The sequence below is a fragment of the Methylobacterium segetis genome (assembly GCF_004348265.1).
GTDB lineage: Bacteria > Pseudomonadota > Alphaproteobacteria > Rhizobiales > Beijerinckiaceae > Methylobacterium > Methylobacterium segetis.
Genome location: NZ_SMNT01000049.1, coordinates 1 through 40,739, shown reverse-complemented (window position 1 = coordinate 40,739; position 40,739 = coordinate 1). Strand labels below are relative to the sequence as shown.

Sequence of the window (40,739 nt, the reverse complement as noted above, 5' to 3'; positions counted from 1 at the left end):
GGGCGAGCGCGCCCTCCATCTCGCGGCGCCGGGTCACGTCGACGATCTGGCCGAGGCGGAGGGGGCTGCCCGCGACCGGCGCCTGGGTCAGGCTCGCCCAGAAGGTGCTGCCGTCGCCGGCCATCGCCAGGAACTCGGCGCCGCCGCCCTCGCCCGCGGCCGCGCCGGGCCACAGGCTCGCGATGCCGCGCCCGCGCACCTCCGCCGCGCTGCGGCGGGCGAGAGCCAGGAAGGCTGGGTTCGCGTAGACGATCGGCGCGCCGTCGCGGCGCGGGTCGGTCAGGATGGCGGGTACGGCGGCGGCGTCGAGGAGCGCGACCCAGCCCGGCTCGATCTCGGCCGCGCCGCTCACGTCCTCAGGTCCGGGCTCTCGCATCGCGCTGTCGGCCTCGACGGGCCCTGAGCCCACGGTGCACTCACCGATAGCGGGAACCGCAGGGCGGGTCGAGAGAGGCAGGGGCCGCGGGACCGGCGCGGGGCGGGCGCTACTGCCGCACCCACATCACCCGGGCCATCCAGGCGATGTCGCCGACCCCGACCACGCGATCCTCATGGTCGGGATTGAGGGAGGCGAGCTCGATCGTGCGGGCCGTGCGGCGGCGCATCTCCTTCGCCAGCACCTCTCCGGAGCCGAGGCGAACCACCACCCGGTCGCCCTTGCGCAGGCTCGCGGTCGGGGAGACGATGAGCACGTCGCCGTCCCGGTAGAGCGGGGCCATCGAGTCGCCCTGCACCTCCAGCGCGAAGGCCCGCTCCTCCCCGATGTCGGGGAACTCGATCTCCTCCCAGCCCGGGCCGCCGGTCGGCATGCCCTCCTCGTTGAAGAGCCGGCCGGCGCCGGCCTGCGTCATGCCGATGAGCGGGATCATCGAGCGCGGCGGCCCCTCCCGCGGCTCGATCAGGCGCAGGAGCTCGTCGAGGCTCGCGCCGGTGGCGGCGAGCACCTTCGAGATCGACTCGGTGGAGGGCCAGCGCTTGCGTCCGTCCGGGCCGATCCGCTTCGACCGGTTGAAACTCGTGGCGTCGAGCCCCGCCCTGCGGGCGAGGCCCGAGGCCGAGAAGCCGTGGCGCTCGGCCAAGCGATCGATCGCAGTCCAGATCTGCTCGTGGGACAGCATCTCGGGCTCGGGGCTGGGTCGGCCGCTAAGACGCACGGCCTAGTTGTAGGAAAGTAGAACTACCTGATCTAAAAGGCAATTGAGCTTGCGAATGTTTCACGCACGCGGCCGGTCCGGCACCGGGAAATGTCGGGGACCGCACCGGCTGGCGCGCCCGGTGCGGTTGCGCCGGGTGGCGGCCCGGCATTATCGACGGGCCGTTCAACGCGCAGGCCGGATGCCAGGATGCCGCTCATCTACAAGATCTGTCCCGAGAGCCTCTGGCGGGAGGCCGAGGCCGCCGGGCGCTTCACGGGCGCCCCGGTCGACCACGCGGACGGGTTCATCCACTTCTCGACCGCGGCGCAGGTGGCCGAGACGGCGGCCCGCCACTTCGCCGGCGCGGGCGACCTCCTCCTCGTCGCGGTCGAGGCCGAGGCGCTCGGGCCGGCCCTGCGCTACGAGCCCTCCCGGGGAGGCGACCTCTTCCCGCATCTCTACGCCGAGCTGCCGGTCTCGGCGGTGCGCGCGGTCGAGCCGCTGCCTCTCGGCCCGGACGGGCGCCACGTCTTCCCGAAGGGGCTCGGAGCGGACGAGGTGCGCGCGTGATCGGCGCCCTGTTCCCCCTCGTCCGGCCTGTCCTGCACGGGCTCGATGCCGAGAGCGCGCACAATCTGACGCTGCGCGGCCTGAAGCTGCTGCCGCCGCGGCGCCCGGCCCCGGACGATCCGCGCCTCACGCTCGACTGCCTCGGTCGCCGCTTCCCCAACCCGGTCGGCCTCGCGGCGGGCTTCGACAAGGGAGCCGAGGTGCCGGACGCGATGCTCGGCCTCGGCTTCGGCTTCGTCGAGGTCGGCGGCGTGGTGCCGAAGGCGCAGCCCGGCAACCCGGCGCCGCGGGTGTTCCGCCTCACCCGGGACCGTGCCGTCATCAACCGGTTCGGGCTCAACAGCGAGGGCCTCGCGGTCGTCGCGCGGCGCCTGGAGGCCCGCCGCAGCCGCCAGGGCATCGTCGGCGTCAACATCGGCGCGAACAAGGACTCGGCCGACCGGCTCGCGGATTACGTCGCCTGCACGGGGGCGCTCGCGCCGCTCGTCGCCTTCATCACGGTCAACGTCTCCTCGCCGAACACGCCGGGCCTGCGCGATCTTCAGGGCGAGGCCTTCCTCGACGAACTCCTCGCCCGCGTGGTCGAGGCCCGCGACGCGTCGCATCCCGGCACCGCGATCCTGCTCAAGATCGCCCCCGACATCGATCTCGCGAGCCTCGACGCGATCTGCGCGACGGCGCTGCGCCGGGGCGTGCAGGGGCTCGTCGTCTCGAACACGACGGTGGCGCGGCCCGCGAGCCTCACGGAATCCGCCCTGGCGCGGGAGACGGGCGGCCTGTCCGGACGCCCGCTCTTCGGCCCGGCGACGCGGCTCCTGGCCGAGACCTACCTGCGGGTCGAGCGCCGGCTGCCCCTCGTCGGCGTCGGCGGCATCGATTCGGCCGAGGCCGCCTGGGCGAAGATCCGGGCCGGCGCGAGCCTGCTCCAGCTCTATTCCGCCCTCGTCTATGCGGGGCCGGGCCTCGTCTCCGAGATCAAGGCCGGCCTCGTGCAGCGGATGAAGGCGGAGGGGCTGACCGGGCTCTCCGCCGTCGTCGGACGGGACGCAGCAGAGCTCGCGACATCCGCCTGAGGCGCGGGCGGCGTCTCCTCCGATCTCCGGAGGGGACGGCCCGGCCGGTGCCCCGGCCGGTGCCCCGTCAGTGCCCCTTGGCGGCGATCGCCTCGGACCAGACGACGGCGCGCTTGGCCATGCCGATATGCTGGCGCTCGTACATGCGGCCCTCGACCTTGATGGCGCCGCGCTTGGCGTTCTCGGGCAGGTCGAACGCGTCGATCACGAGGCGGGCGCGGCGCACCTCCTCCTCGGTCGGGGCGAAGGAGGTGTTGGCGGGCTCCAGCTGGTTCGGGTGGATCAGCGTCTTGCCGTCGAAGCCGAGGTCGCGGGCCTGCCGGCACTCGACGCGGCAGCCCTCCACGTCGCCGATGTCGTTCCAGACGCCGTCGAGGATGGTCAGCCCCTCCGCGCGGGCGGCCGCCAGCGTGAACATGATCCAGGGCAGCATCGGCACGCGGCCGGGGACGAGCTGCGCCCAGGTGTCCTTGGCGAGATCGTTCGTGCCGAGCACGAAGCAGGTGAGCCGGGTGCGCGGGTCGCGCTTGGCGGCGGCGATCTTCTGGATGTTGAGGATCGCGGCCGGCGTCTCGATCATCGCCCAGATCTTGATCTCGGGCGGGGCGTCGAGGGCCTCCAGATGGTCGGCAATGCTCTCCAGCACGGCCGGCGAGGACACTTTCGGCATCAGGATCGCGTCGGGGCGGGCGGCGATGGCGGCCCGCAGGTCCGCGTCGCCCCAGGGCGTCTGCGGCGCGTTCACCCGGATGATGATCTCGCGGTCGCCGTAGGCGCCGCTGCGCGCGGCCGCGCAGACCTGCTCGCGGGCGAGCTCCTTCTCCTCCGGCCCGACCGCGTCCTCGAGGTCGAGGATCAGCGAATCGGCCGGCAGCGTCTTGGCCTTGTCCAGCGCGCGCGGGTTGGAGCCCGGCATGTAGAGCACGCTGCGGCGCAGGCGAAGATCGGACATGGGCTGCTTCCTCGTGGTGTGCGGCAACCGTTTAGAGCAAGGCAGCGGCCATGCCACGAGGCGCCCCAGAAAATTGCGCGATAATCCGCGGGGTTTGATACCGCCGGGCCGCGGCGTTGCAGCACAACCCGGCGGCGACTGCTAGAGAGCCCGGCACGCCACCATCGACGAGAGACATCATGCCCCTTCTCCGCTTCGACCTGATCGAGGGCCGCACCGAGGCCGAGCTGACAACGCTGCTCGACGCCGCCCACGAGGCGATGCTGGAGGCATTCCGCGTGCCGCCGGGCGACCGCTACCAGATCGTGACCGAGCACAAGCCGTCGCGGATGGTGATCGAGGATACCGGGCTCGGCATCCCGCGCACCCGGAACGTCGTCGTGGTGCAGATGATCACCCGGCCCCGCTCGCAGGAGATGAAGCAGGCCTTCTACCGGCTCCTCACCGAGAAGCTCGAGGCGCGCTGCGGCATCGCCCCGTCCGACGTGATGGTCTCCTGCGTGGTCAACACCGACGCGGATTGGAGCTTCGGCCACGGGCGCGCGCAGTTCCTCACCGGGGAACTCTGAACACTCCCTCCCGCCTCAGACGGGACCGGGCCGGCGCCCCCGTTTGGTCATGTTCGGCTGCGAAAGCGGCGCCGGATCAATGGGGGTGACACGCCATGAAGGCAGTCTGTTTCGGCCTGATGCTCGCCGCGGCCGCCGCCGCGCCGCAGGCGGCGCTCGCGGGCAGCAGCACGACGATCGGCGTCGGCTCCGGCGCGGTGGCCGGCGCCATCGTCGGGGGCCCGATCGGGGCGGTGGCGGGCGCCGTGATCGGCGGGGTCGTCGGCTCGTCGAGCGAGCGGGCGGGCGGGCGCCGTCATCGCCGGGTCCGGGCCTATCGCCGCTCCCGCGCCGAGGCCGCGCCCGTGCGCCGCTACGTGCAGCGCGGTGCCGAGCCGGTCGCGCAATCGGCCGCGCCGCCGAGCCTCACGCCCCGCGCGCCGACGCAGACCGGGTCGGTCGCCGGCTCGGGCTGGAAGGACCCGCGCTGAGGCCCGCCGGGCCTCAGCCCCGCGCGGTGCCCGGGCTCGGAGCGGCCGCGCCGCGGCCCAGCCCGAAGGTCGTCCGCAGCAGCCTCGGATAGGCCAGCGCCTGACCGCCCCCGCGGGCGGCCAGGAAGCTCAGGAAGGCGATCCAGAGGCCGGTATTGCCGAGCCCGGCCCAGACCATCAGCATCAGGATCAGCGCGTAGGTGAGGAAGGCCGCGATCATCAGGTCGCGCATCGCCCGCGTCCAGGTCGCGCCGATATAGATCCCGTCATAGGCGAAGGGCGTCGCCGCGACGAAGGGGCCGAGCGCGGCGAGCGGCAGGTAATGCCGGGCCGCCTCGCGCACCTCCGCGTTCGTCGTCACTGAGGCGATGAAGAGGTCGCCTCCGAGATAGGCGATCAGGCTCACGGCCAGCCCGAATCCGAGGCACCAGAGCAGGGAGAGCCGCGCGGCCCGCGCGAAGGCCTCGGCCGAGCGCGAGCCGACCGCCTGCCCGCACAGGGTCTCGGCCGCGGTGGCGAAGCCGTCGAGGAAGAAGCCGCCGATCAGGAAGAGATTCCACAGGACGGCGTTGGCGGCGAGCGTCACGTCGCCCATCCGCGCCCCCAGCGCCGAGAACAGGGCGATGCCCGCCACCAGCGCGAGCGTCCGGATCAGGACGTCGAGGTTGACGCTGAGCATCCGCCGCAGCGCGACCGGATCGCGCACCGCGGCCAGCGGCACCCGGAACGGATGGGTGCCGAGCCGGGCCAGGACGGCGAGGCCGAGGGCGAGCCCCCCCGCCTCGGCGAGGAGGGTCGCGCTCGCGGCGCCCGCGAGATTCCAGCCGAAGCCGAGGACGAAGAGCAGGGTCAGGGCGATGTTGGCGCAGTTGATCGCGACCTGCAGCAGCAGGCCGAGATCGGTGCGCCCGCGCCCGAGCACGGAGCCGAGCACCGCGTAGTTCGCGAGCGTGAAGGGCGCGGCGAAGATCCGGACGTGGAAATAGAGGGCGAGCCCTTCCGCCACCGCCGGGCTGGCGCCGCTCACCGCGATGGCGCCGGCGCCCAGGGGCCCCTGCAGGACGACGAGGGCGAGGCCCGCGAGTGCGCCCGCCGCCAGGGCGCGGGCGAGCGTCCGGTCGATCTCGGCGCCGTCCCGGGCACCGACCGCCTGCGCCGTGAGCCCCGCCGTCGCCATCCGGAGCGAGCCGAAGGACCAGAAGATCGCGTCGAAGATCACGGCGCCGAGCGCCATGGCGCCGAGGAGCGCCGCGTCCCCGAGCCGCCCGATCACGGCCGCGCCGACGAAGCCGAGCATCGGCGTGGTGACGTTCGCCAGCGTCATCGGCAGGGCGAGCGCGAGGACGCGCCGCCCGGTCACGGGCGCGGGAGCGTGCATGGGGTCGGGTCCGATTGCGGGAGTGTGACCGCGCCTCCCCTCACCGGAAGGCGGTCGGCGCTATTTCGAGACCGCGAACAGGCGGGAGATGAGCCAGAGCGGCACCACCACCACCGCGCCCGCGATGATCCATCCGCCGAAATCGTGGAAGGCCTCGAGGCCGAGATCGACCAGCGCGCGCACCGTGTCGTAGGCGTGCCAGAACAGGCGGGCCGGCGTCAGCCCGAGCATCGCCATGAAGGCGCCGACGAGGATCGACAGGAAGAGCAGCCGCAGGAAGACCGCGGCCGGAGAGCCGCCGAGGACCCGGCGGAGCGACGAGGGCCGATTCTCGCTGTAGCCGTGCGGCGGCGCCTGGTACTGCGACCCCTGGTAGCGCGAACCTGGGCGGCGCGGGTCCTGCTCGACGATCATGCGTGTTCCTCGGCGAAGTCGCCCCCTGAAGACCGCCCGAACCCGGCGGAAGCGTGACGGATGCGTCACACCCACCGCGAAACCCGCCAGCGCCTGACGCGTTAGGCGGTTTCGCGTTCCACCCCGAGATGGCAATGCGGCCCCGGCCCGCCAAGGTCACCGGCCCCCACGCCGCCGGTCCTTGCGCAGTCAACCGCCTGTGCGGAAGCGGGATGCCCCGTCCGCGCTTGCGCGCAATCGTGTTACGCTCGAACTCCACCGACGAGACGAAGGCCCTATGATCGACCACGCCCTCTTCGACCCGGCGACGATCGATCCCGAAACGAAGCGGCTCAACGCCGAGATCGTCGCCGCGCATGCCGCGCAGGAAGATCCCTGGGAGCTTCCGATCGAGGAGGTGCGCGCGCGCCGCCGCCGCGGCACCCAGGCCTCGCCCGCGATGCCGCGCAGCGCCAGGGCCGAGACGATGACGATCGAGGGGCCGGGCGGCCCCCTCGCCCTGCGCGTGATTCGCCCCCGCCTGCGGCCCGGCCAGTCGCCGCGCGGCGCCTATCTGCACATCCATCGGGGCGGATGGGTCTGGGGCTCGGCCGACGAGCAGGATCCCTGGCTGGAGCGGATTGCCGACAATTGCGGCTTCATCTGCCTCTCGGTCGAGTACCGGCTCGCGCCGGAGCACCCGTATCCCGCCGCCCTGGAGGATTGCGAGGCCGCGGCCCTGTGGCTCGCCGGACCCGGCCGGGCGGAGCTCGGCGTGCACGCGTTGACGATCGGCGGCGAGTCGGTCGGCGCGCATCTCGCCGTGATGGTGCTCCTGCGCCTGCGCGACCGGCACAGGCTGCCCCGCGCCTTCCGGGGCGCGAACCTCACTGCGGGCTTCTACGATCTCGGGCTGACGCCGAGCGTGCGCAACTGGGGCGACGAGCGCCTCGTCGTGAACACCCGCGACCTCACCCGCTTCGCCGACGATTACGTGCGCGCGGGCGTCGACCGGCGCCGGCCCGACGTCTCGCCGATCTACGCCGACCTGAAGGGGCTGCCGCCGGCCCTGTTCACGATCGGCACCGCCGACCCGCTCATCGACGACACGCTCTACATGTCGGCCCGTTGGGCGGTGGCCGGCAATGGCGGCCACACGGCGGTCTATCCCGGCGGCTGCCACGTCTTCGTGCGCTATCCCGGCGAGATGACCGAGCGGGCGCTCGAACTGATCGACCGCTTCCTCACGGCCCTCGCTTGACCCCCCTTGCCTGAGGGGCCGCCCGACGACCCGACGCTGCCGCCGCTTTTTGCGGATTGGTTCGCGCGGCGCGGCTGGCGGCCGCGCGCCCACCAGCTCGACCTCCTGCGGATCGCCGGCGGCGGCCGCTCGGCCCTCCTCGTCGCCCCGACCGGCGCCGGCAAGACGCTCGCGGGCTTCCTGCCGAGCCTCGTCGCGCTCGCCGGGCGGCCTGGAGGCACGAAGGCCGCCGGCCTGCACACGCTCTACGTCTCGCCGCTGAAGGCGCTCGCCGTCGACATCGCCCGCAATCTCGACGCGCCGATCGCCGAGATGGCCCTGCCCGTCCGCGTCGAGACCCGCACCGGCGACACGCCCGCCCACAAGCGGACCCGGCAGATCGAGCGGCCGCCGGACATCCTGCTGACGACCCCCGAGCAACTCTCGCTCCTGATCGCCCACCGGGAGGCGGCCGAGCTGTTCGGGTCGCTCCGCTGCGTCGTCCTCGACGAGCTCCACGCCCTCGTCACCTCGAAGCGCGGGGACCTGCTCTCGCTGGCGCTCGCCCGCCTGCACCGCCTCAGCCCCGGCCTGACCGCGATCGGTCTCTCGGCGACGGTGCGGGAGCCGGACGAGCTGCGCCGATACCTCGTGCCGCAGAAGGCGCTGCCGGGCCGCGACGCAGCCCCCTCTCCCGTTCGGGAGAGGGATGGGGTGAGGGATGCGACCTCTCCGGAACGGGCGCCACCGAGCCCCCCGCGCGAACCGGAGGACGATTCCTCGGCACCCGAGGCGGAGGGCGCCCCGCCGCCCATGGCCGACCTCGTCGTCGTCGCGGGCGGTGCCAAGCCCGACCTGCGCATGCTGGAGATCGACCTGCGGCTGCCGCTCGCCGGGCACACCGCCTACCAGTCGATGCCCGCGATCTACGACCTGATCCGGGCCCACCGCACGGTGCTCGTCTTCGTCAACACCCGGCTCCAGGCCGAGTACACCTTTCAGGAGCTGTGGCGGCTCAATGACGACGTGCTGCCGATCGCCCTCCATCACGGCTCCCTCGACGCGCAGCAGCGCCGCCGCGTCGAGGCCGCGATGGCGGCGGGTCAGCTGCGGGCGATCGTCTGCACCGCCACGCTCGACCTCGGCATCGACTGGGGCGACGTCGATCTCGTCGTGAATATCGGCGCGCCGAAGGGTGCGAGCCGGATCATGCAGCGGATCGGCCGGGCGAACCATCGGATGGACGAGCCCTCGAAAGCCTATCTCGTGCCGGCCAACCGCTTCGAGATCCTCGAATGCCAAGCGGCCCTCGACGCCGTCGAGGAGGCGGCGCAGGACACGCCGGACGCCCGGCTCGGCGCGCCGGACGTGCTCGCCCAGCACGTCCTCGGCATGGCCTGCGCCGACGCCTTCGACCCGGTCGCGCTCTACGACGAGGTGACGGCGGCCGCCCCCTATGCCGGACTGACCTGGGAGGAGTTCGAGCAGGTCGTCGATTACGTGGCCACCGGCGGCTACGCGCTGCGCGCCTACGAGCGCTTCGCCAAGATCCTGCGCGGGCCGGACGGGCTCTGGCGGGTGCGCGACGCGCGGGTCGCGCAGCAATACCGGATGAACGTCGGCACCATCATCGAGGCGAGCAAGGTGAAGGTGCGGCTCGCCCGCTCGCTGCGGGGCAAGCCCGGCACGGTGCTGCCGAAGACCGGCCGGGTGCTCGGCGAGATCGAGGAGGATTTCGCCGAGACGCTCACCGTCGGCGACACCTTCCTCTTCGCCGGCGAGGTGCTGCGCTTCGAGGGGCTCGCCGAGGACGAGGCGCTGGTGACGAAGGCCGGCCCCGGCACCGATCCGGCGATCCCCTCCTACGCGGGCGCCAAGTTCCCCCTCTCGACCTTCCTCGCCGCCCGGGTGCGGGCGCTGATCGCCGACCCGTTCGAGTGGGACCGCCTGCCGCGACAGGTCTCGGACTACCTGCTGCAGCAGCGCCGCCGCTCGCTCCTGCCGGGCCCGCGCGACCTCCTCGTCGAGACCTTCCCCCGCGGCGGCCGCCATTACCTCACCGCCTTCCCCTTCGAGGGGCGCCTCGCCCACCAGACGCTCGGCATGCTGCTGACGCGGCGCCTGGAGCGGGCGCGGCTGAGGCCGCTCGGCTTCGCGGCGAACGATTACGGCATCGCCATCTGGACGACCCGCGACGTCGGCGAGCGCATCGGCTTCGAGCCGGGCTTCCTGGAGGCCCTCTTCGCCGAGGACATGCTCGGCGACGACCTTGAGGCGTGGCTCGACGAATCCGCGATGATGAAGCGCACCTTCCGGCAATGCGCCGTGATCGCCGGGCTGATCGAGCGGCGCTTTCCCGGCCAGAAGAAGACCGGGCGCCAGGTCACGATCTCGACCGACCTCGTCTACGACGTCTTGCGCAAGCACCAGCCCGACCACCTCCTCCTGCGTGCAGCCCGGCAGGATGCGGCAACCGGACTCCTCGACGTGAGGCGCCTCGGCATGATGCTAAGGCGCATCCAGGGGCGAATCATCCACAAGGCGCTCGACCGCGTCTCGCCCCTCTCCGTCTCCGTGATGCTCGAGATCGGGCGCGAGCGGGTCTACGGAGAGGGGGCCGACGAGATTCTGGCCGAGGCCGAGGCGCAGCTTCTCGAAGAGGCGCTGGCGTGAGCGATGCCGACCCGTTCACGCGAGAGGACCGGATCTTGGCGCTCGGCCAGAGACTTGAGAAGGCTACCAAGGCCCCTGGCCTGATCCTGGCGGGCGAGAGCCTGACCCTCGACCTGTGCGGCGGCCTCTGGCTCGAAGCGCACCGGACGCTGATCGTCTCGGACCTCCACCTCGAGAAGGGCTCGTCCTTCGCCGCGCGCTCGGGCCAGTTCCTGCCCCCCTACGACACCCGCGAGACGCTCGCCTGCCTGCACGAGGCGGTCGCCCGCTTCGACCCGCGCTGCGTGGTGGCGCTCGGCGATTCCTTCCACGACGCCCGCGGCCCCGAGCGGATGGAGCCCGGCGACCGCGCCCTGCTCGCCGCGCTGCAGGAGGGCCGTGACTGGGTCTGGATCGCGGGAAACCACGACGCGGCGGTCAACGAGGGCGTCGGCGGGCGCTACACGGAGACGCTGAGCCTCGGCGGCCTGACCCTGCGCCACGAGCCGAGGCCGGGGGCTGCAGCGGGCGAGGTCGCCGGGCATCTCCATCCCTGCGGCAAGGTCGCGATGCGCGGGCGGGCCGTGCGCCGCCGCTGCTTCGTCTCGGACGGCCACCGGCTGATCATGCCGGCCTTCGGCGCCTTTACGGGCGGCCTCAACGTGCGCGATGCCGCCTTCGAGCCGCTCTTCCCGAACGGCTTCACGGCCCACCTCCTCGGCGACGGGCGCGTCTTCGCGATCGGCCGCACCATGCTGGCCCGGGACTGATCAGCCGAGGCCGAGCCCGCGGATCAGCCCGAGGCTGACCCCGAGCAGGAGCAGGAGGGACAGGGTCACGGCGGCCGTGACCCGGCCCCCGACGCGCCCGATCACCCGGACGTCGACGCCGAGGCCGAGACCCGCCATCGAGACCACGGTGAGGAGCCCGGCCGCCTTCGTTATCGGCCCGACGGCCGCGTCGGGCACGAGGCCGAGGGAGCGCAGGGCCGCCAGCGCCAGGAAGCCCAGGATGAACCAGGGCACGAGCCGGAGCGGGTCGAAGCGGCGGCGGCCGGCTTGCGCCGGCGCCGCGTCCCGGAAGCGGGAGGCCATCAGCGACAGGGCCACCACGACCGGCCCGAGCATCAGGACCCGCACGAGCTTCACCAACGTGCCGATCTGTGTCGCGACGAGGCCCGCCGGCACGGTTGCGGCGAGCACCTGCGGCACCGCGTAGACGGTGAGGCCTGCCAGGATCCCGTACTCCCCGGCCCCGAGGCCGAGGAACGGGATCAGCAGCGGCAGGCCGAGGACCATCAGGACGCCGAGGATCGCCGTGAATGAGATCGCGGAGGCGACGTCGTCGCCCTCGGCCCCGATCACGGGCGCCACCGCCGCGATCGCGGAATTGCCGCAGATCGCGTTGCCGCAGGCGATCAGGATCGCGATTTTCGGCGGAAGGCCGAGCAGGCGGCCGATTCCGTAGCTCGCCCAGAGGGTTACGACCACGACGGCGATGATCGCGATCAACAGAACGGGGCCCGACGCGATGATCGCGCCGAGGCTCACCGAGGCCCCGAGCAGCATCACCGCGACCTCGAGGAGCTGCTTGGCGCCGAACGCGATGCCGGGCCGCCAGCCGGGGCCCGGCTCCCAGAGCGTGCGCAGCGCCATCCCGCCGAGGATGGCGACGACCAGGGCCTCCACGTAGGGATGCCCGAAGGCCTGCTCCTCCCCCGCCTGCAGGGCGATGGAGAGAAGGGCCACCCCGAGGCAGAGGCCGATGCCCGGAAGGAGATCCGCGGCGTCCGCCCGCCACGCCGCAGGCCCCGTCGGCTCCCGTCCCGGCCCGCGCGGCACGGCGTGCGCCGCCGTCAGGCCGCGATCAGCAGCGCGACCCCGGCGACGCCCGACAGGACGAGGCGCAGCCGGCCGAGCCAGCTCGGCACGAGGCCCCGGCGCGGCAGGTCCTGGTCGATCAGGCCCCAGGCGAGGACGAGGGCGCCGAGAATGCGAAGGTCCCACGGGGCCGGCGCCGCGAGCGCCGCCCAGGCGAGGAGGGACGGCACGATGGCGACGAGGTAATCCGCGTTGCCCGCATTGCGAGCGGCGGCCGCTCCCCAGCGGATGCCGCCGAGGACGGACGCGATCACGGCGCCGTAGGCCGAGAGAATCGTGCGCGGCGACAGGCCGATCGTCCCGAGCCCCCCGTCGCTCCCGCTCACGGCAAGGGCCGCGAAGCCGAGAAAGGGGATCAACCCGGCGACGCCGAGGATGACGGCTCCGAGCGGAACCGGTGTCACGCGCGCCATCAGCACTCCCGGTCATGGATTGCCGGCCGGTCCCGGCCGGCGCGTCCGAACGGGTATACGGTCGGCGCTCCGGGCAGTTCCCCCTCTGCGGCAATATGGCCAAGCTTTGCCGGGTTCGGCCGTTCCGCCGGGTTCAGGTGCGGTTCTTCGGGGGGGTGAAGCTCGCCGGCACGCCGCTCGGGGGCGGTGCGCCGAGGAGCGTCATCGAAGCCGGAGCCTCGTTCGACGGCGGCGGCTCGTTGATGGCGGGGTCGATCCGGCGGGGCTTGAACGCGGTCGCGATGCTGCGCGCGTTCGCGAGGTCGCTCGGGCTCAACTTGGCGGCGACGTCGTCCCGCTTCTTGCCCGCGTCGTCGTCCCCCTGCGCGGCGGCGGCGGCGAACCACGCGTAGGATTGCACGAGGTCCTGCGTGACGCCGAGGCCCCGCGCGTAGAGAACGGCGAGATTGTACTGGCTGTCGCGGACGCCGAACTCGGCCGCACGGCGGAACCAGGAGGACGCCGTCGCGTAGTCGGGCCGCCCGGACGGGCCGGGATTCTCGGCGTAGAGGACCGCGAGGTTGTGCATCGAGCGGGCATGCCCCTGCTCGGCGGCGCGCCCGTACCAGAGCTTCGCCTGGCCGAGATCCCGGATGACGCCGGAGCCCTTCTCGTGATGGCCCGCGAGCTTGTACTGCGCCGGCGCGTAGCCGCCGGCCGCGAGCTTCTCGTAGAGCTTGGCTGCCACCGCGAGGTCGCGCGGCATGCCGCGCCCGTCCGCCTCGCGGGACGCCAGCTCGTAGATCGCAGCGCCGTCGCCCTCGAGCGCGGCCTGGCGCAGCTTGGCGAGCCCCGTCGGCACGCCGGCGAGGTCGCCCGCCAGCGTCCCCATGCCCGCAACCTGCGGGACAACGGAGCGGGCGGAGCCTGGCGCCGGGGTGGCCGCGTCCGCACCGCGGGCCGGAATCGCCTGCGTCGTCTGCGGATCGGCGGGGGCCGTGCGCGGTTCGGCCGGGGCCTGGACCGGTGCCTGCGCGGCGGCCTGCGCCGGCCGCGCCTGGGTGGTAGAATCGGTGGCCGGGGCCTCCCGCGGCGCGGATTCGACGATCTGAGGGGCGGCGGGTGCCGGGGCGGAATCCTCCCGCAGGCCGATGGCCTGGAGGGCGCCGAGGAGGAGCACGATCGCCGCGAGGCCCAGAAGCAAGGGCCGGCGACGCCGATCGATCTCCGCCCTCAGGCGGGCGGTCCGGCCCGTGCTGCGCGAGGGCGCCGCGAGGCTGGCGCGGATGCCCGCACGATCCTCTCGGAGCTCCGCCGCGAGACTCGCCTCCGACGCGACCTCGGCCTGGGCGGCCTGGGCGGCCCGGCGGGCGGCGGCGATGAAGCTCGTCTTGATGTCCGCCGAGGCGTCGCCCGGCTCTCCCGTCTCGGGCACGGTCTCGCGGCTCGGGCGGCCGGCACCGGGTTCGAGCAGCTCGTCCGCGACGCGGGCGGTGTCGACGGCCGGCACCGACGCGCCGACCGAGATGCGGGGCAGCTCGGGCCGGCGTCCTCCCCGCGCGCGGGGCGCGGGCATGCTGGTCGAGGCGAGCAGGCGCTCCTCGATCGGCTCCTCGCGAGCCTGCGGCGGCTTCGGCGCGGCGCGCAGGACCGAGGCGTCGCCCTCGACGGTGCCGAGACGCGCGACCAGGCGGTCGAGGGCGCTCTGGACGCCCGCGAGCGTCGATTGCAGGCGCTGATCCGACGCCTCGTGCCGGTGGAGGAGATCGCTGAAGGCCGAGCGCAGGCCACCGATCTCGGCCGGATCGGCATTCTGCGACCGGCCGACCATCGCCGCGACGGCGTTGCGCGCCGCGAGTTCCGCCGCCGCTTCGATCGGGGCCTCCTCGCGCAGCGACGAGACCTGCCGGAGCAGCTCGCTCATCGTGCGCTCAAGGCCGGCCAGCGTCGGATCGGCGCCGCGGGCGTCGATACGGTTCGTGAGCGCGAGGACCTGGCGCTCGAGGGCGTCGAGGCCCTCGCTGCCGCCCCGGGCGCCGACGCCGTCGACCTTCTCGGCGAGGATCCGCAGCTGCGCCTGGATCGTGGCGAGCTCCGCGCTCTCCCGCGGCGGCTGGCGCAGGGTCTCGCCGAACTCTTCGAGGCGGTCGATCAGGTCGCCGACGGGGCTCGCGCTCACGCGCTCCATCCGGTCGGCGAGGGCGTCGATGCGGCCGAGGATCGCCTGCGATTCGGCCGGGGCCGACCGCGCGGCGCGCTCGTGAAGCGCGTCGAGCTTCCTCGCCATGGCCTGGATCTGCTCGGCGAGGTCGCCGGCATTCGGCACCTTGAGGCCGCTGCGGATCTCCTCGAGGAGCGGGCGCAGCTCCGCCATCTCGGCATGGTCGGCGCCGACGCCGCGCTGCAACTGCGCGACCTGGGCACTGATCGCCTGGACACCCTGCGCGAGGCTCTGGATGCGCTCAGGGCCGGCCAGCGAGGCGATCAGCCGGCGGATCTCGTCGAGTTCGCCGAAGAGGTTCGACAGGGCGTCGCGGTCCGCGAAGCCCGTGGCGCCTCCCGAGAGCGCGCTGTCGACGCGGGCGGCGAGCCGCTCCACGTCCCGCGCCACGCGGGCATGCACGTTGTCGGCGACGTCGCCGGCCAGCCGCTCGACCTGGACCCGGATCAGCTCGATCGGCGCGGCGATGGCGGCGAGGTTCGCCGGCTCCTGCGTGCGCTCCACGCCGTTGGCAAGCGAGAGCATCGCCTGTTCGAGGGCGCCGACGTCCTGACCGGTGGCGAGCCCGCCGATCGACTCGCGCAGACGGCTCGTCTCGCGCTGCAATTCGGAGATCGCCGGGGAGAGCGTGCGGGAGGCTTCGATCCGCTCCTCGAGATTCCGCTGAAGGGCGCCGACGCCGTCGGACCCGGCCTCGCCGCCGTCGAGCTCGCGCTGCCGCTGGCGGATCTCGCTGACCGCGTCGCGCTTCTCCGCGATGGCGGGGCGGCCACGGCGCCCCAGCGGGCGGGGCGCGGCGAGCTGCTCGCCGAGTTCCGACATGCGGCGCTCGATGTCGCCGAGGCGATCCGCCACCTTCTGCACGGGCGCGGCACCCTCGCCCACCGCTTTGGCGATGCGGGCCTCGATCTCCTCGATCCCGCGGCCGGCGGCGTCCTTCGACGCGACGCGATCCTCGGCGATGGTGCGGTCGATCGCGTCGAGGCGGCTCATCAACGCGTCGAGCGTCGCCGTGAAACGGTCCGCGGTATCCGGCTCGGCTGTCTTCGGCGGCGCGCTCGCGGGCTCGGGCGCGGAGGTCTCCTCCGGCGCGCGCCGCCTGCGGGCGGGCTTCTTCTCGGCCGGCAGCACGGACGCCATCCAGGTCTCGAGCGGGACGCCGGCACGAAGGGCGACCTCCCGAGCAGCCTCGATCACGTCCGGGTCGAAGCCCTCGAAGCTCGGGGTGGGATTGCGTCTCATCGTCGGACCTGGGATCGACAGCTTCCGGTGCCGGTCCTCGCGCCCCCCGCCCGTATCGCAGGTTGCGCGGACTGACCCGCCTGTCCGAACAATTAACTTTCTTGGTAAACACCCCGTTAAGCACGGTCGCCTTTCGGACGGTGCAATCTAGGGGGGCGGCGCAGCCTCCCCCAAGCACCCTCTTGCCCTCGCCCATCGAGATAGTTTACATATGAACTATCGAGGGACTCGCGGCGCGCCGCGCGGCCTCGGATGAGAAGGGCGCGCAGCCGCCCATGACGGAGGAATTCAGATGCCGAGCTATCGCGCCCCGGTCGAGGACGTGCTCTTCCTCCTGAACGACGTGCTCGGCTTCCACCGCCACGACAATCTCGCCGGCTTCGCGGACGCCTCGCCGGACGTGGTCGAGGCCGTGCTCTCGGAGGGGGGCAAGCTCGCCGAGGAACTGCTCGCGCCGCTCAACCTGTCCGGCGACCATGAGGGTTGCACCCGCCACGCGGACGGCTCGGTGACGACGCCGAAAGGCTTCAAGGCCGCCTACGACGCTTACTCGGCGGGCGGCTGGATGGGTCTCTCGGTGCCGGAGGAGTTCGGCGGCCAGGGCCTGCCCCAGACCCTCAACACGGCGATCCAGGAATTCGCCTCGTCCGCGAACCTCGCCCTCGCCATGTATCCGGGCCTGACCCAGGGCGCCGTCGCGGCGCTCCTCGTGCACGGCTCGGACGAGCAGAAGAAGACCTACCTGCCGAAGATGGTCGAGGGTGCCTGGACCGGCACCATGAACCTCACCGAGCCCCATTGCGGCACGGATCTCGGCCTCCTGAAGACCAAGGCCGTGCCGAACGGCGACGGCTCCTACGCGCTGACCGGCACGAAAATCTTCATCTCGGCCGGCGAGCACGACCTGTCCGAGAACATCGTGCATCTCGTCATCGCCCGCATCGAGGGCGCGCCGGCCGGCACCAAGGGCATCTCGCTCTTCGTGGTGCCGAAGTTCCTGGTGAACGCGGACGGCTCGGTGGGCGAGCGCAACGGCGTGTCCTGCGGCTCGATCGAGCACAAGATGGGCATCCACGGCAACTCGACCTGCGTCATGAACTACGACGGCGCCAAGGGCTGGCTCGTCGGCGAGGCCAACCGCGGGCTCAACGCCATGTTCGTGATGATGAACGAGGCGCGGCTCGCCGTCGGCGTGCAGGGGCTCGGCCAGTCCGAGGTCGCCTACCAGAACGCGGTGGCCTACGCGAAGGACCGCCTCCAGGGCCGCGCCCTCACCGGCGCCAAGGCGCCCGACAAGGCCGCCGACCCCATCATCGTGCATGCGGACGTGCGCCGCACCCTGATGCAGATCCGCGCCTTCAACGAGGCGGCCCGCGCCCTGGTGCTCTGGACGGCGCTGCAGGCCGACATCGTGCACCGCTCGCAGGATGCCAAGGAGCGGCAGGCGGCCGACGACCACATGGGCCTGATGACCCCGGTGGTGAAGGGCGTGCTCACCGACAAGGGCTTCGACAACGCGGTCGCCGCCCAGCAGATGTTCGGCGGCCACGGCTACATCGAGGAATGGGGCATGTCGCAGTTCGTGCGCGATGCCCGCATCGCCATGATCTACGAGGGCGCCAACGGCATCCAGGCGATGGACCTGATCGGCCGCAAGCTGCCCAAGGACGGCGGGCGCGCCATGATGACCTTCCTCGGCGAGGTCCAGACCTTCATCAAGGACCACGACGAGGACGAGACGCTGAAGGCCTTCACGGGCCCGCTCCAGGCGGCGCTCAACGACCTGCAGGGCGCGACCATGTGGTTCATGCAGAACGCGATGGCCAAGCCCGACAATGCGGGCGCCGGGGCCACCGACTACATGCACCTCCTCGGTCTTGTCGCGCTCGGCTACATGTGGGCCCGCATCGCCAAGGCCGCGGCCGCGAAGAAGCAGGCTGAGAACGGCGCGGCCGAGCGGATGGAGGCCAAGCTCGTCACCGGCCGCTTCTTCATGGAGCGTATGCTGCCGGAGACGGCTGTGCGCCTCACCCGGATCAAGGCGGGCGCCGAGACCACGATGGCGCTGCCGGTCGAGGCATTCTGAGAATGCCGGCTTGACGCAGGATCGAGCGCGGGTCCCCTCTCCCGTCCGGGAGAGGGACGGGGTGACGGACGCGACCTCTCCGGGTGCGGCCATCCCCTGACGACCCGGCCGGAGGACAACGAGGAAGACACCATGCCCGAGGCCTACATCTACGATCACGTCCGCACGCCCCGCGGGCGCGGCAAGCCGGACGGCTCGCTGCACGAGGTGACGGCGCTGCGGCTGGCCGAGGCGGCACTGCGCGCGATCCAGGAGCGCAACGCCCTCGACACCCGCCGCGTCGACGACGTGGTGCTCGGCTGCGTCGACCCGGTCGGCGAGGCGGGCGGCGACATCGCCCGAGCGGCGGCGCTCGTGGCCGATTACGGCACCCATGTCCCCGGCGTGCAGATCAACCGCTTCTGCGCCTCGGGCCTCGACGCGATCAATTTCGCCGCGGCCCAGGTCATGGCCGGACAGCACGACATGACGGTGGGCGGCGGCGTCGAATCGATGAGCCGCGTCGGGCTCGGCGCCTCGGGCGGGGCCTGGCCCGTCGATCCCCACATCGCCATCAAGTCCTACTTCATGCCGCAGGGCGTCTCGGCCGACCTGATCGCGACCAAGTACGGCTTCACCCGCGACGATTGCGACGCCTATGCGGTCCAGTCGCAGAAGCGCTCCGCCAAATCCTGGGACGAGGGCCTGTTCCGCAATTCGGTCGTGCCGGTGAAGGACGTCAACGGCATCACGCTTCTCGACCGCGACGAGCACATGCGGCGGGGCACCGACATGCAGTCCCTCGGCCAGCTCAAGCCCTCCTTCGTGCAGATGGGGCAGATGGGCGGCTTCGACGCGGTCGCGACGGACGCGCATCCCGACGTCGAGGCGGTCGACCACGTCCACCACGCCGGCAATTCGTCGGGCATCGTCGACGGTGCCGCGGCCGTGCTGATCGGCTCCCGGGAAGCCGGCGACGGGGCCGGTCTCAAGCCCCGCGCCCGCATCCGGGCCTTCGCCAATATCGGCTCGGACCCGGCCCTGATGCTGACCGGACCGGTCGACGTGACGCGCAAGGTCCTGAAGCGCGCCGGCCTGGACCTGTCCGACATCGACCTGTTCGAGATCAACGAGGCCTTCGCCTCCGTGGTCCTGCGCTTCCAGCAGGCTTTCGACCTCGACCCGGCGAAGGTAAACGTCAATGGCGGCGCCATCGCCATGGGCCATCCGCTCGGCGCCACCGGCGCGATGATCCTGGGCACGGTGCTCGACGAGCTGGAACGCACCGGCAAGGAGCGGGCCCTCGTGACGCTCTGCATCGGCGCCGGCATGGGCACGGCGACCATCATCGAACGGGTGTGAGAAACCGGGGGCCCGGGGGTGCGGCGCGGACGCCGCGCCTCCCAAACCCTTGCGCGGGCTGGTAGAGGGCGCGCGGCCGCCCCGACGCACGGGGCGGCCTCAAGAGACCAGCCATGGGAGAAACGCCACGATGACGCGACTGCTCGCCACCCTCTGCCTGACGACGGCTCTCGCCCTGCCGCTCGCCGCCCGCGCCGACGAGGCCGCGGACAAGCTCGCCGAGGCCAAGACCCTCGTTCAGAAGACCGTGATCAAGAACTTGGAGAACGGGTTCACCGTCGCCCTGGAGAAGACCGTCGCGCCGATGAAGGACGAGAAGGCCGATGCCGTCCGCAAGGAGGTGCGCGCCGAGTTCGAGAACCAGCGCGGCATCATGGTCGAAGGCTTGGCCAAGGAATACGCCGACAAGTTCTCGCTCGCCGAGCTGAAGCACATCAACGAGATCTACGACGACAAGACCTACCAGAAGTTCCAGACGATGAACGCCGATCCGTCCTCGACGGTGACCACGATCTCGCAGAACGCCGTCACGAAGCTCATCAACATGCTGACGATCGCCGCGGCCGGCGAGAACGGCGGCCCGGCCGGAATGCCGACGCCGAAATGAGGCCCGGCGCCTCGGGACGGACGGCCGTTCGATCGGCGCCGCCCTGACGCGAGGCGGCCGGAGCCCGACGGCTCCGGCCCCGCCCGGCGGACCGGCACCGAGACCATGACCCACGCGTCCTGCGCGAAGCGGGACGGCCCGAACGACCCGGCGGGGTGAGCAGCCTCACCGATGCCAACCCGAGGATCAGCGATGAATCTCACGAATTTCCGCTTCGAGACCGATGCCGACGGCATCGCGCTGGCCACCTGGGACATGCCGGGCCGCTCGATGAACGTCATCACCCCCGAGGTGATGGACGAGCTCGCGCGGATCGTCGACGCGGTCGCGGGCGACGCGGCCATCAAGGGCTGCGTCATCGCCTCGGGCAAGGACAACTTCTCGGGCGGCGCCGACCTCACCATGCTCCAGGGCCTCGGCCGCGAGTACGAGCGCCTCAAGGCCGAGCAGGGCGAGGAGGCCGCGATGCGCGCCTTCTTCGAGGAATCGCGGCGCCTCAGCCTGCTCTACCGGAAGCTCGAGACGAGCGGGAAGCCCTTCGCCGCGGCAGTCGCCGGCGTCTGCCTCGGCGGCGCCTTCGAGCTGGCGCTCGCCTGCCACCACCGCATCCTCGCCGACGACGACAGGACGCGGGTCGGCCTGCCCGAGATCAAGGTCGGGTTGTTTCCCGGCGCCGGCGGCACGCAGCGCGTGGCCCGCCTGATGCAGACCGGCGACGCGCTGCAGATGCTGTTCAAGGGTGAGCAGATCCGCCCGCTCATGGCGCGCAACATGGGCCTCGTCCACGCGGTCGCGCCGAAGGACGAGATCGTCGCCAAGGCGAAGGAGTGGATCCGAGCCGGCGGCTCGGCCGTGGCGCCCTGGGACGTGCCGAAGTTCAAGGCGCCGTCCGGCAAGGTCTACTCGCCCGCCGGGATGATGATCTGGCCGCCGGCGAACGCGATCTACCGCCGCGAGACGCACGACAATTACCCGGCCGCCAAGGCGATCCTCACCTCCGTCTACGAGGGTTTGCAACTGCCGATGGATCTCGCCCTCAAGGTCGAGAGCCGGCACTTCGCCCGGATCCTGCGCACCACGGAGGCGGCGGCGATGATCCGCACCCTGTTCATCTCGATGGGCGAGCTGAACAAGGGCGCGCGCCGGCCCAAGGACGTGGCTCCGACCGCCATCAGGAAGGTGGGCGTCGTCGGCGCGGGCTTCATGGGCGCGGGCGTCGCCTACGTCTCGGCCAATGCCGGCATGGAAGTCGTGCTGATCGACCAGTCGGTCGAGGCCGCCGAGAAGGGCAAGGCCTACGCCCACACGCTCGTCACCAACCAGATCAGCAAGGGCCGCGCCAAGACCGCCGACCGCGACGCGCTGCTCGCCCGCATCCATGCCAGCGCCGACTACGCGGACCTCAAGGATTGCGACCTCGTCATCGAGGCCGTCTTCGAGGACCCGAAGGTGAAGGCCGAGGTGATCGGGAAGGTCGAGGCCGTGATCGGCCCCGACGTGATCTTCGCGTCGAACACCTCCACCCTGCCGATCACGGGGCTCGCCAAGGCCTCGGGCCGGCCGGAGCAGTTCGTGGGCATCCACTTCTTCTCGCCGGTCGAGAAGATGATGCTCGTGGAGATCATCCGCGGCGGCACCACGGGCGAGCGCGCCGTCGCGACGGCCCTCGACTACGTGCGGGCGATCAAGAAGACGCCGATCGTCGTCAACGATTCCCGCGGCTTCTTCGCCAATCGCTGCGTCCTGGCCTACGTTCTCGAAGGCCACAAGATGCTGTTGGAGGGCGTGCCCCCCGCCATGATCGAGGCGGCCGGGCGCATGGCCGGCATGCCGGTCGGCCCGCTCTCGCTCAACGACGAGGTGGCGCTCGACCTGGGCCTCAAGATCGCCCGCGCCACCGAAGCTCAGCTCGGCGCCGACGCGGTCGATCCGGGCCAGATGAAGCTCCTCACCGCGCTCGTCGAGACCCACGGCCGACTCGGACGCAAGAACAAGAAGGGCTTCTACGATTATCCCGAGGGCGCGCCGAAGCGCCTCTGGCCCGGCCTCAGGGACCTGCAGCCGGCCCGCCTCGATCCGGATGCGGTGGATGTGGAGGAGTTGAAGCATCGCCTGCTCGTCGTCCAGGCGCTGGAGGCGGCCCGCACCGTCGGCGAGGGCGTGATCACGGACCCGCGCGAGGCCGATGTCGGCTCCATCCTCGGCTTCGGCTTCGCACCCTTCACGGGCGGCGCCCTCTCCTACATCGACTTCATGGGCGCCAAGGCCTTCGTCGATCTCGCCCACGGCCTCGAGGCCAAGCATGGACCCCGCTTCGGCGTGCCGGACAACCTCCTGCGCATGGCCGAGACCGGCGGCACCTTCTACGGCGAGGCGGCCCAGCAAGCCGCGTGAGCGGACGGGAGCGGGATCGGATCCTTGGGGCGAGGTCGCGCTCCCGGCCCCCGCCCTCTTCCCAAAGCGAGAGGACGCCCGTCGCCCTGACGGGCACCCTCGTCCGGGGCTCGATCGGGCTTAAGCCGCCTGCACGCGCCGCACCCGCTCCGGCTCGACCCGGTGGCCGGCCGGCGCGCCCTCGATCAGGCGGCGCAGGCGCTCGACGTCGGCGTGGTTGGCCGAGATCAGGTCGGTGACGTCGCCATCCACCATCGCGTCGACGTGACGGCAGCGGCGGCGGTTCCGCCCGGCCATGCAGGAGCAGCGGAGATAGAGCCCGAAGGGTTTCTCCTCCAACGCGACCTCGTAGCGGTTGCCGGTGCTGCCACGAATCATGACGCGGATCTCGTCCGGAGCCTGCCGCGCGCGGCGAGCGGCGAACAGGGCGCGGCCGGACACGCCTTCGCGCGCGGGCGGCGGCCGGTCGGGTCCCGGCGCGAGCCGGGTCACCGGCATCGGCAGCACCCGCGCGAGCCCGGCGACGTCCCCTGCCCCTGTCTCTCGCACGGCCGCGAGCGCGATCTCGGCGCAGGCATAGGCGTCCTCGCCCGCGTCGTGATGCTCGAAGCGGATGCCGAGGCGCCCCGCCACCTTGCCGAGCCCGCAGCCGGCCGGATCCGGGAAGACCCCCCGGGCGATCTGCAGGGTGCAGAGGTAGGAGAAGGCGGGCACCGGCCGGCCGTGGGCGGCGAGCGAGGCGCGCAGCACCCCCATGTCGAAGGGCGCGTTGTGGGCGAGGATCAGCCCGCGTTCGAGATCGGGCAGGAATTCCGCCATCACCTCCGGAAAGGCGGGCTTGTCGCGAACGTCGGCCGGCAGGATGCCGTGGACGCGGATGTTGCCGGGCGAGAAGCGCAGCTCCGGCGGGCGGATCAGGCGCGATTCGCGCCGGACGACGCGCCCACCCTCGATCCAGGCGAGCCCGACCGCGCAGGCGCTTTCGCGCCGCTCGTTCGCCGTCTCGAAGTCGATCGCCAGGCAGGTCATGGCGCGGACGATAGGGGTTCGGGGACTCGCCACGCAACCGTGAAGGCGCCGGCGCGGCAGACTGACGTCGCCGGCGCGGTCCGCCTCAGGCGCTCTCGAGCATCGCGATCCACTCGTCCTCGGAGACGACCCGCACCTTGTGCTTCTCGGCGTCCTTGAGCTTCGAGCCGGCGCCGGGACCGGCGACCACGAGGTCGGTCTTGGCCGAGACGGAGCCCGAGACCTTGGCGCCGAGCCGCTCGGCCGTGGCCTTGGCCTCGTTGCGGGTCATCCGCTCCAGCGAGCCCGTGAAGACCACGGTCTTGCCGGCGAAGAGCGCCGAGGAGCCTGCCGCCTGCATCGGCTCGACCGTGACTTCGGCGAGAAGCGCCCGCACGGCCTCGTCGTTGTGGGGCTCGGCGAAGAACTGGATCAGCGAATCCGTCGCCACCGGCCCGATCTCACTGTCGTCGGCGAAGACGTGATAGGCCTCGCCCGGCTGCTGCGCGGCCGCCCGGGCGAGCGCCGCCTCGGCCGCCTCCAGGCTCCCGAAATGGGCCGTCAGGCTCTCGCGCTGGGACGCCGTGAGGCGGGCGCGGAAGCCGTCCTCGCCGTCGGACACGTCCGCCTGCAGGAGCCGGTCGCGGGTCGTCGGGCCGATCCGCGGAACGGTCGAGAGCTCGATCCAGTCCGGTCCCGCCTGCGCGTCGGCGGCGGCCCGCAGGGCCTCCATCAGGGCCGGCATGTCGGCGAAGCGCTTGGCGAGCGCCTTGGCCGTCGATTCGCCGATCTGCGGGATGCCGAGGGCGAACAGCAACCGGTTGAGGGGCAGGTGGCGGCGGGCCTCGACCGCCGCGACGAGGTTCTTGATCGCCTTGTCCTCGTCCTCGCCCTTCTTCTTGGCGGCCTTCTTCGGCGGCGGCTCGCCGGCGGCGCGCCGCTCGGCGGAGAGCGCCTCGCGCCGGGCCACGACGGCGGCCTTCAGACGATCGAAATCGAGGCGGAACAGGTCCGCCGGCTGGCGCACGACGCCCGCGTCGAACAGCACTTCGATGTAGGTCTCCCCGAAACCCTCGATGTCGAAGGCGTTGCGCGAGACGAAGTGCTTCAGCCGCTCGATGCTCTGGGCCGGGCAGATCAGGCCGCCGGTGCAGCGGCGCACCGCGTCGACCTTGCCCGTGCGGGGGTTCGTCTCGCGCACCGCGCGGCTTCCGCAGGCAGGGCAGAGGGTCGGGAAGGCATAGGGCACGGAATCCGCGGGGCGCTTCTCGATGACGACGTCCATCACCTTCGGGATGACGTCGCCCGCCCGCTGCACCACGACGGTGTCGCAGACCCGGATGTCGCGGCCGTCGCGGATCGGCTCGCCATCGGCCCCGACACCCTGCACGTACCCCTCGTTGTGGAGCGTCGCGTTCGACACCACGACACCGCCGACCGTGACGGGGCGGAGCTTGGCGAGCGGGTTCAGCGAGCCCGTGCGCCCGACATTGATCTCGATATCCTCCACCACCGTGAAGGCTTTCTGCGCCGCGAATTTGTGCGCGAGCGCCCAGCGCGGCGCCCGCGAGACGAAGCCGAGCCGCCGCTGCAGGCCGAGGTCGTTCACCTTGTAGACGACGCCGTCGATGTCGTAGCCGAGGTCGGGCCGCGCCTCCTCGATCGCACGGTAATGGGCGAGCATCGCGGGCGCGCCGTCGCAGAGCGCGGTCCGCGGGTTCACGGGCAGCCCCCAGGCCCGGAACCGGTCGATGACGCCGGCCTGCGTGCCCTCGAAGGCCGGCACGACCTCGCCCCAGGCATAGGCGAAGAACCGCAGTGGCCGCGAGGCCGTGATCGCGGGGTCGAGCTGGCGCAGCGAGCCCGCCGCGGCGTTTCGCGGATTGGCGAAGAGCGGCTTGCCCGCCGCTTCCTGGCGGGCATTGATGGCACCGAAATCCGCGTGGCTGAGATAGACCTCGCCGCGCACCTCGCAGACCTCCGGCACGTCCGCGCCCGTCAGCGTCTCGGGAATGTCCTGGACGGTGCGCGCGTTCGCTGTGACGTTCTCGCCGACCTCGCCGTCGCCGCGGGTCGCCGCCGTGACGAGGCGGCCGCGCTCGTAGCGGAGCGACAGGGACAGTCCGTCGATCTTCGGCTCGGCGGTGAAGGCGAGCGGCTCGCCCTCCGGCCAGTTCAGGAAGCGCCGGACGCGGGCGACGAACTCCTCGACCTCCTCGTCCGCGAAGGCGTTGCCGAGCGACAGCATCGGCACCGCGTGGCGCACCTTGGCGAATTTCTCCGAGGGCTTCGCGCCGACCGAGGCGCTCGCGGCGCCGGTGCCCGCGAGATCGGGGAAGCGAGCCTCGACCGTCTCGAGCTGGCGGCGCAGCGCGTCGTATTCCGCATCCGTCATGATCGGCGCGTCGGAGCCGTGATAGGCCTCGTCGGCCTCGGCGATCTCGACGGAGAGGGCTTCGTGCCGGGCCTTGGCCTCCGCCTCGGTCATCGCCTCGACCGCGTCGGCAGCGAGGGTCCTGTCCTGTGAGGCGTGTCGAGCGGCCATGGGGCGTGGCGTGTGTCCGGTGTCGGTTCAGGGCGGGGGCGAAACCTAGCCCAACGGCGCGGCGGTGGCGACGCAGCCGGGCACAGAATATCGGGGACGGCTGCCGACCACGTGTAACCGCGGCGGCGCCGCGGCGAATGGCCCGGCACGGGAACTCTCTCGTGCCATCGTGCGTCCGCGTTCGAGTGCGAATCTGGCGCCGAGCTTGCGCCCCGCACCATCACCCTCCCCAGCCGGATCCTCGAAGCCGCCCTCTCGATGCCCGCATCCGCACTGCCCCGAACCCTCCCCCGGCCCTGGCGAGACCGCGCCGGCCGCCTCTCCGGGTTGAAGCTCGCGGTGTTCCTGGCCGCGCTCGCGCCCGGGCTGTATCTCGCCGCCGCCTACGCCCTCGACGCTCTCGGCGCGAAGCCGATCACGGCTCTCCTGCACGGGACCGGGGAGTGGTGCATCCGTTTCCTGCTGCTCTCGCTCGCGGTGACGCCGCTGCGGCGGATCGCGAACTGGCCGAAGCTGATCAACCTGCGGCGGATGCTGGGGCTGACGGCCCTCGCCTACGCGCTGATCCACCTCGCCCTCTACGTGGTGGATCAGAACTTCATCCTGACGAAGGTCGTGTCCGAGATCGCGTTCCGGTTCTACCTGACGATCGGCTTCGTCGCGCTCCTCGGCCTGATCGCCCTCGGGATCACCTCGACCGACGCGGCGATCCGCCGGATGGGGCAGGCCTGGAACCGGCTCCACCGCATCGTCTACGCGGTCACGGCGCTCGGCCTGTTCCACTACTTCCTGCAGTCGAAGATCGACGTGTCCGACCCGGTGTTCTGGACCGGCCTGTTCCTGCTTCTGATGGGCTGGCGCCTGATTCAGCGCTTCCGGATCCCGATGAGCCCGCTGCCGCTCCTCGGCCTCGCGGTGGCGACGGGCGCCGCCACAGCCCTCCTCGAGGCGGCGTGGTACGGTCTGAAAAGCGGCGTGCCGGCGGGCATGGTGCTCGGCGCCAATCTCGACTTCTCCTACGTGATCCGCCCTGCCTGGTGGGTGCTCGCGGCGGGGCTCGTGCTTCCGCTCGTCAACATTCTCCGCGGATTGCCGGCGCCGGGACCTCTCGGTACGCGCCCGGCCCGATCGCGCGTGGTGCCGGCCGAGTAGCGGTCGGCGCCGGAGCTTGCCGACGCACGCGGGATGCCCGACAAGCCGGCCTTTGGACGAGGCGGGCGAGGACATGAGAGCGACGCGCACGGTTCTGGCAAGTCTGGCCCTGTTCACGCTGGCCACCGGCGCGCGGGCCGCCTGCATCCGGCCGGAGCCCCCGCCTCCGGACTCGAAGCCCGCCAAGCCGGCGCTGCCGGAAAAGCCGGCCTGCCTCGATGCCAAGGGCGGCTGCCCGGGATGGGAAGCCTACAGCTACAACGACGCCGTGAAGGCCTACAACGTGCAGGCGCAGGCCTTCCGCCCGCTCGCCGAAGCCTACGTCCAGAAGCTCAATGCCTACGTGAAGGCGAGCGCGGATTACGCGCAGTGCGAGGTGAAGACGTTGCAGTAGGCGCAACCGGCGACCTTCGCGGGAGGCCGGCGTCATGGTAGTTTCGGTGCCATGAGCGCGCAGCCTCAAGCCATCATGACGGTCGAGGAATTTCTGTCATGGGCGGAGGGACGGCCCGGGCGCTATGAACTCATCGATGGCTTGGTGGTCGCGATGTCGCCGCAGCGCGTCCGGCACGCGGAAACGAAGCTGGCCATCCACGATGCGCTGCGCGCCGGCTTGCAGGCGGCCGAACTGCCCTGCCGCCTGCTTCCCGACGGTATGACAGTGCGCATCGATCGTGTGACGGCGTTCGAGCCGGATGCCCTGATCTATTGCGGCGAACGACTCGACGGCGACGCGGTCGAGGTACGAGACCCGATCGTCGTCGTCGAAGTGCTGTCGCCCGGCACGCGGAACACCGATACGGTGCGAAAGCTCGAGGGCTATTTTCAGGTCGCGAGCATCCTCCACTACCTGATCGTGCATCCGCAACGGCGGGTCGTCATCCACCACCGGCGGGGTGCCGCAGGTCTCATCGAGACGCGCATCGTGTCCGATGGCGCGCTGGACCTCAGCCCTCCGGGCCTCTCGCTTCGCGTGGACGATCTGTTTCCGGCGAGCTGACACCGCGGCTTGACCCCTGCCGGCCCGGGTGCGAGAGCGCGCCCACGCTTCCCGACCGCTTGCGCAGGATGCCCAGATGACCGAACCCCTCGACCTCCTCGTCCTCGGCAATGCCATCGTGGACGTCATCGCCCGCACGGACGACGCGTTCCTCACGGCTCAGGGCGTGCACAAGGGCGCCATGCAGCTCATCGACGAGGCGCGGGCGGAGGAGCTGTTCTCCGTGATGGGGCCGGCCACCATCGTCTCGGGCGGCTCGGGCGCGAACACGGCTGTCGGCGCGGCGCTGCTCGGCGCGAAGACCGGCTTCGTGGGCAAGGTCCGCGACGACGAGCTCGGCGGCCTGTTCGCTCACGACCTGAAGGCGACCGGGGTCCGCTTCGGCGTCGCCGCCGCGACGGAGGGGCCGGCGACCGCGCGCTGCTTCGTGCTCGTGACGCCGGACGGCGAGCGCACGATGAACACCTATCTCGGCGCCTGCCAGGGCCTCTCGCCGGCCGACGTGGACGAGGCCGCCGTGGCGCGCGCGCGCGTCACGTACCTCGAAGGGTATCTCTGGGACCCGCCGGCCGCGAAGGACGCCTTCCGCAAGGCCGTGAAGATCGCCCACAATGCCGGGCACGCCGTGGCGCTCACGCTCTCCGACGCCTTCTGCGTCGGGCGCTACCGCGAGGAATTCCTGGGCCTCATCCGCGACGGCAGCATCGACATCCTGTTCGCGAATATCGGCGAGCTGAAGAGCCTCTACGAGACCGAGGACGGCGACGCGGCGATCCGGGCGCTGCGCGACGAGCGCGACAACCACGGCCGCCACCTGCTGGGGCTCGTCACCCGCTCGGAGGACGGCTCGGTCGTCGTGAAGGGCGGTGAGATCCGCAGCGTCGGCGTCTCGCCGGTCCGCGAGGTGGTCGATTCGACGGGCGCGGGGGACCTTTTCGCGGCCGGCTTCCTGGCCGGGCACGCGCGGGGCCTCGACTACGTGTCGAGCGCCCGCCTCGGAGCCCTCGCCGCCGCGGAGGTGATCCAGCACATCGGGGCGCGCCCTCAATCGGATCTCGTCGCGCTCGCCCGCGAGCAGCGGCTGCTCTGAGGGCGGCGGAGGCTCACGGCCTCACGAGCACCTTGCCGATCGCCTCCCGCCGCTTGAGGATGCCGAGCGCCTCCGCGTAATCCTCGAGCGCGTAGACGCCGTGGACCTTCGCGGTGAGGCGCCCCTCGGCGACCCAGTCGAGAAGCTGGCGCTGGTTCGCCTGATGGGCCTCGGGCTCGCGCTCGACGAACACGCCCCAGTGCACGCCGAGCACGTCGACGCCCTTGAGGAGCACGAGGTTGAGCGGCAGGCGCGGGATCTCGCCCGCCGCGAAGCCGACGACGAGGAAGCGGCCCTTCCAGGCGAGAGCCCGCAGGGCCGGCTCCGCATAGGCGTCACCGACCGCATCGTAGACCACGTCGACGCCCTCGCCCCCGGTCAGCGCCTTGAGGTCGTCGCGCAATGTCTCCGGCTTGTAGACCAGGGTCTCGTGCGCCCCGTGCGCGCGGGCGACCGTGAGCTTCTCCTCCGACGAGGCGCAGGCGATCACCCGGGCGCCGAGGACCGCCCCGAGCTCCACGGCGGCGAGCCCCACGCCGCCCGAGGCGCCGAGCACTGCCAGCGTCTCCCCCGGCCGAAGGCGAGCACGGTCCCGCAAGGCGTGGAGCGAGGTCCCGTAGGTGATGGTGAGCCCGGCCGCCTGCTCGTCGGAGACGCCGTCCGGCACGCGGGTGAGGTGGTTCGCGGCGACTGCGACGCGCTCGCGGGCCGTGCCGTACCGGACGTGCACGATGACCCGGTCGCCGACCGAGAAGCCCTCGACCCCCGGTCCCAGCGCCTCGATGACGCCGCAGGCCTCACCAGCGGGCGAGAAGGGCAAGTCCGGCTTCACCTGGTAGCGGCCCGCGATGATCAGCGTGTCGAAGAAATTCAACGCGGCGACCGTCACGCGCACCACCGCCTCGCCCGGACCCGGCTCCGGATCGGGCAGCGTCTCGATGACGAGATCCTCGGGTCCCCCGAGGCGTGTGCACAGCAAGGCCTTCATCGCGCGTCTCCGCCGGTCCGGCCGTGCTTGCCGGAATCGGTCGCGCGCAGCAAGCGGGGCTCAGCCCCGCGCGTAGGTTCCGGTGAGCCGGCCCTTCGCCAGGACGTGGCCCTTCATGGCGTCGAGGAGCGCCGTTCGGCCCGGCGAGGCCGGCAGGTCGAGGGTCTGGTCGAGGGCGTAGACCTGGAAGACGTAGCGATGCGGCCCGTGCCCGTTCGGCGGGTCGGGCGGCAGGTACTGGTCTCTCAGGAAGCTGTTCCGGCCGAGGTTGAGGTGGACACCGGGCCCGTTGGGACTCGCGATCCCGCCCTCGGGCAACGCATCGTCCGTGCCCGCAAGGTTCCAGACGATGAGATGGACGAGCGGGTTCGGCGTCGGGCTGTCCGCGTCCTCGACAAGGATCACGACGCTGTGGGCGCCCTGCGGCAGGCCTCTCCAGGCGAGCGGCGGCGAGACCCCGGCGCCGTCCTCCGTGAAGCGGGCGGGCATCGGCGCCTCGTCGGCGAAGGCCCTGCTCGACACGCTGATCGTGGCCGGAACGTCCCCGAAGGACGCGTGGTAGGCGGTCTTCTCCAGACCGGCCTTGAGACCCGCGAGGGCCTCGCCGACCGCATGCGGGATCTTCTCGAGCATCGACGCCTCCTGTGCCTTCCGGCATCAACGGGAGCCGACGCCCGAGGTTCAGGCGGGGGGACGCTCGGCAGCGATCATGTAGTTGACGCCCGTGTCGCGGCTCGCCCGCCACGTGTCACCGAGCGGGTTGTAGACGACCCCCGTCGTGTCGGTGACGACGAGCCCGCCCGCCTCGACGGCGCGGGTCAGCTCGGCCGGCGTCACGAACTTCTCCCAATCGTGCGTGCCCTTCGGCAGCCAGCGCAGGACGTACTCGGCCCCGACGATGGCGAGGGCGAAGGAGCGCATCGTCCGGTTGATCGTGGCGGCGAACATCAGGCCGCCGGGCTTCACGGCCTCGGCCGCCTTGCGCACGAAGGCCGGCATGTCGACGACGTGCTCGACGACCTCCATGGCGAGGACGATGTCGAAGCGCTCGCCCGCGTCGACCACGGCCTCGATCGTCTCGGACCGGTACGCGACCGGCACGCCCTCGCTCTCCGCGTGAGCCCGGGCGACCCGGATGTTCTCGGCGGCGGGATCGAGCCCGGTCACCCGCGCGCCGAGCCGGGCCAGCGGCTCCGACAGAACCCCGCCCCCGCAGCCCACATCGACGAGGCTCAGGCCGTCGAGGGCGAAGGGCGCGTTCGGGTCGCGCCCGAAATGGCGGCAGGCGGCGTCGCGGATGTAGGCGAGGCGGACCGGGTTGAAGCGGTGCAGCACGCGCATCGGGCCGCGCTCGTCCCACCACGTGGCCGCGAGGGCATCGAAACGTGCGACCTCGTCGCGGTCGATGGAGGAGGCTCGGGCGGAAGCGCCGGAGGAGGCTTGGGAAACGGGCATCGGCTCCGCGGGATATCGGCGCCCGGCGATCGGGCTCTTGATTGACAGCTGGATGCACCCCTTGTACCCGCCGAAGCCCGGCCCGGTACAGCCGCAATGCGGCCCGGGCACTCGGACGTGCGCCTCGTGGCGCTCCCGGACAGGCCCGAAAAGAATCGACGCGGACGCGACATGCCCCGTTTGGTGATGAAATTCGGCGGCACTTCGGTCGCCACCGTGGACCGGATCCGCAATGTGGCGCGCCACGTCGCCCGCGAGGTCGCGGCCGGCTACGACGTCGCCGTCGTGGTCTCGGCCATGTCCGGCAAGACGAACGAGCTCGTCGGCTGGGTGAAGGACGCCAACACCCTCTACGACGAGGCGGAGTACGACACCGTCGTCGCCTCGGGCGAGCAGGTCACCTCCGGCCTTCTCGCCGTGGCGCTGCGCAAGGACGGCATCACGGCGCGCTCCTGGCAGGGCTGGCAGATCCCGATCGAGACCTCGGACGCGCACGGCTCGGCCCGCATCGCCCGGATCGACGGGGCGAACCTCGATGCCGGGTTCAAGCGCGGCGAGGTCGCGGTGATCTCCGGCTTCCAGGGCATCCACCCCGAGACCGGCCGCATCACGACGCTCGGGCGCGGCGGCTCTGACACCAGCGCCGTCGCGGTGGCGGCCGCCATCGGCGCGGAGCGCTGCGACATCTACACCGACGTGGACGGCGTCTACACCACCGACCCTCGGATCGTGCCGAAGGCCAAGCGCATGGAGCGCGTGACCTTCGAGGAAATGCTGGAGATGGCCTCGCTCGGCGCCAAGGTGCTGCAGGTCCGCTCCGTGGAACTCGCCATGGTGCACCGCGTGCCGACCACGGTGCGGTCGAGCTTCGATCCGCCGGACGCCGCCCGCCCCGGCACCCTCATCTGCGACGAGGACGACATCGTGGAACAGCAGATCATCACCGGCATCGCCTTCGCGAAGGACGAGGCGCAGATCACGCTCCGGGCGGTCAAGGACAGCCCCGGCGTCGCCGCGGCCATCTTCGGCCCCCTGGCCGATGCCAACATCAACGTCGACATGATCATCCAGACCGTGTCCGGCGACCAGTCGACCACCGACATGACCTTCACGGTGCCCGAGGCCGATTACGAGCGCACCCGCACGATCCTCGACAGCCAGCGCGAGACGATCGGCTACGGCCAGATCGAGGGCGCGACCGAGGTGGTCAAGGTCTCGGCGATCGGCGTCGGCATGCGCAGCCATGCCGGCGTCGCGGCGAAGGCCTTCCGGGCGCTCGCCCAGAAGGGCATCAACATCCGCGCCATCACCACATCTGAGATTAAGTTCTCCGTCCTCATCGACGCGGCCTATACAGAGCTTGCCGTTCGCACGCTCCACTCGCTATACGGCCTCGATCAGGCCTGAACCTCCGCGCTGGTGCGGCTGGCGCCCGAGTGGCGCTAAGGTTGCACCGGCCGCCAGGTTGGATTGACGAGACGATGCCCGCTGCGCCTGGAGGCCCGCGCCTGCTGCTGCGCCGCCTCCGCGAAGCGATGGCGGAGCCGGTCAGCGCACAGGCGCGCCTCGACCGCATCGTGGTCCTCATCGCCGCCAACGTCGTCGCCGAGGTCTGCTCGGTCTACGTCCTGCGCGACGACAACGTCCTCGAGCTCTTCGCCACCGAGGGCCTCAACCGGGAGGCCGTGCACCTCACGCGCCTGCGCGCGGACGAGGGCCTCGTGGGCCTGATCGCGCGCACGGCCGAGCCGCTCTCCCTCTCCGACGCGCAGTCGCATCCCGCCTTCTCGTATCGCCCCGAGACGGGCGAGGAGGCCTACCACGCCTTCCTCGGCGTGCCGCTGCTGCGCGCCGGGAACACGCTCGGCGTGCTGGTGGTCCAGAACAAGACCTACCGGGTCTATTCCGAGGAGGAGATCGAGGCGCTCCAGACCACCGCCATGGTGCTGGCCGAGATGATCGCCTCGGGCGAGCTGCAGAGCCTCGCGCCCGGGGCGGGGCCGGCCGGCCGGCGCCCGGTGAGCCAGCGGGGCGTCGCGCTCGCCGAGGGAATCGGCCTCGGCCACGTGGTGCTGCACGAACCTCGCATCATCGTGAAGACGCTGATCGCCGAGAATGTCGAGCGCGAGGTCGAGCGCCTGGAACGGGCGATCGGCGAGGTCCGCTCGGCGATCGACGATCTCGTCGAGCGGGGCGATTCCATCGGCACCGGCGAATCCCGCGAGGTCCTCGAGACCGTCCGCATGTTCGCGCACGACAAGGGCTGGCTGCGCCGCATGCGCGAGGCCGTGCATTCCGGCCTCACCGCGGAGGCCGCGGTGGAGCGCGTGCAGTCCGACAATCGCGCCCGGATGCTGCGCCAGAGCGATCCCTACCTGCGCGACCGCCTTCACGATCTCGACGACCTCGCCAACCGCCTGCTGCGCCAGCTCATCGGCTCGCAATCGGCCGAGGGCGCGGGCCACCTGCCCGAGAACGCGATCCTCGTCGCCCGCTCGATGGGCCCGGCCGCTCTGCTCGATTACGACCGCACCCGCCTGCGCGGCGTCGTGCTGGAGGAAGGCGGCCCGACGAGCCATATCGCGATCGTCGCGCGCGCGCTCGGCATCCCCGCCGTCGGCGAGGTCGCGAACGCGACCGCCCTGTGCGATTCGGCCGACGCGATCATCGTCGACGGCGTCTCGGGCGAGATCCACGTCCGCCCGAGCCCGGAGGTCGAGGCCTCCTACGCCGAGATGGTGCGGCTGCGCGCCCGCCGGCAGGAGCAGTATCGCGCGCTGCGGGATGTGCCGGCGGTCACCCGCGACGGCGTGCGCATCGGCCTGCATCTGAACGCGGGCCTGCTCGTCGACCTCACGCACCTGCACGAGACCGGCGCCGAGGGGATCGGCCTGTTCCGCACCGAGCTGCAATTCATGGTGGCCGAGCGCATGCCGTCCGCCGTGGAGCAGCAGAATCTCTACGAATCGGTCTTCGCCGCCACCGGCGACAAGCCGGTCACGATCCGCACGCTCGACATCGGCGGGGACAAGATCCTCCCCTACATGCCCAAGCTCGAGGAGGAGAATCCCGCCCTCGGCTGGCGCGCCATCCGCATCGGCCTCGACCGGCCGGCCCTGCTGCGGGTGCAATTGCGCGCGCTCCTCAAGGCCTCTGGCGGGCGCCCCCTCAAGATCATGTTCCCGATGGTGGCGACGGTCGACGAGTTCGTCCGCGCCAAGGCGATCGTCGACCGGGAGAAGGCGCATCTGCGCCGCCACGGGCACCCGCTGCCGAGCGATTGCCGCCTCGGCGCGATGATCGAGGTGCCCTCGCTGCTCTTCCAGCTCGACGAGCTGACGAAGCACGCGGACTTCCTCTCGGTCGGCTCGAACGACCTCATGCAGTTCCTGTTCGCGGTCGACCGCGAGAACCGCCGCGTCGCCGACCGTTTCGACCCCTTGAGCGCACCGGCCTTGCGGGCCTTCCGCATCATCGCCGAGCGCGCCAACGCGGCGGGCTGCCCGGTCACCGTCTGCGGGGAGATCGGCGGGCGCCCCCTCGAAGCCATGACCCTGATCGGCCTCGGCTTCCGCGATCTCTCGATGTCGCCGGCGGCGATCGGCCCGGTGAAGGCGACGGTGCTCAGCATGGATGCCGCCGCCGTCGGCGCGCTGATCGAGGCGGAGCTCACGCGCAGCAGCGACGGCGAGAGCTTGCGGCCCGCGCTGACGGCCTTCGCCAAGGCGCACGGCGTGCCTATCTAGAGGCACCCCGCGGAATTCTCGCCCCGGCGCCACGGCGCGGAGGCAGCGCGGGGAGTTCCGCGGGGACGCCTGACCCCGCACATCGTCGGCTCGCTCCCCTGCCGCCGCACCCGTTCGGCGGCCGGCCGCCGGGCCCGGCCCGCGCCGAGCCCCGTCCTCCCATGTCCCCTTTCAGGCGAGAGTATCATCCGGGCGATGACCCCATTCCCTCCCGACCGCCTCGACGCGATCCTGGCCCGCCACGACATCGCCACCGCGACGCTCAGCGCCGGTTCGGCCGACGCCGACACCTTCGTGCAGCTCTCCCGTGAACTCGCCGAGCTCGATCCCGTCGTCGCGGGCATCCGCGCCTATCGGGCCGCCGACGCCAATTTCCGGGGCGTGGTGGCGCTGATCGACGAGCCGGGCAGCGATCCCGAGATGCGGGCGCTCGCCGCCGAGGAGAAGCCCGAGGCGGAGGCGATGCTCGAGGCCGCGCACCGGGCCCTGCAGCTGATGCTGCTGCCGAAGGACGCGGCCGACGAGAAGAGCGCCATCCTCGAGGTGCGCGCCGGCACGGGCGGCGACGAGGCGGCGCTCTTCGCGGGCGACCTCTTCCGCATGTACGCGAAATACGCCGAGGCGAAGGGCTGGAAGGTCGAGGTGATCTCGGAGAGCGAGGGCACGGTCGGCGGCTACCGCGAGATCGTGGCCGAGGTGAAGGGACGGGGCGTCTTCGCCCGCCTCAAGTTCGAGAGCGGCGCCCATCGGGTCCAGCGGGTGCCGGAGACCGAGACGCAGGGGCGCATCCACACCTCCGCGGCGACGGTGGCGGTGCTGCCGGAGGCGGAGGAGGTCGACATCGTCATCAACGAATCCGACCTGAAGATCGATACGATGCGTGCGCAGGGCGCCGGCGGCCAGCACGTGAACAAGACCGAATCCGCGATCCGGGTGACGCACCTCCCGAGCGGCATCGTCGTCTTCGTCCAGGAGGAGCGCTCGCAGCACAAGAATCGCGCCCGGGCGATGTCCCTCCTGCGCGCCAAGCTGTTCGATGCCGAGCGCACGGCCAAGGACGCGGCCCGGGCCGCGGACCGCAAGGCGCAGGTAGGCTCGGGCGATCGCTCGGAGCGGATCCGTACCTACAATTTCCCGCAGGCGCGGGTGACGGACCACCGCATCAACCTGACCCTCTACAAGCTCCCCGAGATCCTCGACGGGACGGCGCTCGATGAACTGGTCGACGCGCTCGTGACCGAGCATCAGGCCGAGCTTCTCGCCGCAGAGGGCATGGCCTGAGGCCCCGATGAATCCGCCGCGCTTCGCGCCCGACCTCTCGCGCCGCGCCGCGCTGCGGCTCGTCGAACGGATCCTCGCGGCGTCCGGAAACGAGGGCGCGGTCGGCGACGCCCGCTTCCTCGTACCCGGCATCCTCGGGCTCTCGCCGCTCGACCTCGCAACGCGCGGTGACGTGCTCATCGGCGCTGAGGGCGCCACTACCCTCGACGCGGCCGTGGCGCGGCGCCTCTCGGGCGAGCCCGTGGCGCGCATCCTGGGGGCCTGGGAATTCTGGGGCCTGCCGTTCCGGCTCTCGAGCGAGACCCTGGTGCCGCGCCCCGACACGGAGACGCTCGTCGAGGCGGCCCTCGCGGCGCTGCCGGGTCGCGACGGCCCGCCCTCCCGGATCCTCGACCTCGGTACCGGATCCGGCTGCCTCCTCGTGGCGATCCTGAGCGAGGCGCGGGGCGCCTACGGTGTCGGCCTCGACCGTTCCGAGGGCGCGCTGCGGACCGCGCGGGAGAATGCCCGGCTGAACGGCGTGGAGGCGCGGGCCGGCTTCGTCCTTGGGGATTGGTGCGCGAGCCTGCGCGGCCCCTTCGACCTGATCGTCTCGAACCCGCCCTACATCGCGAGCGGCGTGATCCCGAGCCTGTCACCGGAGGTGCGCCTGCACGATCCGACGCTCGCGCTCGACGGCGGAATTGACGGGCTCGACGCCTATCGGCGCATCATCGCCGAGGTGATGAGAGGCGATCTCCTGCGTGAGGAGGGCTCCCTCTGCTTCGAGGTCGGGCACGACCAGGCGGAGAGCGTTCGCGGCCTTGGGATCGGGGCGGGTCTTGAAGACGCCGCAATCCGGTACGATCTGGCAGGACATGCGCGGGTCGTGGCGCTACGCCGCAGTCCGGCAGCGGGCTCGCGGCGAAAATCCTAGGCCGATCATCGCGTTCGCATGAAAAAAAGCTTGTTGTGCCGGGTTCGAGCCGTTAATCTCCAGGGTGCAGATCGCGAACGGTCCGTTAAGTCGGGCAGCGGTAAGGTTGGCGACGATCCCTCCCGCCGAGCTGTTCCAGATCTCCTCACCACCGAGCAGGCGCGTTTCAGGTGTCGCGATGCGGCTCGGTGACATTCGAACCTGACAATCGAACGGCGTCTCGGACGCATGCGCAGGCCCCGATTGGACGGGACGGACCGCCAGCACGGCAAGCGGATCACGGATCACTCGGGACGGGCATCGTCCGTCGGCGAAGGGGTCCGGAGCGAAGCCTGCCGGATGCGACCGGATCAACAGACGCGCTTATCGCACGAATGAGGGTCAATCGAGACCGATGAGACCAAACCAGAATAGACGGATGCGTGGCCGCAACCGCCCGAAGGGTCCCAATCCCCTGACGCGGTCGTACGAATCCAACGGTCCCGACGTGAAGATCCGCGGCACGGCCCAGCACATCGCGGACAAGTACGCCCAGCTCGCGCGCGATGCGCTGGCGGCGGGCGACCCGGTCGCAGCCGAGAACTATTTCCAGCACGGCGAGCACTATTTCCGCATCATCTCCGGTGCTCAGGAACAGAACCGCCCGCAGGCCGGCGCCGGCTATGCCCGCCAATCCTACGACGACGATCTCGACGAGGGCGACGACGAGGGTGTGCAGCAGGGTCCCGGCGGCTCCGGCCAGAACGGTCAGGGCTACGGCCAGTACGGGGACGAGTATTCCGACCCGGGCCAGCAGCCCCAGCCCTACGAGATGCGCCAGGACAACGGGCAGGACGGCCGCCAGCAGGACAGCCGCCAGAACCGGAACGAGCGGCGCGACCGCTTCCAGCCAAATCGCGGCGACCGTCAGCGCTACGAGAACCAGCGCTTCGACAATAACCCGCGGCAGGAAGGTCGGCAGGAGCACCGGCAGGATTACGGGCGCAACGAGCAGCCGCGCCAGGATTTCGGCCGTCAGGATCAGCCCCGCGAGAACCGCTACGAGAACGGCCGCGGCGATTATCGGCGCCAGGAGCCCGTGCGGCCGGACGCCCCGGCCCAGGACTTCCAGCCGCGCTCGAGCGAAGGCCCGTCCCGCCGGGAGCGTCGTCGCGACGAGGGCGCGCGCGCCGCGCCCGAGGAGCAGGCGAGCGCGCTGCCCGCGTTCCTCGTGAATCCGGCCCGCACGCCCGTTCCGTCCGAGCCCTCTGCGGAGCCCGCCGCCAACGGGGTGGTGCCGCAGGCGGCCGAGAGCGCGCCGGAGGCCGGCGACGAGACGCCGCGCGCCGCCGCCAAGCCGCGTCGCCGCCGTCGGCCCCGCTTCGAGGGGAGCGAGGGGGCGGAGGGTGCCGAGAACCCGGCACCGGCCGAGTCCTCCGCGGAATGAGGTGATCCCGGCGCGGAAACCTGCGCCGGCACTCCTCGACCAATCAGAAGCCGTCTCCGTCGCGGGAGACGGCTTTTTCTTTGCCTGGTCCCTGGGATGCCTGCCGTCGCAGCGCCCTGTGCCAATCGGTGTAAGCCTGCACGCGATGGATGAGGCGCCTGTCCGCCGAGCTCTCCCCGAACGGCGCCAGATCCCAATCCCAGCATCGGTCCGGCGGCGGCAACGCGACGCCGTGCACGAGATCGAGCCGATCGGTTTCACGATCCTCGCGGTCGAGTTCGATCTCGACCGTGTCCGTGACGAGGCAGACGCGCGCCTTCGTCCGGCCGAGGGCGTCGAGATGGGCCGAGACGAGACGGCGGCCGAGATCCGGCGGCTCCGGCCATCCGCGCTCGTCGTACCAATCGAGCGGAAGGATCGGGACCTGCGACAACAGGTTGGCGGAGATGACGAGGTCGACGTCCGGCGCCGAGCAGAGCGGGGTCACCGCATCGTGAAGATCGGTCTCGCCTCGAAGCAGGAGGGCCGCGCTCCCGCCGAGATCCCGCGTCACCCGCTCGGCGTTCCGGTAGCGGCCGGCCGCACGGCGTGCCGGCCAGAGATGCACCGCATCGACGAGGCGGACCTGCGCGAAGCTCTCTGCCAGGGTCGCGAGCGGAATGTCGTCGAGGAGGCCGGATCCGAGCACGACGACCGTCTGCCGGCGCGACAGGCCGGCCATCGCCTCGCGGATGGCGGCACGCGTCGCTTCGAGATGGGGGCGCCACGCCGTATGGCAGCGGCGCGAACGCGAATAGAGTGATACGCTCTCCCGCACGTAGCCGAGACGCCGGAACGCGAGGGGCGCCGGGGTCGTCAGGTACAGGACCCATTCCCTCAGCATGGGGGGCCGACCCGCGGCCGCCTGCCGGCCGAACGATCGGCGCCGGGGGTTTGGGAACAGGAACGGCCGAGCTTCGTTCTGGCCATGGACAAAGCCCCCTCCCCCGGAGATCCCGTGTCGAACATCGTCCGTATCCTGCTCGCCATCTTCCTGCCGCCGGTCGCCGTCCTGATCACGGAAGGGATCGGGCTGCAATTCCTGCTCAACATCCTTCTGACGCTGCTCGGAGGCATTCCGGGGATGATCCACGCGATCTGGATCATCATGCGGAATCGTTGAGCCGGCATCCGCACGGCACGAACGAAGAAAGCCCGCCGCAGGATCTGCGACGGGCTTTCTCAATTTGGTTGCGGGGACAGGATTTGAACCTGTGACCTTCAGGTTATGAGCCTGACGAGCTACCGGGCTGCTCCACCCCGCGCCGGGGCCGGTCCTGTCTGGGACCGGCCGTGGTGTCGATCGTGTCGAGGGAACGTGTGTTGTGTTGGTGTGTGTTCTGCTGTTGGCAGGCCTGGCGGCGACCGACTCTCCCGTGTCTTGAGACACAGTACCATGGGCGCTGGTGCGTTTAACGGCCGAGTTCGAGATGGGATCGGGTTTTGTGCGCACCGCTCGAACCACCAGGCCGGCGGACAGCAGCGTTCGGCAAGCGT

At 71.5% G+C, this 40,739-nt stretch carries 34 protein-coding genes, 1 tRNA gene, 1 rRNA gene and 1 pseudogene; 21 read left to right on the top strand and 16 right to left on the bottom strand.

Going from position 1 to position 40,739, the window contains the following annotated elements:
• A pseudogene (locus tag E1J50_RS14130) lies at positions 1–409 on the bottom strand (hypothetical protein); the annotation flags it as partial.
• 76 nt (positions 410–485) lie between these two features.
• Entirely contained in the window at positions 486–1,118 is a 633-nt protein-coding gene (locus E1J50_RS14125) for a S24 family peptidase (protein WP_132254477.1), read from the bottom strand.
• 225 nt (positions 1,119–1,343) lie between these two features.
• On the opposite strand from E1J50_RS14125, the gene E1J50_RS14120 reads away from it, so the two are divergent.
• Together E1J50_RS14120 and E1J50_RS14115 are read left to right on the top strand one after the other, a co-directional pair.
• The gene (locus tag E1J50_RS14120) at positions 1,344–1,706 is read left to right on the top strand and encodes a DUF952 domain-containing protein (protein ID WP_132254476.1); all 363 of its coding nucleotides are present in this window, start codon (positions 1,344–1,346) and stop codon (positions 1,704–1,706) included.
• Entirely contained in the window at positions 1,703–2,779 is a 1,077-nt protein-coding gene (locus tag E1J50_RS14115) for a quinone-dependent dihydroorotate dehydrogenase (protein ID WP_132254475.1), read from the top strand. Before E1J50_RS14120 ends, E1J50_RS14115 begins: the two co-directional genes overlap by 4 nt.
• A gap of 67 nt (positions 2,780–2,846) precedes the next feature.
• Here the strand turns inward: E1J50_RS14115 and E1J50_RS14110 are convergent, their stop codons facing one another.
• Positions 2,847–3,731 (bottom strand): HpcH/HpaI aldolase/citrate lyase family protein, encoded by an 885-nt coding sequence (locus E1J50_RS14110; protein WP_132254474.1) that lies wholly within the window; start codon positions 3,729–3,731, stop codon positions 2,847–2,849.
• 179 nt (positions 3,732–3,910) lie between these two features.
• Between E1J50_RS14110 and E1J50_RS14105 the strand changes: the two genes are divergently transcribed.
• Complete coding sequence (locus tag E1J50_RS14105; RefSeq protein ID WP_132254473.1) at positions 3,911–4,300, top strand: tautomerase family protein; 390 nt, start codon at positions 3,911–3,913, stop codon at positions 4,298–4,300.
• Between the two features lie 95 nt (positions 4,301–4,395).
• Positions 4,396–4,770 (top strand): hypothetical protein, encoded by a 375-nt coding sequence (locus E1J50_RS14100; protein WP_132254472.1) that lies wholly within the window; start codon positions 4,396–4,398, stop codon positions 4,768–4,770.
• A 13-nt stretch (positions 4,771–4,783) separates the two neighbouring features.
• Here E1J50_RS14100 and E1J50_RS14095 read toward each other — a convergent pair whose 3' ends face one another.
• On the bottom strand, positions 4,784–6,148 hold the full coding sequence (locus tag E1J50_RS14095; RefSeq protein ID WP_132254471.1) for an MATE family efflux transporter: 1,365 nt from the start codon (positions 6,146–6,148) through the stop codon (positions 4,784–4,786).
• A 60-nt stretch (positions 6,149–6,208) separates the two neighbouring features.
• The gene (locus tag E1J50_RS14090; RefSeq protein WP_132254470.1) at positions 6,209–6,562 is read right to left on the bottom strand and encodes a DUF6460 domain-containing protein; all 354 of its coding nucleotides are present in this window, start codon (positions 6,560–6,562) and stop codon (positions 6,209–6,211) included.
• Between the two features lie 277 nt (positions 6,563–6,839).
• On the opposite strand from E1J50_RS14090, the gene E1J50_RS14085 reads away from it, so the two are divergent.
• Genes E1J50_RS14085 through pdeM form a run of 3 tightly spaced genes read left to right on the top strand, consistent with a single transcriptional unit; the run spans position 6,840 to position 11,203 of the window.
• Positions 6,840–7,802 carry an alpha/beta hydrolase gene (locus tag E1J50_RS14085; RefSeq protein ID WP_132254469.1) on the top strand — a complete coding sequence of 321 codons (963 nt, stop codon included), beginning with the start codon at positions 6,840–6,842 and terminating at the stop codon, positions 7,800–7,802.
• Between the two features lie 6 nt (positions 7,803–7,808).
• Complete coding sequence (locus E1J50_RS14080) at positions 7,809–10,454, top strand: ligase-associated DNA damage response DEXH box helicase (protein WP_132254468.1); 2,646 nt, start codon at positions 7,809–7,811, stop codon at positions 10,452–10,454.
• A gap of 35 nt (positions 10,455–10,489) precedes the next feature.
• Positions 10,490–11,203 carry a ligase-associated DNA damage response endonuclease PdeM gene (pdeM, locus tag E1J50_RS14075; protein WP_132254478.1) on the top strand — a complete coding sequence of 238 codons (714 nt, stop codon included), beginning with the start codon at positions 10,490–10,492 and terminating at the stop codon, positions 11,201–11,203.
• Here pdeM and E1J50_RS14070 read toward each other — a convergent pair whose 3' ends face one another.
• From E1J50_RS14070 to E1J50_RS14060, 3 genes are all read right to left on the bottom strand, one after another.
• Positions 11,204–12,274: a YeiH family protein gene (locus tag E1J50_RS14070; protein WP_132254467.1), complete on the bottom strand. Its 1,071-nt coding sequence runs from the start codon at positions 12,272–12,274 to the stop codon at positions 11,204–11,206.
• A 14-nt stretch (positions 12,275–12,288) separates the two neighbouring features.
• Entirely contained in the window at positions 12,289–12,726 is a 438-nt protein-coding gene (locus E1J50_RS14065) for a DUF3429 domain-containing protein (RefSeq protein ID WP_132254466.1), read from the bottom strand.
• A gap of 133 nt (positions 12,727–12,859) precedes the next feature.
• Positions 12,860–16,168, bottom strand: coding sequence for an SEL1-like repeat protein (locus E1J50_RS14060; RefSeq protein ID WP_132254465.1), 3,309 nt, complete (start codon positions 16,166–16,168; stop codon positions 12,860–12,862).
• Between the two features lie 292 nt (positions 16,169–16,460).
• Between E1J50_RS14060 and E1J50_RS14055 the strand changes: the two genes are divergently transcribed.
• The 4 genes from E1J50_RS14055 to E1J50_RS14040 all read left to right on the top strand — a co-directional run bounded on the left by E1J50_RS14055 (position 16,461) and on the right by E1J50_RS14040 (position 22,596).
• Positions 16,461–18,254 carry an acyl-CoA dehydrogenase C-terminal domain-containing protein gene (locus E1J50_RS14055; RefSeq protein WP_132254464.1) on the top strand — a complete coding sequence of 598 codons (1,794 nt, stop codon included), beginning with the start codon at positions 16,461–16,463 and terminating at the stop codon, positions 18,252–18,254.
• A 132-nt stretch (positions 18,255–18,386) separates the two neighbouring features.
• Complete coding sequence (locus E1J50_RS14050; RefSeq protein WP_132254463.1) at positions 18,387–19,595, top strand: acetyl-CoA C-acetyltransferase; 1,209 nt, start codon at positions 18,387–18,389, stop codon at positions 19,593–19,595.
• Between the two features lie 130 nt (positions 19,596–19,725).
• Positions 19,726–20,202 (top strand): DUF2059 domain-containing protein, encoded by a 477-nt coding sequence (locus E1J50_RS14045; protein WP_132254462.1) that lies wholly within the window; start codon positions 19,726–19,728, stop codon positions 20,200–20,202.
• Between the two features lie 192 nt (positions 20,203–20,394).
• Entirely contained in the window at positions 20,395–22,596 is a 2,202-nt protein-coding gene (locus tag E1J50_RS14040) for a 3-hydroxyacyl-CoA dehydrogenase NAD-binding domain-containing protein (RefSeq protein WP_132254461.1), read from the top strand.
• A 120-nt stretch (positions 22,597–22,716) separates the two neighbouring features.
• On the opposite strand, the gene E1J50_RS14035 is transcribed toward E1J50_RS14040, so the two are convergent.
• Complete coding sequence (locus E1J50_RS14035; RefSeq protein WP_132254460.1) at positions 22,717–23,625, bottom strand: 3'-5' exonuclease; 909 nt, start codon at positions 23,623–23,625, stop codon at positions 22,717–22,719.
• An 85-nt stretch (positions 23,626–23,710) separates the two neighbouring features.
• The gene (gene ligA / locus E1J50_RS14030) at positions 23,711–26,092 is read right to left on the bottom strand and encodes an NAD-dependent DNA ligase LigA (RefSeq protein ID WP_425374932.1); all 2,382 of its coding nucleotides are present in this window, start codon (positions 26,090–26,092) and stop codon (positions 23,711–23,713) included.
• A 315-nt stretch (positions 26,093–26,407) separates the two neighbouring features.
• Here ligA and E1J50_RS14025 point away from each other — a divergent pair, with 315 nt between their 5' ends.
• The 4 genes from E1J50_RS14025 to E1J50_RS14010 all read left to right on the top strand — a co-directional run bounded on the left by E1J50_RS14025 (position 26,408) and on the right by E1J50_RS14010 (position 29,391).
• Positions 26,408–27,301, top strand: coding sequence for a protein-methionine-sulfoxide reductase heme-binding subunit MsrQ (locus E1J50_RS14025; RefSeq protein WP_132254458.1), 894 nt, complete (start codon positions 26,408–26,410; stop codon positions 27,299–27,301).
• Positions 27,302–27,374: 73 nt separating this feature from the next.
• Positions 27,375–27,695, top strand: coding sequence for a hypothetical protein (locus E1J50_RS14020; protein ID WP_132254457.1), 321 nt, complete (start codon positions 27,375–27,377; stop codon positions 27,693–27,695).
• A 51-nt stretch (positions 27,696–27,746) separates the two neighbouring features.
• Positions 27,747–28,301: a Uma2 family endonuclease gene (locus E1J50_RS14015; RefSeq protein WP_132254456.1), complete on the top strand. Its 555-nt coding sequence runs from the start codon at positions 27,747–27,749 to the stop codon at positions 28,299–28,301.
• A 76-nt stretch (positions 28,302–28,377) separates the two neighbouring features.
• Entirely contained in the window at positions 28,378–29,391 is a 1,014-nt protein-coding gene (locus E1J50_RS14010; RefSeq protein ID WP_132254455.1) for an adenosine kinase, read from the top strand.
• A 13-nt stretch (positions 29,392–29,404) separates the two neighbouring features.
• Here E1J50_RS14010 and E1J50_RS14005 read toward each other — a convergent pair whose 3' ends face one another.
• From E1J50_RS14005 to ubiG, 3 genes are read right to left on the bottom strand one after another with little or no spacing between them, the layout of a single operon-like run.
• Positions 29,405–30,379, bottom strand: coding sequence for an NADPH:quinone oxidoreductase family protein (locus E1J50_RS14005; RefSeq protein WP_132254454.1), 975 nt, complete (start codon positions 30,377–30,379; stop codon positions 29,405–29,407).
• Positions 30,380–30,439: 60 nt separating this feature from the next.
• A complete protein-coding gene (locus tag E1J50_RS14000) occupies positions 30,440–31,012 on the bottom strand; it encodes a YbhB/YbcL family Raf kinase inhibitor-like protein (RefSeq protein WP_132254453.1) in 573 nt (190 codons plus the stop codon).
• A gap of 48 nt (positions 31,013–31,060) precedes the next feature.
• Positions 31,061–31,834, bottom strand: a complete 774-nt coding sequence (gene ubiG / locus E1J50_RS13995; RefSeq protein ID WP_132254452.1) for a bifunctional 2-polyprenyl-6-hydroxyphenol methylase/3-demethylubiquinol 3-O-methyltransferase UbiG — start codon at positions 31,832–31,834, stop codon at positions 31,061–31,063.
• Positions 31,835–32,005: 171 nt separating this feature from the next.
• On the opposite strand from ubiG, the gene E1J50_RS13990 reads away from it, so the two are divergent.
• The 5 genes from E1J50_RS13990 to E1J50_RS13970 all read left to right on the top strand — a co-directional run bounded on the left by E1J50_RS13990 (position 32,006) and on the right by E1J50_RS13970 (position 39,203).
• The gene (locus E1J50_RS13990; protein ID WP_132254451.1) at positions 32,006–33,241 is read left to right on the top strand and encodes an aspartate kinase; all 1,236 of its coding nucleotides are present in this window, start codon (positions 32,006–32,008) and stop codon (positions 33,239–33,241) included.
• 74 nt (positions 33,242–33,315) lie between these two features.
• The gene (ptsP, locus tag E1J50_RS13985; protein ID WP_132254450.1) at positions 33,316–35,580 is read left to right on the top strand and encodes a phosphoenolpyruvate--protein phosphotransferase; all 2,265 of its coding nucleotides are present in this window, start codon (positions 33,316–33,318) and stop codon (positions 35,578–35,580) included.
• 195 nt (positions 35,581–35,775) lie between these two features.
• Positions 35,776–36,861: a peptide chain release factor 1 gene (gene prfA / locus E1J50_RS13980; protein ID WP_132254449.1), complete on the top strand. Its 1,086-nt coding sequence runs from the start codon at positions 35,776–35,778 to the stop codon at positions 36,859–36,861.
• Between the two features lie 7 nt (positions 36,862–36,868).
• Complete coding sequence (gene prmC / locus E1J50_RS13975) at positions 36,869–37,777, top strand: peptide chain release factor N(5)-glutamine methyltransferase (protein WP_132254448.1); 909 nt, start codon at positions 36,869–36,871, stop codon at positions 37,775–37,777.
• Positions 37,778–38,195: 418 nt separating this feature from the next.
• Positions 38,196–39,203: a DUF4167 domain-containing protein gene (locus tag E1J50_RS13970; RefSeq protein WP_132254447.1), complete on the top strand. Its 1,008-nt coding sequence runs from the start codon at positions 38,196–38,198 to the stop codon at positions 39,201–39,203.
• A 43-nt stretch (positions 39,204–39,246) separates the two neighbouring features.
• Here the strand turns inward: E1J50_RS13970 and E1J50_RS13965 are convergent, their stop codons facing one another.
• Positions 39,247–40,086 (bottom strand): hypothetical protein, encoded by an 840-nt coding sequence (locus E1J50_RS13965; RefSeq protein WP_132254446.1) that lies wholly within the window; start codon positions 40,084–40,086, stop codon positions 39,247–39,249.
• Between the two features lie 84 nt (positions 40,087–40,170).
• Here E1J50_RS13965 and E1J50_RS13960 point away from each other — a divergent pair, with 84 nt between their 5' ends.
• Positions 40,171–40,365, top strand: a complete 195-nt coding sequence (locus E1J50_RS13960; RefSeq protein WP_132254445.1) for a YqaE/Pmp3 family membrane protein — start codon at positions 40,171–40,173, stop codon at positions 40,363–40,365.
• A 65-nt stretch (positions 40,366–40,430) separates the two neighbouring features.
• Here the strand turns inward: E1J50_RS13960 and E1J50_RS13955 are convergent.
• Positions 40,431–40,507, bottom strand: a tRNA-Met gene (locus tag E1J50_RS13955).
• Positions 40,508–40,595: 88 nt separating this feature from the next.
• Positions 40,596–40,711 (bottom strand): 5S ribosomal RNA (rrf, locus tag E1J50_RS13950).
• Positions 40,712–40,739: the final 28 nt, after the last annotated feature.

Bases quoted from the DNA above. Each gene is read 5' to 3' on its own strand.
- E1J50_RS13970 (WP_132254447.1), top strand. From the start codon at position 38,196: ATGCGTGGCCGCAACCGCCCGAAGGGTCCCAATCCCCTGACGCGGTCG.
- E1J50_RS14015 (WP_132254456.1), top strand. From the start codon at position 27,747: ATGAGCGCGCAGCCTCAAGCCATCATGACGGTCGAGGAATTTCTGTCA.
- E1J50_RS14050 (WP_132254463.1), top strand. From the start codon at position 18,387: ATGCCCGAGGCCTACATCTACGATCACGTCCGCACGCCCCGCGGGCGC.
- E1J50_RS14010 (WP_132254455.1), top strand. From the start codon at position 28,378: ATGACCGAACCCCTCGACCTCCTCGTCCTCGGCAATGCCATCGTGGAC.
- E1J50_RS14085 (WP_132254469.1), top strand. From the start codon at position 6,840: ATGATCGACCACGCCCTCTTCGACCCGGCGACGATCGATCCCGAAACG.
- E1J50_RS14025 (WP_132254458.1), top strand. From the start codon at position 26,408: ATGCCCGCATCCGCACTGCCCCGAACCCTCCCCCGGCCCTGGCGAGAC.
- E1J50_RS13965 (WP_132254446.1), bottom strand. From the start codon at position 40,086: ATGCTGAGGGAATGGGTCCTGTACCTGACGACCCCGGCGCCCCTCGCG.
- E1J50_RS14065 (WP_132254466.1), bottom strand. From the start codon at position 12,726: ATGGCGCGCGTGACACCGGTTCCGCTCGGAGCCGTCATCCTCGGCGTC.
- prfA (WP_132254449.1), top strand. From the start codon at position 35,776: ATGACCCCATTCCCTCCCGACCGCCTCGACGCGATCCTGGCCCGCCAC.
- E1J50_RS14000 (WP_132254453.1), bottom strand. From the start codon at position 31,012: ATGCTCGAGAAGATCCCGCATGCGGTCGGCGAGGCCCTCGCGGGTCTC.
- E1J50_RS14100 (WP_132254472.1), top strand. From the start codon at position 4,396: ATGAAGGCAGTCTGTTTCGGCCTGATGCTCGCCGCGGCCGCCGCCGCG.
- E1J50_RS14040 (WP_132254461.1), top strand. From the start codon at position 20,395: ATGAATCTCACGAATTTCCGCTTCGAGACCGATGCCGACGGCATCGCG.
- E1J50_RS14105 (WP_132254473.1), top strand. From the start codon at position 3,911: ATGCCCCTTCTCCGCTTCGACCTGATCGAGGGCCGCACCGAGGCCGAG.
- E1J50_RS14110 (WP_132254474.1), bottom strand. From the start codon at position 3,731: ATGTCCGATCTTCGCCTGCGCCGCAGCGTGCTCTACATGCCGGGCTCC.
- ptsP (WP_132254450.1), top strand. From the start codon at position 33,316: ATGCCCGCTGCGCCTGGAGGCCCGCGCCTGCTGCTGCGCCGCCTCCGC.
- E1J50_RS14005 (WP_132254454.1), bottom strand. From the start codon at position 30,379: ATGAAGGCCTTGCTGTGCACACGCCTCGGGGGACCCGAGGATCTCGTC.
- E1J50_RS14055 (WP_132254464.1), top strand. From the start codon at position 16,461: ATGCCGAGCTATCGCGCCCCGGTCGAGGACGTGCTCTTCCTCCTGAAC.
- E1J50_RS14060 (WP_132254465.1), bottom strand. From the start codon at position 16,168: ATGAGACGCAATCCCACCCCGAGCTTCGAGGGCTTCGACCCGGACGTG.
- E1J50_RS14120 (WP_132254476.1), top strand. From the start codon at position 1,344: ATGCCGCTCATCTACAAGATCTGTCCCGAGAGCCTCTGGCGGGAGGCC.
- ligA (WP_425374932.1), bottom strand. From the start codon at position 26,092: ATGACCGAGGCGGAGGCCAAGGCCCGGCACGAAGCCCTCTCCGTCGAG.
- ubiG (WP_132254452.1), bottom strand. From the start codon at position 31,834: ATGCCCGTTTCCCAAGCCTCCTCCGGCGCTTCCGCCCGAGCCTCCTCC.
- E1J50_RS14095 (WP_132254471.1), bottom strand. From the start codon at position 6,148: ATGCACGCTCCCGCGCCCGTGACCGGGCGGCGCGTCCTCGCGCTCGCC.
- prmC (WP_132254448.1), top strand. From the start codon at position 36,869: ATGAATCCGCCGCGCTTCGCGCCCGACCTCTCGCGCCGCGCCGCGCTG.
- E1J50_RS14045 (WP_132254462.1), top strand. From the start codon at position 19,726: ATGACGCGACTGCTCGCCACCCTCTGCCTGACGACGGCTCTCGCCCTG.
- E1J50_RS13990 (WP_132254451.1), top strand. From the start codon at position 32,006: ATGCCCCGTTTGGTGATGAAATTCGGCGGCACTTCGGTCGCCACCGTG.
- E1J50_RS13960 (WP_132254445.1), top strand. From the start codon at position 40,171: ATGGACAAAGCCCCCTCCCCCGGAGATCCCGTGTCGAACATCGTCCGT.
- E1J50_RS14090 (WP_132254470.1), bottom strand. From the start codon at position 6,562: ATGATCGTCGAGCAGGACCCGCGCCGCCCAGGTTCGCGCTACCAGGGG.
- E1J50_RS14035 (WP_132254460.1), bottom strand. From the start codon at position 23,625: ATGACCTGCCTGGCGATCGACTTCGAGACGGCGAACGAGCGGCGCGAA.
- E1J50_RS14020 (WP_132254457.1), top strand. From the start codon at position 27,375: ATGAGAGCGACGCGCACGGTTCTGGCAAGTCTGGCCCTGTTCACGCTG.
- E1J50_RS14125 (WP_132254477.1), bottom strand. From the start codon at position 1,118: ATGCTGTCCCACGAGCAGATCTGGACTGCGATCGATCGCTTGGCCGAG.